This window comes from Nonomuraea sp. NPDC050328, from assembly GCF_044459405.1.
Classification (GTDB): domain Bacteria; phylum Actinomycetota; class Actinomycetes; order Streptosporangiales; family Streptosporangiaceae; genus Nonomuraea.
The window spans coordinates 387,090-441,846 of record NZ_JBITIW010000004.1; the positions used below are offsets into that span (position 1 = coordinate 387,090).

At 72.3% G+C, this 54,757-nt stretch carries 57 protein-coding genes (2 of these 57 only partly in view); 25 read left to right on the forward strand and 32 right to left on the reverse strand.

The annotated features are described in order from the left end of the window. Positions 1–305 carry the 5' portion of a gamma carbonic anhydrase family protein gene (locus tag ACIBG7_RS18085; RefSeq protein WP_357929205.1) on the reverse strand. 226 nt of this gene lie to the left of the window's left edge, so 305 of the gene's 531 nt are visible here — the first part of the coding sequence; it begins with the start codon at positions 303–305; the stop codon falls past the left edge of the window. Positions 306–432: 127 nt separating this feature from the next. On the opposite strand from ACIBG7_RS18085, the gene ACIBG7_RS18090 reads away from it, so the two are divergent. Beyond that, the gene (locus ACIBG7_RS18090) at positions 433–1,350 is read left to right on the forward strand and encodes a hypothetical protein (RefSeq protein WP_357929203.1); all 918 of its coding nucleotides are present in this window, start codon (positions 433–435) and stop codon (positions 1,348–1,350) included. Between the two features lie 619 nt (positions 1,351–1,969). On the opposite strand, the gene ACIBG7_RS18095 is transcribed toward ACIBG7_RS18090, so the two are convergent. From ACIBG7_RS18095 to ACIBG7_RS18115, 5 genes are all read right to left on the reverse strand, one after another. Continuing rightward, positions 1,970–2,188, reverse strand: a complete 219-nt coding sequence (locus tag ACIBG7_RS18095) for a hypothetical protein (RefSeq protein ID WP_357929200.1) — start codon at positions 2,186–2,188, stop codon at positions 1,970–1,972. A 122-nt stretch (positions 2,189–2,310) separates the two neighbouring features. Then, positions 2,311–3,063: a GntR family transcriptional regulator gene (locus tag ACIBG7_RS18100; protein ID WP_357929197.1), complete on the reverse strand. Its 753-nt coding sequence runs from the start codon at positions 3,061–3,063 to the stop codon at positions 2,311–2,313. A gap of 150 nt (positions 3,064–3,213) precedes the next feature. Next, positions 3,214–3,756, reverse strand: a complete 543-nt coding sequence (locus ACIBG7_RS18105) for a VanZ family protein (RefSeq protein WP_357929194.1) — start codon at positions 3,754–3,756, stop codon at positions 3,214–3,216. 93 nt (positions 3,757–3,849) lie between these two features. Beyond that, positions 3,850–4,542, reverse strand: coding sequence for a dienelactone hydrolase family protein (locus tag ACIBG7_RS18110; RefSeq protein WP_357929192.1), 693 nt, complete (start codon positions 4,540–4,542; stop codon positions 3,850–3,852). Between the two features lie 44 nt (positions 4,543–4,586). After that, on the reverse strand, positions 4,587–5,327 hold the full coding sequence (locus ACIBG7_RS18115) for an IclR family transcriptional regulator (protein WP_397336916.1): 741 nt from the start codon (positions 5,325–5,327) through the stop codon (positions 4,587–4,589). A gap of 61 nt (positions 5,328–5,388) precedes the next feature. On the opposite strand from ACIBG7_RS18115, the gene ACIBG7_RS18120 reads away from it, so the two are divergent. From ACIBG7_RS18120 to ACIBG7_RS18185, 14 genes are read left to right on the forward strand one after another with little or no spacing between them, the layout of a single operon-like run. Continuing rightward, entirely contained in the window at positions 5,389–6,783 is a 1,395-nt protein-coding gene (locus ACIBG7_RS18120) for an aldehyde dehydrogenase family protein (protein ID WP_397336917.1), read from the forward strand. Continuing rightward, on the forward strand, positions 6,780–7,577 hold the full coding sequence (locus tag ACIBG7_RS18125; RefSeq protein WP_357929184.1) for a fumarylacetoacetate hydrolase family protein: 798 nt from the start codon (positions 6,780–6,782) through the stop codon (positions 7,575–7,577). The genes ACIBG7_RS18120 and ACIBG7_RS18125 overlap by 4 nt, the downstream gene beginning before the upstream one ends. Further along, on the forward strand, positions 7,574–8,473 hold the full coding sequence (locus ACIBG7_RS18130) for an acetaldehyde dehydrogenase (acetylating) (RefSeq protein ID WP_357929182.1): 900 nt from the start codon (positions 7,574–7,576) through the stop codon (positions 8,471–8,473). The genes ACIBG7_RS18125 and ACIBG7_RS18130 overlap by 4 nt, the downstream gene beginning before the upstream one ends. After that, complete coding sequence (dmpG, locus tag ACIBG7_RS18135; RefSeq protein WP_357929180.1) at positions 8,470–9,483, forward strand: 4-hydroxy-2-oxovalerate aldolase; 1,014 nt, start codon at positions 8,470–8,472, stop codon at positions 9,481–9,483. Before ACIBG7_RS18130 ends, dmpG begins: the two co-directional genes overlap by 4 nt. Then, a complete protein-coding gene (locus ACIBG7_RS18140; RefSeq protein WP_397336918.1) occupies positions 9,480–10,229 on the forward strand; it encodes a 2-keto-4-pentenoate hydratase in 750 nt (249 codons plus the stop codon). The genes dmpG and ACIBG7_RS18140 overlap by 4 nt, the downstream gene beginning before the upstream one ends. Beyond that, positions 10,229–10,618 (forward strand): RidA family protein, encoded by a 390-nt coding sequence (locus ACIBG7_RS18145; RefSeq protein WP_357929175.1) that lies wholly within the window; start codon positions 10,229–10,231, stop codon positions 10,616–10,618. Before ACIBG7_RS18140 ends, ACIBG7_RS18145 begins: the two co-directional genes overlap by 1 nt. Then, positions 10,615–11,130, forward strand: coding sequence for a 3-hydroxyanthranilate 3,4-dioxygenase (locus ACIBG7_RS18150; RefSeq protein ID WP_357929172.1), 516 nt, complete (start codon positions 10,615–10,617; stop codon positions 11,128–11,130). Before ACIBG7_RS18145 ends, ACIBG7_RS18150 begins: the two co-directional genes overlap by 4 nt. Next, complete coding sequence (locus ACIBG7_RS18155; RefSeq protein ID WP_357929170.1) at positions 11,127–12,107, forward strand: amidohydrolase family protein; 981 nt, start codon at positions 11,127–11,129, stop codon at positions 12,105–12,107. Before ACIBG7_RS18150 ends, ACIBG7_RS18155 begins: the two co-directional genes overlap by 4 nt. Further along, positions 12,104–13,234, forward strand: a complete 1,131-nt coding sequence (locus tag ACIBG7_RS18160) for an ABC transporter substrate-binding protein (protein WP_357929167.1) — start codon at positions 12,104–12,106, stop codon at positions 13,232–13,234. Before ACIBG7_RS18155 ends, ACIBG7_RS18160 begins: the two co-directional genes overlap by 4 nt. Further along, entirely contained in the window at positions 13,231–14,088 is an 858-nt protein-coding gene (locus ACIBG7_RS18165) for a branched-chain amino acid ABC transporter permease (RefSeq protein ID WP_357929165.1), read from the forward strand. The genes ACIBG7_RS18160 and ACIBG7_RS18165 overlap by 4 nt, the downstream gene beginning before the upstream one ends. Then, entirely contained in the window at positions 14,085–15,026 is a 942-nt protein-coding gene (locus ACIBG7_RS18170) for a branched-chain amino acid ABC transporter permease (protein WP_397336919.1), read from the forward strand. The genes ACIBG7_RS18165 and ACIBG7_RS18170 overlap by 4 nt, the downstream gene beginning before the upstream one ends. Next, positions 15,010–15,747 (forward strand): ABC transporter ATP-binding protein, encoded by a 738-nt coding sequence (locus tag ACIBG7_RS18175; RefSeq protein ID WP_397336920.1) that lies wholly within the window; start codon positions 15,010–15,012, stop codon positions 15,745–15,747. Before ACIBG7_RS18170 ends, ACIBG7_RS18175 begins: the two co-directional genes overlap by 17 nt. After that, entirely contained in the window at positions 15,741–16,427 is a 687-nt protein-coding gene (locus ACIBG7_RS18180) for an ABC transporter ATP-binding protein (RefSeq protein ID WP_357929158.1), read from the forward strand. Before ACIBG7_RS18175 ends, ACIBG7_RS18180 begins: the two co-directional genes overlap by 7 nt. Next, positions 16,414–17,592: an aminotransferase class V-fold PLP-dependent enzyme gene (locus tag ACIBG7_RS18185; RefSeq protein ID WP_357929156.1), complete on the forward strand. Its 1,179-nt coding sequence runs from the start codon at positions 16,414–16,416 to the stop codon at positions 17,590–17,592. Before ACIBG7_RS18180 ends, ACIBG7_RS18185 begins: the two co-directional genes overlap by 14 nt. On the opposite strand, the gene ACIBG7_RS18190 is transcribed toward ACIBG7_RS18185, so the two are convergent. Then, positions 17,585–18,181: a hypothetical protein gene (locus ACIBG7_RS18190; protein WP_397336921.1), complete on the reverse strand. Its 597-nt coding sequence runs from the start codon at positions 18,179–18,181 to the stop codon at positions 17,585–17,587. The two genes, ACIBG7_RS18185 and ACIBG7_RS18190, sit on opposite strands and share 8 nt — an antisense overlap. A gap of 274 nt (positions 18,182–18,455) precedes the next feature. Between ACIBG7_RS18190 and ACIBG7_RS18195 the strand changes: the two genes are divergently transcribed. Then, positions 18,456–19,046, forward strand: coding sequence for a LysE family translocator (locus tag ACIBG7_RS18195; protein ID WP_357929151.1), 591 nt, complete (start codon positions 18,456–18,458; stop codon positions 19,044–19,046). A gap of 18 nt (positions 19,047–19,064) precedes the next feature. Here the strand turns inward: ACIBG7_RS18195 and ACIBG7_RS18200 are convergent, their stop codons facing one another. Further along, positions 19,065–19,427, reverse strand: a complete 363-nt coding sequence (locus ACIBG7_RS18200) for an MmcQ/YjbR family DNA-binding protein (RefSeq protein WP_357929148.1) — start codon at positions 19,425–19,427, stop codon at positions 19,065–19,067. Between the two features lie 66 nt (positions 19,428–19,493). Between ACIBG7_RS18200 and ACIBG7_RS18205 the strand changes: the two genes are divergently transcribed. Further along, a complete protein-coding gene (locus ACIBG7_RS18205) occupies positions 19,494–20,036 on the forward strand; it encodes an HD domain-containing protein (protein ID WP_397336922.1) in 543 nt (180 codons plus the stop codon). Between the two features lie 175 nt (positions 20,037–20,211). On the opposite strand, the gene ACIBG7_RS18210 is transcribed toward ACIBG7_RS18205, so the two are convergent. The 3 genes from ACIBG7_RS18210 to ACIBG7_RS18220 all read right to left on the reverse strand — a co-directional run bounded on the left by ACIBG7_RS18210 (position 20,212) and on the right by ACIBG7_RS18220 (position 23,392). Beyond that, positions 20,212–21,255 carry a DUF2293 domain-containing protein gene (locus tag ACIBG7_RS18210; protein ID WP_357929142.1) on the reverse strand — a complete coding sequence of 348 codons (1,044 nt, stop codon included), beginning with the start codon at positions 21,253–21,255 and terminating at the stop codon, positions 20,212–20,214. A gap of 48 nt (positions 21,256–21,303) precedes the next feature. Further along, positions 21,304–22,008, reverse strand: a complete 705-nt coding sequence (locus ACIBG7_RS18215; RefSeq protein WP_397336923.1) for a hypothetical protein — start codon at positions 22,006–22,008, stop codon at positions 21,304–21,306. Positions 22,009–22,084: 76 nt separating this feature from the next. Further along, positions 22,085–23,392: an NERD domain-containing protein gene (locus ACIBG7_RS18220; RefSeq protein ID WP_357929137.1), complete on the reverse strand. Its 1,308-nt coding sequence runs from the start codon at positions 23,390–23,392 to the stop codon at positions 22,085–22,087. A gap of 60 nt (positions 23,393–23,452) precedes the next feature. On the opposite strand from ACIBG7_RS18220, the gene ACIBG7_RS18225 reads away from it, so the two are divergent. Both ACIBG7_RS18225 and ACIBG7_RS18230 read left to right on the forward strand, forming a co-directional pair. After that, complete coding sequence (locus tag ACIBG7_RS18225) at positions 23,453–24,067, forward strand: DJ-1/PfpI family protein (protein WP_357929135.1); 615 nt, start codon at positions 23,453–23,455, stop codon at positions 24,065–24,067. Beyond that, positions 24,064–24,504, forward strand: coding sequence for a MarR family winged helix-turn-helix transcriptional regulator (locus ACIBG7_RS18230; RefSeq protein WP_397336924.1), 441 nt, complete (start codon positions 24,064–24,066; stop codon positions 24,502–24,504). The genes ACIBG7_RS18225 and ACIBG7_RS18230 overlap by 4 nt, the downstream gene beginning before the upstream one ends. Here the strand turns inward: ACIBG7_RS18230 and ACIBG7_RS18235 are convergent. Continuing rightward, entirely contained in the window at positions 24,494–25,651 is a 1,158-nt protein-coding gene (locus ACIBG7_RS18235; protein WP_397336925.1) for a hypothetical protein, read from the reverse strand. The two genes, ACIBG7_RS18230 and ACIBG7_RS18235, sit on opposite strands and share 11 nt — an antisense overlap. Positions 25,652–25,702: 51 nt before the next feature. Then, a complete protein-coding gene (locus ACIBG7_RS18240) occupies positions 25,703–26,185 on the reverse strand; it encodes a SigE family RNA polymerase sigma factor (protein ID WP_357929127.1) in 483 nt (160 codons plus the stop codon). 84 nt (positions 26,186–26,269) lie between these two features. Between ACIBG7_RS18240 and ACIBG7_RS18245 the strand changes: the two genes are divergently transcribed. Beyond that, positions 26,270–26,944 (forward strand): response regulator transcription factor, encoded by a 675-nt coding sequence (locus tag ACIBG7_RS18245; protein ID WP_357929124.1) that lies wholly within the window; start codon positions 26,270–26,272, stop codon positions 26,942–26,944. Here the strand turns inward: ACIBG7_RS18245 and ACIBG7_RS18250 are convergent. The 8 genes from ACIBG7_RS18250 to ACIBG7_RS18285 all read right to left on the reverse strand — a co-directional run bounded on the left by ACIBG7_RS18250 (position 26,904) and on the right by ACIBG7_RS18285 (position 38,395). After that, positions 26,904–28,874 carry a prolyl oligopeptidase family protein gene (locus ACIBG7_RS18250; RefSeq protein WP_397336926.1) on the reverse strand — a complete coding sequence of 657 codons (1,971 nt, stop codon included), beginning with the start codon at positions 28,872–28,874 and terminating at the stop codon, positions 26,904–26,906. The two genes, ACIBG7_RS18245 and ACIBG7_RS18250, sit on opposite strands and share 41 nt — an antisense overlap. After that, positions 28,871–30,613, reverse strand: coding sequence for an ATP-binding cassette domain-containing protein (locus tag ACIBG7_RS18255; RefSeq protein ID WP_397336927.1), 1,743 nt, complete (start codon positions 30,611–30,613; stop codon positions 28,871–28,873). The genes ACIBG7_RS18250 and ACIBG7_RS18255 overlap by 4 nt, the downstream gene beginning before the upstream one ends. Continuing rightward, positions 30,610–32,208: an ATP-binding cassette domain-containing protein gene (locus ACIBG7_RS18260; protein ID WP_397336928.1), complete on the reverse strand. Its 1,599-nt coding sequence runs from the start codon at positions 32,206–32,208 to the stop codon at positions 30,610–30,612. The genes ACIBG7_RS18255 and ACIBG7_RS18260 overlap by 4 nt, the downstream gene beginning before the upstream one ends. 58 nt (positions 32,209–32,266) lie before the next feature. Further along, entirely contained in the window at positions 32,267–32,398 is a 132-nt protein-coding gene (locus ACIBG7_RS18265) for a SapB/AmfS family lanthipeptide (protein WP_357929113.1), read from the reverse strand. Between the two features lie 3 nt (positions 32,399–32,401). Next, the gene (lanKC, locus tag ACIBG7_RS18270) at positions 32,402–34,831 is read right to left on the reverse strand and encodes a class III lanthionine synthetase LanKC (protein WP_397336930.1); all 2,430 of its coding nucleotides are present in this window, start codon (positions 34,829–34,831) and stop codon (positions 32,402–32,404) included. A gap of 95 nt (positions 34,832–34,926) precedes the next feature. Then, positions 34,927–35,580 carry a sensor histidine kinase gene (locus ACIBG7_RS18275; RefSeq protein WP_397336931.1) on the reverse strand — a complete coding sequence of 218 codons (654 nt, stop codon included), beginning with the start codon at positions 35,578–35,580 and terminating at the stop codon, positions 34,927–34,929. Positions 35,581–35,634: 54 nt separating this feature from the next. Further along, positions 35,635–35,925 (reverse strand): chorismate mutase, encoded by a 291-nt coding sequence (locus tag ACIBG7_RS18280; protein WP_357929106.1) that lies wholly within the window; start codon positions 35,923–35,925, stop codon positions 35,635–35,637. A 40-nt stretch (positions 35,926–35,965) separates the two neighbouring features. Further along, the gene (locus ACIBG7_RS18285; protein WP_397336932.1) at positions 35,966–38,395 is read right to left on the reverse strand and encodes an excinuclease ABC subunit UvrA; all 2,430 of its coding nucleotides are present in this window, start codon (positions 38,393–38,395) and stop codon (positions 35,966–35,968) included. 368 nt (positions 38,396–38,763) lie between these two features. On the opposite strand from ACIBG7_RS18285, the gene ACIBG7_RS18290 reads away from it, so the two are divergent. The 4 genes from ACIBG7_RS18290 (at position 38,764) to ACIBG7_RS18305 (ending at position 42,754) form a co-directional block, all read left to right on the forward strand. Beyond that, positions 38,764–40,323, forward strand: coding sequence for a GEVED domain-containing protein (locus ACIBG7_RS18290; protein WP_357929102.1), 1,560 nt, complete (start codon positions 38,764–38,766; stop codon positions 40,321–40,323). 114 nt (positions 40,324–40,437) lie between these two features. After that, positions 40,438–41,622 carry a S8 family serine peptidase gene (locus tag ACIBG7_RS18295; protein WP_357929100.1) on the forward strand — a complete coding sequence of 395 codons (1,185 nt, stop codon included), beginning with the start codon at positions 40,438–40,440 and terminating at the stop codon, positions 41,620–41,622. A gap of 237 nt (positions 41,623–41,859) precedes the next feature. Further along, complete coding sequence (locus ACIBG7_RS18300; protein WP_357929097.1) at positions 41,860–42,132, forward strand: hypothetical protein; 273 nt, start codon at positions 41,860–41,862, stop codon at positions 42,130–42,132. A 349-nt stretch (positions 42,133–42,481) separates the two neighbouring features. After that, positions 42,482–42,754, forward strand: a complete 273-nt coding sequence (locus ACIBG7_RS18305) for a hypothetical protein (protein WP_397336933.1) — start codon at positions 42,482–42,484, stop codon at positions 42,752–42,754. A 129-nt stretch (positions 42,755–42,883) separates the two neighbouring features. Here ACIBG7_RS18305 and ACIBG7_RS18310 read toward each other — a convergent pair whose 3' ends face one another. The 4 genes from ACIBG7_RS18310 to ACIBG7_RS18325 all read right to left on the reverse strand — a co-directional run bounded on the left by ACIBG7_RS18310 (position 42,884) and on the right by ACIBG7_RS18325 (position 46,304). After that, positions 42,884–43,513, reverse strand: a complete 630-nt coding sequence (locus ACIBG7_RS18310; RefSeq protein WP_357929091.1) for an NlpC/P60 family protein — start codon at positions 43,511–43,513, stop codon at positions 42,884–42,886. Between the two features lie 86 nt (positions 43,514–43,599). Further along, on the reverse strand, positions 43,600–43,908 hold the full coding sequence (locus ACIBG7_RS18315) for a hypothetical protein (RefSeq protein WP_357929088.1): 309 nt from the start codon (positions 43,906–43,908) through the stop codon (positions 43,600–43,602). Beyond that, the gene (locus tag ACIBG7_RS18320; protein WP_397336934.1) at positions 43,899–45,164 is read right to left on the reverse strand and encodes an NAD(P)-binding domain-containing protein; all 1,266 of its coding nucleotides are present in this window, start codon (positions 45,162–45,164) and stop codon (positions 43,899–43,901) included. The genes ACIBG7_RS18315 and ACIBG7_RS18320 overlap by 10 nt, the downstream gene beginning before the upstream one ends. A gap of 15 nt (positions 45,165–45,179) precedes the next feature. Further along, positions 45,180–46,304, reverse strand: coding sequence for an ATP-grasp domain-containing protein (locus tag ACIBG7_RS18325; RefSeq protein ID WP_397336935.1), 1,125 nt, complete (start codon positions 46,302–46,304; stop codon positions 45,180–45,182). A gap of 420 nt (positions 46,305–46,724) precedes the next feature. Here ACIBG7_RS18325 and ACIBG7_RS18330 point away from each other — a divergent pair, with 420 nt between their 5' ends. After that, the gene (locus ACIBG7_RS18330; RefSeq protein ID WP_397336936.1) at positions 46,725–48,380 is read left to right on the forward strand and encodes a glycosyl hydrolase; all 1,656 of its coding nucleotides are present in this window, start codon (positions 46,725–46,727) and stop codon (positions 48,378–48,380) included. Here the strand turns inward: ACIBG7_RS18330 and ACIBG7_RS18335 are convergent. The 7 genes in view from ACIBG7_RS18335 to ACIBG7_RS18365 are tightly spaced (at most 41 nt apart) and all read right to left on the reverse strand, a layout consistent with a single transcriptional unit that may run on beyond the window. Then, on the reverse strand, positions 48,358–49,482 hold the full coding sequence (locus tag ACIBG7_RS18335; RefSeq protein WP_357929078.1) for a glycosyltransferase: 1,125 nt from the start codon (positions 49,480–49,482) through the stop codon (positions 48,358–48,360). The two genes, ACIBG7_RS18330 and ACIBG7_RS18335, sit on opposite strands and share 23 nt — an antisense overlap. Positions 49,483–49,523: 41 nt before the next feature. After that, on the reverse strand, positions 49,524–50,660 hold the full coding sequence (locus tag ACIBG7_RS18340) for a GNAT family N-acetyltransferase (protein WP_357929075.1): 1,137 nt from the start codon (positions 50,658–50,660) through the stop codon (positions 49,524–49,526). Next, positions 50,657–51,286, reverse strand: coding sequence for a hypothetical protein (locus ACIBG7_RS18345; protein WP_397336937.1), 630 nt, complete (start codon positions 51,284–51,286; stop codon positions 50,657–50,659). The genes ACIBG7_RS18340 and ACIBG7_RS18345 overlap by 4 nt, the downstream gene beginning before the upstream one ends. Beyond that, entirely contained in the window at positions 51,283–52,404 is a 1,122-nt protein-coding gene (locus ACIBG7_RS18350; protein ID WP_397336938.1) for a glycosyltransferase, read from the reverse strand. The genes ACIBG7_RS18345 and ACIBG7_RS18350 overlap by 4 nt, the downstream gene beginning before the upstream one ends. Further along, entirely contained in the window at positions 52,401–53,105 is a 705-nt protein-coding gene (locus tag ACIBG7_RS18355; RefSeq protein ID WP_357929069.1) for a polysaccharide deacetylase family protein, read from the reverse strand. Before ACIBG7_RS18355 ends, ACIBG7_RS18350 begins: the two co-directional genes overlap by 4 nt. Continuing rightward, a complete protein-coding gene (gene murJ, locus ACIBG7_RS18360; protein ID WP_357929066.1) occupies positions 53,105–54,643 on the reverse strand; it encodes a lipid II flippase MurJ in 1,539 nt (512 codons plus the stop codon). The genes ACIBG7_RS18355 and murJ overlap by 1 nt, the downstream gene beginning before the upstream one ends. Further along, positions 54,640–54,757, reverse strand: the 3' portion of a protein-coding gene (locus ACIBG7_RS18365) for an O-antigen ligase family protein (protein ID WP_357929063.1). It continues 1,226 nt past the right edge of the window; only the last 118 of its 1,344 coding nucleotides appear in the window; its start codon lies beyond the right edge, outside the window; it ends in the stop codon at positions 54,640–54,642. The genes murJ and ACIBG7_RS18365 overlap by 4 nt, the downstream gene beginning before the upstream one ends.

The following is a 54,757-nucleotide window of genomic DNA, read 5'->3' on the forward strand; positions in this document are numbered from 1 at the left end:
CCGATCAGGGCACCGGTCTCCACATGCGCGCCGTGAACCATGGCCTTGTGGCCGAGGCTGACCCGCGCCTCCAGGACGGCCGGCTGCCCGGCGTCGGCGTGCAGGCAGCAGAGGTCCTGGACGTTGCATTCCTCGCCGACGTCGATGCGTTCGTCGTCGCCCCGGAGAACGGAGCCGTACCAGATGCTTGCGTTACGCCCAATCCTGACATTCCCGACTACGGTAGAACCTGGGGCTATGAACGCCTCGGGGTGAATGTCGGGTACGGCGTCGCCGTCCAATGCTGCGATGTACACCTGGGACATCGTATTTCCTCCCCTGTCTGACCCGTTCCGGTTGCGGAGTCGGTCAGATGGCAGGAAAGTCGTATCCCAGACGTCACCTAGCCACAACCCCCAGTGATCCTCCCGCCTCACGCAATAGGTACTCTCCATGACGAACCAGCACGACATCCTTCCCGAACTCATGCAAGAGGACGCCTTCGAGGTCGCGATCCGCGGCTACAACCGTCGTCAGGTGCATGACCACATGCTTCGTACCCGCAACCAGATCAGGGACCTGGAGGAGCGGCTGGCCAGAGCGATCGACCAGGCCGAGCAGTCGCGCATCGAGCTCGCCGAGGCCCGGCGCCGCATGGTGGAGGCCCCCCAGAGCTACGACGACCTGAGCCCGCGCCTGGCGCAGATCCTCAAGCTCGGCGAGGAGGAGGCGGCGGCCAAGCGCGCCGACGCCGAGACGGAATCGGTCCGGCGCGTCGAGGCGGCCCAGGCCGAGGCCGAGCGGCTGGTCAGCTCCGCCCGCGAGACCGCGGACAAGATCCTCACCTCGGCGCAGGCCGAGGCCGAGCGCCGCGTCAGCGAGGCCACCGAGGCCGCCGAGCGCATGCTCGCCCAGGCCGGCGCCGACGCCGAAGAGACGCTCACCACCGCCAGGGCCGAGGCGGAGGAAGGGGTGCGTGAGGCTCGGGCCGAGTCCGAGCGCATGCTCACCTCGGCGCGGATGGAGGCCGAGCAGCTCGTGGAGAGCGCGCGCAACGAGGCGGACGCGGCGCTGGCCAGTGCGCGGGCGGAGGCGGACAGCACCCTCACCACGGCGCAGCAGCGGGCCAGCGCGCTGGACGAGCACACCGGGCGGCGGGTGGCTTACCTCACCGACACGCACGGGGAGGTTGTGCGGCGGTTGAGTGAGATCAGTGTGGTGCTGGCGGATCTCATGGACAAGGAGGCCATGGCTGGGGAGTTGATCCCTGGGCAGCCGCAGGTTGCGGCGGTTGAGGCGCCTGTGCAGGTGATCATCGCTGAGGTGGAGGACGAGGAGGACGAGGCTACTTTGGATCGGATTCCTCAGTAGTTTTCGCCGACGTTCCTTGGCCGTCGGACAGGGTCATGCCCCACCGCCCGATCTTCTCGCCGCATTGGTTGTGGTGGGCGGGCGGGGGTGGGGACGGCCTGCTTCCGGCCGCATCCACGCGACCGCTTCCCGGTCGTCGGCTCCCGGTCCGTTCCCCGCGGCCCGCTCGCTTACAGTTCCCCGCTCCCGGCTCGTTCCCCGCGGCCCGCTCGCTTACAGTTCCCCGCTCCCGGCTCGTTCCCCGCGGCCCGCTCGCTCCCCGTTCCCGGCTCGGTCCTCGCGGCCCGCTCGCTCCCAGGTCCCCGCGACTCGATCCTCCGGCTGGCTCGCGTCGCGCGGACGCTCTCGCCCTCCTTCCTTTGGCCCGCCCCTTGCGGCGGGCTTCCTTAAGTCCCCACGGGTCCCCGGTCGGTGAGGCCCGGTCCCGGCAAGGTCACGGGTCCCGGGGAGCGGGTTTCTGCTGGTGGGTGGCAGGGGAGAGGGGGGACAAGCGGAAGCACCCGCCCCCGATAGGGTCGGATGCTTCCGCGTGGGAGCCCGGTGCCGGAGCCGCCGAGACGCTGGACCCGGCACCGGGCGACTAGGGGCCTCGCCGTTGAGGCGTATGTGGAGCGGTCCATCAGGGGTCTGCGACCCCGGCCCGCCTTTCCTGGTCGACGAGTTGTTCGCGCAGCCCGTCGGGCTCGTCGGCGTCTATGGTCATGGCACATCCCGCCTCGCGCTGCACTGCGTTGAGCGGGTGGTGCCGGGTGGCCCACCAGCGGCCGGCGTCGCTCCGCCAGATGGTCCAGTGCGGGAACTCCCGGGCGATCTCGGCAAGATGCCTATCTAGGGACATCTCTCACCCTTCCCGGGCCAGCTTCGGGTCGTTCCCTGCCCTCTCTAGGAGACTGCACATCTCTAGAGAGGACAAGATCCGCCAAGGCTAGGTCAACCTACCGCTTGACAGTCAATCTTGATCTATGCGTCAAAGTCGTACTGGAGTACATAAGCCGCCGCATCCAACACCATCTCGTTGAGCTCGACGGGGATTCCTCGGACGGTGTAGGCGGTGCGGAGGACGACGATGACCGGCGTGCCGCCGGGCAGGTCGAGCAGGAGCGACTCGCGCGGCTGGGGCATGCGGGCACGCACCTCCTCGGTGAAGTGCGCGGGCGGCATGCCCAGGTCGCGGAGGCGCGCGTAGGCGCCACCGGGTCCGGTGTCGTCGAGCGTGATCGCCGACCCCTCCACCAGGTCGGCGGGATAGTAGGAAGTGGCGAGCTGGACAGGGCGCGCGTCGACGGAGTACCGCCGCCGCCTGACCCAGACCTCGCGGGTGTCGAGCAGGCTCGCCGTTTCGAGCGATGCGGGTTCGCGGATGACCTCCACCTCGTCCACGGTGAACGGGCGTCCTCTGGTGTCCGCGTCCCAGATGGACTGCCCCTGTCCCCACTGTTCGCGGGACAGGCGGCGGGAGCCGTGTCTACGGATGGGTTTGAACAGGCGCACATAGACCCCCGAGCCTCGTTTGGGTACCGCCAGCCCTTCGTTGATCAGGACGGAGAGCGCCTGCCGGGCCGTGGCGCGGGCGACTCCGTATTCGGACATGAGCGCGTTCTCGCCCGGCAACTTGTCCCCATCGCGTAGCTCGCCGGCCGAGATCCGGGCACGGAGCTGGTCGGCGATGCGACGGTAGATGGGAGGCTCGTGAGGTACCGGGGATTCAGACACGTTCGACCACCCTCTGTCACCAACCGGGTTTGGCGTCTCCAGAGAACTTGCCCCGTCTTGTCCACGATCGCACAGATACGCAGGTTGGTCGCGTGCTTCTTTTGAGTGGATCGTGCCCGTGTGGCGATCTACGGGGGTTGTTGCCGACCGTTACCTTGGAACGATCCCGGCCGCTATTGGCCGCGCCCACCAGCGGCGCGTAACCAGGGCAGCCAGTACGGCTCCCGCCGTATTGATCACCACGTCGTCGATCGACGACAGCCGGCCGAGCCGCAGGCCGTACTGAAGTGTCTCCAAAAGGGCCGACCCGAGGGCGGCCACGAGCGCGACGCGGGCGAGCGAAGCGAAGCGCGGGGAGCGCACGGGGAGCAGGGCGCCGAGCGCGGCCAGGACCAGCAGGTTGCCTCCGACCTGCACGAACACGGTCTGCCACGGAGCGGTGGCGAGCTGGGCGAGGTCGTGGAAGGGGATCAGGCTGAGGCCGCTCGGGCCGGCGGCAGGGGTGAGGATCATCCAGACCCAGGGCACGGTGCCGGCGACGATGCCGACGTCCGCGATCGCCGTCCGGGCCGGGGCGGGGTGTCCGCGGCCGCGCCGGACCCGCGCGATCACGATCATGGCGAGGACGGCCAGCGGAACCGCCAAAGCTCCCGCTGTCACGATATTTCCCCACCTGTGGAAGGTCTCGCTCACCGGACCATGGTGAGGGTACGGGAAGGTGGCTCGCCAGACAGGGTGAGCGAGGGCCTCGTGCAGGTTCCGTGCAGCCCCGGCGACTGCCGGGCGTCAGGTGAGGGAGGCGCGGAGGAAGTCGAGAGCGACCGGCCACACCCGGGCGGCGGCCTCCGGTTGGTGGAAGGCCGGGTCCTGGTGGTTGTGGAAGGCGTGCCCGGCCTCCTCGTCCACGTAGACCGTGACACCGGGCCGTCCCTCGGCCGCCTTCTCCGCCATCCGCACCCGCTCGCGCGGGATGTACGGATCGCTCCCCCCGAAGGCCAGGAAGACCGGGCAGCGGATCTGTTCGAGCAGGTCGAGCTGGTCGGGCACGAGCGAGCCGTAGAAGGCCAGCACGCTGTCCACGGCCACGGTGGCGGCCAGCGTGAAGGCCAGCGAGCCACCCAGACAGAAGCCGAGCGTCCCGGCCTTGCCCGTGGTCAGCGGCCGCAGGTGGGCCAGGGCGAGCGCGCAGTCGGTCACCCCTTTGGCGAAGTCGAACCGCGCGGACAGGGCCAGCGAGGCGGCGAGGTTGTCGGGCCCGGGCTCGGGGGCCCAGCCGGGCTGCAGCCGCCAGAACAGGTCGGGGACGGCGACCACGTACCCGCGGCCGGCCAGCTCGGCCGCCACGTCACGGAGGTAGGAGCTCACGCCGAAGATCTCGTGCGGGATGAGGACGCCGGGTCCCGTGCCGCGCTCCGGGAACCACAGGTGCACGTCGAAGGCGCCGTCTCGGGTGGTGACCTGGTCCGTGCGTGTCTGCATGGTGCCAGCATCCCCCGCCGCCCGGCCCGCTTCCAGCACGCGTTTCAGAGCGAGCGGGCCATCGCGCGGGAGACGCCGAGCGCGGCGGTCTTGACCGCGGGAGCCAGCCGGGTGGGGTGGAAGCGGGCCAGCGGCACCGAGACCGACAGCGCGGCCACGACCTCGCCGTCGGTGAAGATCGGCGCGGCGATGCAGGCGCCGCCGAGCTGCGACTCCTCCCGTTCGTAGGCCAGTCCGGCGGCCTGGATCTGCCCGATGGCCTCCTCCAGCCGCTTCGGGTCGACGATCGAGTGCGGGGTGAGCCCGCGCAGCGGCCGGGCCAGGACCTCCTCGATCAGCTCGGGCCCGGAGTAGGCGAGCAGCGCCTTGCCCACCCCGGTGCAGGTCAGCGGCAGCCGGCCGCCGACGCGGGAGGGCAGCGAGAAGGACTCCCGGCCGCGGATCTTCTCGACGTAGACGACGTCGAGCCCGTCGCGGACGCCGAGGTGGATGGTCTCGTGCGTGGCCTCGTACAGGTCGTGCATGAAGGGCAGGGCGGCGTGGCGCAGGTCCCGTTCGAGGGGGACGATGCTACCGAGCTCGAACAGCCGCCGGCCGAGGTAGTAGCCCTCCTCCCGGCGGGTGACGGCGCCGATCTCGATCAGTTCGGTGAGCAGCCGGAAGGTGGTGGTCTTGGGCAGGTGGCAACGTTCGGCGACGTCCATCAGGCGCAACGGCCCCCCGGTGGGGCGGAAGGCGTCGAGGATGAGCCAGGACTTCTCCAGCATGGACAGGTTCCGCGGCATGGAACGCATTGTTGTCCATAACCGGGCAAAACCTCTATATCCATATGTATGAGGAGAGACGGTGTTTGAGCAGATAGCCCATTTCATTGGCGGTGAACTGGTCGCCGAAGGCACCCCCTTCCCCGCCTACGACCCGGTGACCGGAAAGCAGATCCGCGAGGTCCACGTGGCGGACCGCGACGTGGTCGACCGCGCGGTCCGCGCGGCCCGCGCGGCGGCTCCGGCCTGGGCGGAGCTGCCGATGGCCGAGCGGGCGGCGTGGATGCGCCGGCTGGCCGACGGCATCGAGGCGCGCTTCGACGACCTGGTCGACGTGGAGATCGCCGACACCGGCAAGCCGGTGGAGCAGACCAGGACGCTCGACATCCCCAGGGGTGCGGCCAACTTCCGGTCCTTCGCCGAGATCGCCGCCCAGCGGCCGTCGAACGCCTTCCACCTGCCCGGCGTGCTGAGCTACACCGTCCACCGCCCGCTCGGCGTGGTCGCCGTGGTCGTCCCGTGGAACCTGCCCTTCCTGCTCATGACCTGGAAGCTGGCCCCCGCGCTGGTCGCCGGGAACACCGTCGTGGTCAAGCCGTCGGAGAACACCCCCGGCAGCGCCGCGCTCCTCGCGGAGATCTGCCGCGAGATCGGCCTGCCGCCCGGTGTGGTCAACATCGTCTACGGGTACGGCGCGACCGGCGGCCACCTGGTCGAGCACCCCGGCATCGACGGGGTGACCTTCACCGGCTCCACCCGCACCGGCTCGACGATCATGCGCGCGGTGGCGGACCGGGTGAAGCCGGTCTCCTTCGAGCTCGGCGGCAAGAACGCCGCGCTGGTCTTCGAGGACGCCGACCTGGACAAGGCGGTCGCCGGCACGCTGCGCTCGGTCTTCACCAACGGCGGCCAGGTCTGCCTGTGCACCGAGCGGGTCTACGTGCAGCGCTCGATCTTCGACGAGTTCGCGCGCCGGCTGGCCGCGGGCGCGGGCGAGGTCTACCGGCAGCCCATGATCTCCGCCGAGCACCGCGACAAGGTGCTGTCCTACTTCGACCTGGCCCGCGAGGAGGGCGGCGAGTTCCTGACCGGCGGCGGCGCGGTGCCCGGCGAGTCCGGCTACTACGTCGAGCCGACCATCGTCACCGGCCTGCCGGAGAGCTCCCGCTTCAACACCGAGGAGATCTTCGGCCCGGTCTGCCACCTGCGCCCGTTCGACACCGAGGACGAGGCGGTCGAGCTGGCCAACAGCAGCCAGTACGGCCTGGCCGCCACGGTGTGGACGACCGGGCTCGGCCGCGCCCACCGGGTGGCCCAGCGCCTGGAGGCCGGCCTGGTCTGGGTGAACACCTGGTACCTGCGCGACCTGCGCACCCCCTTCGGGGGCGTGAAGCTCTCCGGCATCGGCCGCGAGGGCGGCACGCAGTCGCTCGACTTCTACTCCGAGCCCACCACGATCACCATGGAGCTGACATGACCGACACGTGGTCAGAGGCGGTCGACGCCCGCACGGTCGCGGCCGACCGGCTGCGGGAGGCGGCCCGCACCGGCAAGCCCTGCCCGCCGGTGCGTGACCTGATCGGCACGGCCGCCGAGGGGTACGCGGTCCAGGAGCTCAACTCGCGGCGCGCGCTGGAGGAGGGCCGGCGGCTGGTGGGCCGCAAGATCGGGCTGACCAACTTCGCGGTGCAGAAGCAGCTCGGGGTGGACTCGCCGGACTTCGGGCTGCTCTTCGCGGACATGGCCTACCTTGACGGGCTCGCCGTGCCGTACGAGCGGTTCCTGCAGCCGAAGGCGGAGGCCGAGGTGGCTCTGGTGCTCGGCCGGGACCTGGAGGGCGGCCCGTTCACCGTGGCCGACGTGATCGGGGCGGTCGACTTCGTGCTCCCGGCGATCGAGATCGTCGACTCGCGGATCGAGGGCTGGGACATCACCCTGGCCGACACCATCGCCGACAACGCCTCCAGCGGCGCGTTCGTGCTCGGCAACACCCCGGTCGAGCTGCGCGGGCTCGACCTGCGGCTGGCCGGGATGACCATGACCAGGAACGGCCTGGAGGTCTCCACCGGCGCGGGCGCGGCCTGCCTGGGGCACCCGCTGAACGCCGCGGTCTGGCTCGCCGACACCCTCGCGCGCAGCGAGTTCCCGCTGCGCAAGGGCGACATCGTGCTCACCGGCGCGCTCGGCCCGGTCGTGCCGGTCGAGCCCGGCGACGTGTTCGAGGCGGAGATCGACGGCCTCGGCTCGGTGCGGGCGGTGTTCTCCCGATGAAGATCGCGATCATCGGGTCGGGCAACATCGGCACCGACCTGATGTTCAAGGCGCTGCTGTCGAAGCGCGTCGAGGTCGTGGCCATGGCCGGCATCGACCCCGACTCCGACGGCCTGGCGCGAGCCCGCCGGCGCGGCCTGGCGACCACCCACCACGGCGTGGAGGGCCTGGTCGAGCTGGACGGCTTCGGCGAGATCGACGTCGTCCTCGACGCCACCTCCGCCGGCGCCCACCGGCACAACTGGGCGGTGCTCCAGCCGTACGGCAAGCGGGTCATCGACCTGACCCCGGCGGCGATCGGCCCCTACGTCGTCCCGCCGGTCAACCTCGGCGAGCACCTCGACGCCCCCAACCTGAACATGGTGACCTGCGGCGGCCAGGCGACCATCCCGATCGTCGCCGCGGTCGCCTCGGTGGCCCCGGTGCGGTACGCGGAGATCGTCGCCTCGATCGCCTCGAAGTCGGCCGGGCCCGGCACGCGGGCCAACATCGACGAGTTCACCGAGACCACCGCCCGGGCGATCGAGCGGGTGGGCGGCGCCGAGCGCGGCAAGGCGATCATCATCCTCAACCCGGCCGAGCCCCCGCTGATCATGCGGGACACCGTCTACTGCCTGGTCGAGGAGTGCGACGAGGGCGCGGTCAGCGCCGCCGTCGCGGAGATGGTGGCGAAGGTCCAGGAGTACGTGCCGGGCTACCGGCTCAAGCAGGACGTGCAGTTCGCCAGGATCGGCGACGACGAGCCGGTCTGGACGCTGGTCCCCGGCGCCAAGGGCGGGATGAAGGTGAGCGTGTTTCTGGAGGTGGAGGGCGCGGCCCACTACCTGCCCGCCTACGCCGGCAACCTCGACATCATGACCTCCGCCGCCCTGCGCACGGCTGAGAGGCTGGCATGACCACGATCTACGTCCAGGACGTCACGCTGCGGGACGGCATGCACGCCATCCGCCACCGCTACACCGTGGACCAGGCGGCCGAGATCGCCCGCGCGCTCGACGAGGCCGGCGTGGCCGCGATCGAGATCGCGCACGGCGACGGCCTGGCCGGCGGCAGCTTCAACTACGGGCCCGGCGCCCAGACCGACGACGAGTGGATCGAGGCGGTCGCCGGCGCGGTCAAGCGGGCCAAGCTGACGACGCTGCTGCTGCCCGGCATCGGCACCGTCGAGGACCTCAAGCGGGCCGGGGCGCTGGGCGTGCGGTCGGTGCGGATCGCCACCCACTGCACCGAGGCCGACATCTCCGCCCAGCACATCGCCACCGCCCGAGAGCTGGGCATGGACGTGGCGGGCTTCCTGATGATGTCGCACATGACCTCGCCGCAGGAGCTCGCCCGCCAGGCCAAGCTGATGGAGTCCTACGGCGCGCACTGCGTCTACGTCACCGACTCCGGCGGCCGGCTGACCATGGACGGCGTGCGCGATCGCATGCGCGCCTACCGGGACGTGCTGGAGCCGGAGACCGAGCTCGGCATCCACGCCCACCACAATTTGGCGCTCGGCGTGGCCAACTCGGTCGTCGCGGTCGAGAACGGCTGCGTGCGGGTGGACGCCTCGCTGGCCGGCATGGGCGCGGGTGCGGGCAACTGCCCGATCGAGGCGTTCGTGGCGGTGGCCGACCTGATGGGCTGGGAGCACGGCTGCGACCTGTACGCCCTGATGGACGCGGCCGACGACCTGATCAGGCCGCTGCAGGATCGGCCGGTCCGGGTGGACCGCGAGACGCTGACCCTGGGCTACGCGGGCGTGTACTCCAGCTTCCTGCGGCACGCCGAGTCCGCCTCGGCCCGTTACGGCGTCGACACCAGGGCGATCCTGGCCGAGGCCGGGCGGCGGCGTATGGTCGGCGGGCAGGAGGACATGATCGTGGACATCGCCCTGGACCTGAGCTCGGGGGAGCAGTCGTGACAAATCCTGAAACGTCGCTGGCCGAGCGGCTCGACGAGGCCACCCGCACCGCCAAGCCGATCGCCCAGCCCGAGCCCGGCTTCGACGCCTACGCCGTCCAGGACGAGCTGATCGGCCTGCGGCTCAAGCGCGGCGAGCGGCAGACCGGGGTGAAGCTCGGCTTCACCAGCGAGGCCAAGCGCGTCCAGATGGGCGTGCACGACCTCATCCTCGGCCGGCTCACCGACGCCATGGTGATCCCCGACGGCGGCACGGCCGACCTGTCGCGCTACATCCACCCGCGGGTCGAGCCCGAGGTCGTCTACCTGGTCGGCCGCCGGATCGAGTCGGTGGCCGACGCCCTGCTGCCCGGCGCGGTCGCCGCGGTGGCGGCCGGCATCGAGCTGATCGACTCGCGCTACGAGAACTTCCGCTTCTCGCTGGAGTCGGTCGTCGCGGACAACACCTCGGCGGCGGCCTACTGCGTCGGCGCCTGGCGGACCTACGATCCCGCCCAGTGGAACCTCGGCGTGGTGTTCGCGCTGGACGGGCGGCCCGCGCACGCCGGGTCGACCGGCGCGATCCTCGGCGATCCGCGCCGGGCGATCGTCGAGGCGGCACGGCTGGCCGTACAGGCGGGGCAGGTCATCGAGGAGGGCTCGATCCTGCTGGCCGGCGCGGCCACGGCGGCCGAGCCGCTCAAGCCGGGCACGCACGTGCGGGCCGAAGTCCAGCACCTCGGCTCGGTGTCGCTGAGGGGGGCCTGATGCTGGCCGTACCCAGAGGGCGGTTCCCGCACGTGAAGCGGGCCGGCGACTTCCTGTTCGTCTCCGGCACCAGCTCGCGGCGGCCCGACAACAGCTTCGCCGGGGTCGAGGTGGACGAGCTCGGCACGACCGACCTGGACATCCGGGCGCAGACGCGGGCGGTGATCCAGAACATCGGCGAGATCCTCAAGACCGAGGGGGCCTCGCTCGGCGACCTGGTGCAGGCGACGACGTACCTGGTCAACATGAACGACTTCAAGGGCTACAACGAGGTCTGGGCGGAGTTCTTCGACGAGACCGGGCCGGCTCGCACGACGGTCGCGGTCCACCAGCTCCCGCACCCGCACCTGCTCATCGAGATCCAAGCCATCGCCTGGAGGCCGCAATGACGATCCCGCCGCTCGATTTCACCAAGTGGATCGACGAGCACGCCCACCTGCTCAAGCCGCCGGTGGCCAACAAGATCATCTTCGAGGGCGCCAACGACCTGATCGTCATGGTCGTCGGCGGGCCGAACGCGCGCACCGACTTCCACGTGGACCCCTACGAGGAGCTCTTCTACCAGGTCCGCGGCAACATGCACGTGAACGTCATGACCCCGGACGGGCCGGACACCGTGCACATCCGCGAGGGCCAGATGTGGCTGCTCCCGCCCAACCTGCCGCACTCGCCGCAGCGCCCGGAGCCGGGCTCGATCGGCTTCCTGGTGGAGCGGGTCCGGCCGGAGGGCGTGCTGGAGAAGTTCCAGTGGTACTGCCCGGACTGCAACGCGCTGGTGCACGAGGTCGAGCTCCAGGTGCGGGACATCGTCCAGGACCTGCCGCCGGTCTTCGAGGCGTTCTACGCCGATGAGAAGGCCCGCACCTGCGGCGCCTGCGGAGCGGTGCACCCCGGCAAATGATCACCGACATCCACACCCACTACGTGCCCAAGGGCTGGCCCGACCTGGGCTGGCCCGGGGCGCCCCGGCTGCGCGTCGACTCCGAGCGCGAGGCCATGATCCTCGTCAACGACCGGGACTTCCGGAAGATCGGCCACGAGTGCTGGGAAGCCGAGGCCCGGCTGAGCCGGATGGACGCCGACGGCGTCGACCGCCAGGTCGTCTCGCCGACCCCCGTCTTCTTCGGCTACGACCGGTCCCCGGCCGAGGCGGCCCGGGTCGCGAAGGTCTTCAACGACCTGGCCCTGGAGATCTGCGCGCCCAGCGAGCGGCTCATCCCGTTCTGCCAGGTGCCGCTCCAGGACCCGGACCTGGCCTGCGAGGAGCTCGACCGCTGCCGCGAGCAGGGGCACCGGGGCGTGGAGATCGGCAACCACGTGGGCGACCGCGACCTCGATGACGAGGGCGTCGTCCAGTTCCTGCAGCACTGCGCCGAGACCGGCATGCCGGTCTTCGTCCACCCCTGGGACATGCCGACCGGTCCACGGGTCGCACGGTGGATGGCGCAGTGGCTGGTCGGCATGCCCGCCGAGACCCATCTGTCGATCATGGCGATGGTCCTCGGCGGGGTATTCGATCGGGTGCCGCCCTCGCTGCGCATCTGCTTCGCGCACGGGGGCGGTTCCTTCGCCTTCTGGCTCGGCCGTTTCGAGAACGCCTGGCACCGTCGCAACGACGTGATCGGCACCTCCGAGCACCCCCCGTCCCACTACCTCGACCGCTTCAGCGTCGACTCCGTGGTCTTCGACGAGCGCTCGTTGCGCCTGCTCGTCGACGTCCTGGGCGACGAGCACGTGCTGCTGGGCTCCGACTTCCCCTACCCGCTCGGTGAGACGCCAGTGGGACAAGTGGTGCGAAACGCGGGGTTCCTTTCCGGTACGGCACGCGCGAGGATCCTCGGAAACAACGCTGAAGTCTTTCTCGGAGAGCTCCCATGAGATATGCGGTCCTCGCTTTGCTGCTCCTGTCGGCCAGCGCCTGCGGCGGTGGCGCGATGCAGGGCGCGCAGGACGACTCCACGGTCAAGATCGGCGCGATCATCTCGCAGACCGGCGTCTACTCGGCCCTCGGTGACGACATGGAGGCCGCGATGCGCCTCTACCTCACCGAGAAGGGCGACAAGCTGGGCGGCAAGCGGGCCGAGCTGATCACCGCGGACGACGCGGGCAACCCCGAGACCGGCCAGCAGAAGGCCAAGCAGCTCACCCTTGAGAACAAGGTGGACGTGATCACCGGTCTGATCGCCTCGCCGGTCGCGGTGGCGGTGGCCAAGGAGGCCGCCGCCCAGAAGACCCCGGTGGTGATCGCCAACGCCGGCGCCGACGCGCTCGGCGGCCCGGGCGTCTTCCGCGTCTCCTACACGAACTACATGCACGGCTACGCGGCCGGCAAGTACGCCGCCGAGGCCTACGGCAAGGACGGCGCGGTGCTGATGGGCGCCGACTACTCCGCCGGCACCGAGACGCTCAAGGGCTTCGCCGACGGCTTCGCCAAGGCCGGCGGCGCCGCGCCGATCAAGCAGATCCTCACGCCCTTCGGCAAGACCCAGAACTTCCAGCCCTACCTCAGCCAGATCCCGGCCGAGGCGAAGTTCCTCTACGTCTTCTACGCCGGCGGCGAGGCGATCACCTTCGCCAAGAACTTCAAGCAGTTCGGCTACGACCAGAAGGTCAAGCTGCTGACCTGCCAGAACATCACCGACGAGGACGTGCTCCAGGCGATCGGCGCCGACGCCGAGGGCATCACCAGCGTCGGCCTGTACTCCCCGGCCCTGGACAACGCCGAGAACGCCGCCTTCGTCAGCAAGTGGAAGGCCAAGACCGGCAAGAACCCCTCGGTCGTGGCGCTGCAGAGCTGGGACGCCATGCAGCTCATCGACAAGGCCGTGGCGGCCGGCGGCGACCTGTCCGAGGCGCTGGCCAAGGTGGGCGACATCACCAGCCCGCGCGGCACCTTCAAGCTCGACGCCGACAAGCACAACCCGGTCCAGAACTGGTACGCCCGCACCTACGAGGGCGGCGCGAACAAGGTGATCGCCACCATCCCGCCGGACCCCGCCTCGTGAACCTGCTCGTCACCGCGTTCGACGGCATCGCCTTCGGCGCCCTGCTCTTCGTCCTCGCCGTCGGGCTGACGATGATCTTCGGCCTGCTCGACGTGCTCAACCTCGCGCACGGCGCGCTCTACATGGCCGGGGGCTACCTCGCCCTGCTGATCATCGGGGAGGCGCCGGTCTCCCTGGCCGTCTTCATCGGCGTCGCGCTGCTGGCCGTCGTCGCCGGGCTCGTGCTCGGCGGCGGGCTGTCGGCGGCGATCCGGCCGCTGCGCGGACGCGGCCACCTCGACCAGGCGCTGCTCACCATGGGCCTGGCCATCCTGCTCTCGGAGTTCCTGCTGCAGAGCGTCGACCGCGGCTTCCACAGCCTGGCCGCGCCGATCGGGCTCGACGGCAGCATCGCGGGCAGCTACCCGGCCTACCGGGTGGCCGTGATCGTCGCCGGACTGGCCATCGCCGGAGCCACCTTCTGGGTCTTCGAGAAGACCCGCGCCGGGGCGCTGGTGCGGGCCGCGGTGGACGACCCCGAGATGCTCGCCGCCACCGGCGTCAACGTCAGGCGCGTCCGGCTCGGCGTGGTGCTCGCCGGATGCGCGCTGGCCGTCTTCGCCGGCGTGCTGGGCGGGCCGCTGCTCAACCTGCGCGCCGGGCTCGACACCGAGGTGCTCGTGCTGGCGCTCATCGTCATCGTGGTCGGCGGGCTGGCCTCCATCCGGGGCGCGGCGCTCGGCGCGCTGCTGATCGGGCAGGTGCAGACGCTCGGCGTCGCCCTGGTGCCAGAACTGGCCGCCTACCTGCTCTTCGCCGTCATGGCGGCCGTGCTGCTCTGGCGGCCGGCCGGGCTGTTCGGGAGGACGGCATGAACCCCAGGATCAAGGGCGTCGCCGTCGCCGCCGTGCTGGCGGTCATGGCGGTCATGCCGTACGTGCTGGACCCCTACCGGCTCGACCTGCTCAGCGGCGGGCTGGCCTACGGGCTGATGGCCGCCAGCCTGGCCTTCCTGGTCGGGCACGGCGGGCTGCCCTCGCTCGGGCACGCCGCCTTCCTCGGCGTCGGCGCCTACGCGGCCGGCCTGACCGCCAAGCACCTCACCGCCAACGCGCTGGGGCAACTGCTCGTCGCCATCGCGGCGGGTGTGGTGTTCGCGCTGCTCACCGGCTGGTTCGCGGTGCGCACCAAGGGGTTCTTCTTCCTGATGTTCACCCTGGCGATCGGCGAGATCGCGGTGCAGGCCGCGACCCGCTCCACCCGGGTGACCGGCGGCGACAACGGGCTGTCCGGCATCCCCAAGGCCGAGCTGTTCGGGCTCGACGCGGTCGTGCCGTACGTGGCTGCCTTCTACTGGTGGGCACTGGCCGTCGTGGCGCTCGGCTTCGGCGCGCTGGTGCTGCTGCGCAACAGCCCGCTCGGCCGGGCCGTCGCGGGCGCGCGCGAGAACGAGACGCGGATGGCCGCGCTCGGCTACCACGTGACCGGCGTACGGCTGGCCGCCGTGGTGATCGCCGGCGCGGTGTGCGCCGCCGGGGGAGCGCTGGTGGAGCAGAAGGACACCTTCGTCGCCCCCACGCACCTGGAGATCGGCGTCTCGGTGCTGCTCCTGGTGATGGTGCTGCTCGGCGGGCGCGACTCGCTGGCCGGGCCGCTGGTCGCGGGCGTGGCGCTGATCGTGCTGCGCGCGATGACCTCGACCGCGCTCGGCGACAAGTGGCTGCTGGTGGAGGGGGCGCTCTTCGTGATCTGCGTCTACCTGCTCCCCGGCGGCCTGCAAGGACTGTGGAGGCGCCGTGCTCAGGCTGCATGAGGTGACGATGCGCTTCGGCGCGCTCAACGCGGTGGACGGCGTCTCGCTCACCGTGGCCGAAGGCGAGCGCCGGGCGCTCATCGGGCCGAACGGCGCGGGCAAGTCGACGTTGTTCGCGACGATCGCCGGCTCGCTCCGGCCGACCGCCGGGACGATCGAGTTCGCCGGCCGGGACGTCACGAAGCTGCCGGAACACCGCCGGGCCCGGCTGGGCATCGCCAGGACCTTCCAGCACAGCAGCCTGTTCACCGGGCTGACCTGCGAGGAGAACGTGGCGCTCGCGGTGCGGTCGCGGCAGGGCGTGGGCACCAGGATCTGGAGCTCGCCGGCCGCGAACCTGCGCACCAAGCAGGAGGCGGCGCGCTTCCTCGACCTCATGGAGCTGCGAGCTGAGACCCTCGCCGGCTCGCTCTCCCACGGCGAGGCCCGACGCCTGGAAGTGGCCATGTCCCTGGCCCGCGACCCCCGCCTGCTGCTGCTCGACGAGCCCGCCGCGGGCATGTCCGCCGCCGAGAGCGCCAAGTTCGCCGAACTGATCCAGGCGCTCGACACCACCCTGCTGATCGTGGAACACGACCTCGACGTGGTCTTCGCCGTCGCCTCGCACGTCACCGTGCTGGCCGCCGGCCAGGTCATCGCCGATGGCGCGCCCGCCGAGATCCGGGCCTCGGAAGAGGTCGAACGGGTCTACCTCGGCACGACGAAGGAGATCTGGTGCTGACCGTCGAAGGGCTCACCGCCGGGTACGGCGAGGCCCAGATCCTGCACGGGGCCTCGATGACCCTCGAACCGGGCAAGGCCGTCGCCGTCCTCGGCCGCAACGGCGTCGGCAAGACCACCTTCGTGCACACCCTGATGGGCCTGGTCAAGCCGCGTTCCGGCAGCATCACGCTGGACGGCGTCGAACTGGCCGGGCTCGACACCCGCCGCATCGCCCGGCACGGCGTGCGCATCGTGCCGCAGGGCCGCCGGGTCTTCCGCTCGCTCACCGTCGAGGAGACGCTGGCCATCTCCCGCAGCCCCGGCGACTGGACGGTCGAGCGGGTCTACGACCTGTTCCCGTCGCTGGCCGCCCGGCGCCGCCACCGGGGCGACCAGCTCTCCGGCGGCGAGCAGGAGATGCTCGCCATCGGCCGCGCCCTGCTCGGCAACCCGCGGCTGCTGCTGCTCGACGAGCCATCCGAAGGGCTCGCCCCCAAGGTCGTGGAGGAGCTCGGCGAGGTGCTGGCCGGGCTCGACGGGCTGTCGGTCGTCATCGTCGAGCAGAACCTCCACCTGGCGGTGGCGGTCGCCGACGAGGTGCGGTGCATGGTCAAGGGCAGCTTCGTCTACCACGCCACCACAGCCGGGTTCCGCAAGGACCCGGCGGCTGCGAAGGAGTATCTGGGTGTTGGATCGTGAGGCCTGCGCCGCGCTGGACGCGGCGGATCCGCTGCGCGACTTCCGCGAGGAGTTCGTGTTGCCCGAGGGGGTCGTCTACCTCGTGGGCAACTCGCTGGGGGCGTTGCCGCGCCGTACCGCCGAGCGGGTGGCCCGCACGGTCGAGCAGGAGTGGGGCGGGCAGCAGGTCGGCGGCTGGAACAGCGCCGGCTGGTACGCCCAGCCGCTGACCACCGGCGACCGGCTGGCCCCGCTGATCGGCGCCGGGCCGGGTCAGGTCGTGGTGGGCAACACCACCTCGATCGCGGTCTACCAGGCGGTCTCCGCTGCGCTGCGGCTGCGCCCGGACCGGCGGGTGATCGTGGTGGACCGTGCCATGTTCCCGACCGACAACTACATGGTCGAGGGCCTGGGCGAGCTGCGCGACTTCTCCGAGGGCCGCTTCGACGACGCCGCGGTGGTGCTGCTGTCGGAGGTGGACTACCGCACCGGCGCCCGCTACGACGTGCCCGAGGTCACCCGCCGGGTGCAGGAGGCGGGCGCGCTCATGGTGTGGGACGTCTGTCACAGTGTCGGCGCGCTCCAGGTAGATGTCTCGGCCGCCGACTTCGCGGTCGGCTGCACGTACAAGTACCTGAACGGCGGGCCGGGCGCCCCGGCCTTCCTCTACGTCAACCCGCGCCACCACGAGCGCGCCGAGAACGTGCTGTCCGGCTGGTACGCGCACGCCGAGCCGTTCGCCTTCGAGCCGCGCTTCCGCGCCGCCGAGGGCATCCGGCGCTTCACCGTCAGCACCCCGCACGTGTTGTCCTTCGCCGCGCTGGAGGCGGCGCTCGACATCTGGGAGCGGGTGGACCTGGCCCAGGTCAGAGCCAAGAGCATGGCCCTGACCTCGCTCTTCGTGGACCTGGTCGGCGACTCGCTGGAACTCGCCTCGCCGCGTGAGGCCGAGCTGCGGGGCAGCCAGGTGAGCTTCTACCACCCGGACGGCTACCCGGTGATGCGGGCGCTCATCGACCACGGGGTGCACGGCGACTTCCGCGCGCCGGACATCCTGCGCTTCGGCTTCGCGCCGCTGTACACCCGCTACGTGGACGTCTACGACGCCGCGGCCACGCTGGCCGAGGTGCTGGACAAGGAACTCTGGCGCGACAGCCGCTACGCCCAGCGCCTGGCGGTCACCTGAGCCGGGCGGCCGTCGTCGCCGCGTCCTTCAGGTGCCGGCGGAAGTCCTGGGGCCGGGGCTTGGCGGCGGCCTCGTCGGCGTGGGCGTAGACGAACACCGCGCGGTCGCGGCGGGCCACCACGGCCCGCTGCCCGTGCAGGCTGATTTGGGTGCCCTGGTAGCCCTGCGCGGCGATCTTGAGGCCCTCGTCGCCGACCTGGGCCGGGGTGGCCGTCCAGACCAGGTCGCGTCCCACGCCGCTGCCGTCGTCCACCCGGGCGCAGTGCCGTAGCGCCCGGCGCAGGTCGTCCATCGCGCGCTCGGCGGCCTTGGCGTTCCGGTAGAAGGCGACCTCCTCCAGTTGCGCCGCGGCCGGGCCGTGCAGGACGGCCTTGCGCACCGACGTCCGGCCCTTCGCCCCGAGGCGGGCGTCGGCGCACGGGTTGACCCACTGCGTGCCCCGCGCCTTCCGTGACACCTGCCACTTCTCCCCGCCGTCGAGCTTGATGACCGGCGCGGGCGCATCGGCCCGCTCGTAGATCAGGAACCCGTCCGGTACGGCTGCCGCCAGCGTCGCGGCGGTCAGGACGGTGGCGATCGTGAACCCCATGATGTGCTCCCCGTGGTGCCTGGGTGGTGCCTGGGTGGTGCTGTTCGTTGAGGTCTGACCCCTGGAGCACGGTCAAGGGTTGGCCAGTGTCTGGCACTCGTGGCCTTTCGGATAGCATGCTTCCTGCCCACAAGGCACCTTTTGTTGTTGTTTGCCCGCGTTCCGTGTGGCCTGCACACCCGCGGGTTCCTCGGAGCGCGCCCCCAGCTCTTCCGGGAGACCCCCGCGTGCTCGCTTCACCCGCCCACGTGGCGTTTCGTCGTGGACGTCCGTCATGCTGCTGACCTTCACGGTCACCGCCCTGGTCATGATCATGATCCCGGGGCCGGACGCCGCGCTCATGATGCGCACCTCGATCTCGCACGGCCGTGCCGCCGGACTGCTCACCATGCTGGGCGGCCTGCTCGGACTCGCCCTGCACGCCTCGGCCGCCGCCGTCGGCCTGTCCGCCCTCCTGGCCGCCTCGCCCACCGCCTTCGCCGTGTTGCGCTGGCTCGGCATCGCCTACCTGCTGTGGCTCGGCTTCCAGGGCCTGCGCTCGCGGGGCAAGCTCCCCGCCGAGGCCGCGCCGGACAGGCCGAGGACCGGCCGGCTGGGGTACGTGCGCAACGGGCTGCTGTCGAACCTGCTCAACCCCAAGGTGCTGCTCTTCTTCGTGACCTTCCTGCCGCAGTTCATGGAGGGTGCCTCGGCCGCCCTGCTCTCCGCGATCTTCGCGGGACTCTACGCGGGGTGGTTCGTGCTCTACATCCTGGTGGTGGACCGGCTGGGCGCGCTGCTGCGCACTCCGCGCTGGCAACGCCGGATCGAGCGGATCACCGGCGTGGTCCTGGTCGGCTTCGCCCTCCGCCTGGCCGTGCAGTAGCCGTTCGCCTCCGGGCGGTCAGGGCTGGGCGTCGAGCAGTTTGATCGCGCGTTTCGGGGCGACCTGGCGGTAGCTCTCCTCCACCCAGTCGAGCAGGATCTCGGTGTCGGGGAGCTTGCTCAGGAACGGGACGGTCACCCAGCCGGCCTTGCCCAGGCCGTAGCCGGTCGGGGCGGCGCCCTCCACGGTCAGCGCGTGGCCGTGGGACTCGCTGACCAGCTTGACGGTGAAGCTCGGCGCGTAGCGCTCGTCGGAGCCGTCCATCCCCAGGAAGACGAAGACCTTCTTGCCGACCTTGACGACGGTCTCGCCCCACGGATGATCTTCCCAGGCCTCCGGAAGGCCCAGGGCGAACTCGAGCAGTCGCTCTCTGGCGTCCATGGCTATGGAGGCTATCGAAGGGCACCGACTGTTTCCGGGGCCGACACTCGTCCAGAGTGGGTGGGTATGACGGTCGATGAGCTGATGGGGTTGCTGGCCGCGTGCGAGGACGCCTGGGACGCGCCCGACCGCAGCGGTGACCCGGTGCCCCTGCTGGATCACGGGCTTCAGGTGGCGGCCGTCCTGCGGGAGTGGGCGCCGGACGACCTCGAACTCCAGGTGGCCGGGCTGGTGCACGACCTCGGGCACCTGCTGTGTCCGGGGGACGAGGCGGGGCACGCCGCCGCCGGGGCGCGGGCGGTCGGGCCGTTGCTCGGGCGTCGGGTGGCTGCGCTGGTCGAGCTGCACGTGCCCGCCAAGCGGTACCTCGCGGCGGTCGAACCCGGGCGGGGGTTGTCCCTGGAGAGCGCGCGCACACTCGCCCTCCAGGGTGGGCCGATGTCACCCGCTGAGGCCGCCGCTTTCGCCGCCTCGCCGTACGGCCCGGCCGCCGTCACCCTCCGCCGCGCCGACGACCTCGGCAAGGTCATCGGCCTCACCCGCCCCCCACTGGCCGAACTCACCACCTGGCGCCCCACGATCGCCCACCTGGCCGCACGCCCCCACTGATCCACCAGGTCCACCTGTGCCCCGACGGGCCTCCCACCGATCCACCAAGGTCCACCTGTGCCCCGACGGGCCTCCCACTGATCCACCAAGGTCCACCTGTGCCCCGACGGGCCTCCCACTGATCCACCAAGGTCCACCTGTGCCCCGGAAGGTCGGTGGGTGGGGCGCGGCCGGGTCACCTGGGTCGGCGAAACTCCGCCAGCCGAGCCTCGATCACCGAACGGATCCGCTCGCGAGCCTCCATCCGAGCCACCCCCGACATCAACAACGAGTCATACTCCGTATCCAAGTGCCGCACCGAAGCCACCACAGCCAGGGTGATCGCGTTCTCGTCCAGCGCCCGCCCGGCGGCGGTGCGCCCCACCCGCCCACTGCCCCGCTGAGCGGCGTGCCGGGCGATGTCGAGGGCCCGGTCCTCAGGACACCCCGGAAACAGCCGCGCGATCTCCCCGGCCATCCGCGCCTGGAATTCCTCGTCCTGCCCCGCCCGCCGCTCCCGGTCCCGGTCGCGGCGGCGGAGCCGTACCTCCTCATCAGCCAGGCACTGCTCCTCGGCCCGAGCCAGCGCACCCTCCTCGACCAGCACCCCGATCCGCCGGTAGAGCTTGCGCCGCCGGTCATACCGCACGACGACGGCCGACAGCCCGCTCTCCTTCTTGGCCCGCCGGCTGAGCGCCGCGTCCCCGGCGGGCAGCAGCACCAGGTGGTCGAGGTCGGCACAGGTGAGGCAGTGCGGCTGCTCGTCCTCCATGACCAGGTAGGGCCCGCTCTCCCGGCACGAGGCGCAGGTGAACGGCTGGTCGGGGACGACCGCGACCAGGTCGGGGACCTTGCTGCGGCTGGCGGTGAGCCGTTTGACCTGCGCCTCGCCGAGGTCGGGGGAGAGCCAGTGCACCCGGAAGGGCGCCTGGTCGCCGGAGGCGGTGAAGCGCAGTTCGCGCCGGTCGCGGGCGCCGGACAGGTAGGGGAGCTCGACCGCCCGCAGTCCCTTGGCCTGGGCCCACTCGCGCAGCACCGCCAGCGTGGTCAGCAGCCGCTCCTCGTCCACGGCGGCGAGTTCGGCGAGGGTCGCGGCGCGTCCCTGCCGCCACTGGTCGAGGTGGCGGGTGTGCAGCCAGCGCAGCCCGGCCACGACGTCCACGAAGGCGACCTGCTTGCGGGTGGCGAGGACGATCTCGGCCGCCGAGGCGACGCGTCCGGTCAGATTGGGCCTGCTCACCACCCAAGCTTGCCGCAGCTTCACACCCCCGCCCACCACAACTCCGATTCACTGCTCGCTCCTGAGGAGCCGGATGAACGCCTTGAGCCCGGTGATCACCTCGTGGTTGTCGGCCATGCCGTTGACCGTCTCGGCGAAGCGCTGGGAGATCCCGTTGACCTTGCGCTCGGCGTCGTGCACCCGGCCCTGGACGATGGCCAGCTCGGTGCGGAGGTCGTCGTTCTCCCGGCGCAGCCGGTCGAGCTCGTGGCCGTGCTCCTCGACGGCCGCCCGCATGCTCAGCACGTCGTCGCGCGGGAAGGTGGCCTCGCGGGCGAGCTCGCCGACCCGGCCGCGCAGGTGGCCGAAGTAGGCGACCGCCGGGCGGAACAGGGTGCTGAGCAGGTAGAACCCGGCGAAGTAGTAGCCCACCTCGCTGCCGGAGAAGAAGCTGATCACGGCGACGACCAGGGCGGACAGCACGTGCCCGCCGATGGCGAAGCGGAGCATCCGCGCGGCGATCCGCCGGGCCTCGGTCTCGTGCCGTTCGGGGACGGCGATGCCGCGCTCGCGGGACTCGCGCATCGCCCCGACGGCCCGGAGCGCGCCGAAGTAGAGGTTCCAGGGCACGATCAGCAAGGTGATCAGCCAGGCGAGGCTGAGGAAGCCGAGGGCGAGCGAGAGCAACGTGGCGAGCGGCACGTCGAGGAAGACCAGCAGCCAGATGGCGAACAGGGCGACGACTACCGTGACCGGAAATATCCAGACCTTCATGACGACGAGCGTTCGCCATGACCCCCGCCCCGCACGAGCGTCCCCGTACTCAGCCCGCCATGAGTAGCGTCCCCGGCTAGGGGTGGCGGCGGAACAACCGCCGGAACCAGGGGGTCCGGGCGGCCTCCGGCTCTTCGGCCCCGTCGAGCGCCGCCAGGGCCTCGGCGGCGGTGGGCCGCAGGCCGGGCGACTCGGCGAGCATGCCGAGCACCACCGGCGGCGGCTCCTCCAGGTAGCGCTGGGCGATCACCCCGGCGGAGTAGACGTCGCACGCCGCCGTCATCAGGTCGGGCCGGTCGCGCGCCTCGGGCGCCACGTACTGCACGTCGAGCACGTTGCCCAGCTCGTGCGCCACGGTGTAGGAGCGCGGACCCGGCTTGGCGTAGTCGAAGCCGGTCAGCAGCGCCCGCCCGGCGTCGGTGACCAGCACGCTGGCCGGGGTGAGCGCGCGGTGCACGACGTGGTGGGCGTGCGCGTGCGCCAGGCCGGCGAGCATGTCGCGCACCACCTCAAGGCCGACCCGGCGGCGCAGGTGCAGCGCCTCGCCGTGCACGTCGTCCAGCACGAGCACGAAGCGGCTCTCGTCGTCGATGGCGAAGAAGTCGCGCGGGCGCACCACGTTGGGGTGGGCCGGGAGGCCGGCCAGCGACTGGTAGGCGTTGGCGATGCGCTGCAGCTCGGCCGTGCGGGAGGCGCTGTCGGCCATCGGGTCGGCCTGGTAGACGCGCAGCAGCACGGTCTGGCTGCCCGGCAGGGTGGCGTTGAAGGCGCGGTACTCGGTGACCTTGGCGTCCCCGCCGAGCTCCTCCTCGACCTCCCAGTGGCCGAACCGGGGGGCCGCGGTGCTGCGCCGTACCATCGCGTTGAGCGCTTCGAGGATGTGCGTGCGGTACGGCGTGGCATCCGGGCTGCAGCCGCGCCGCACGCGCGTCACGTCGCTCAGCACGTCGATTAAGCCCGGCAGGTCGGTGACGTTGGCCCGGTCGCGCCCGTCGTGGTCGATCAGCCGGGCGTCGGGCGAGGTCAGCACGACCAGGCTGTCCACGTAGACCCGTTCGAGGTCGCGGTGCTTGGCGACGAGCAGGCCCTTGAGCGCGCGGGCGGTGCCGCGGAGCTTGGCGGCCGGCGAGCCGTAGGCGGGGCTGCGCGCGGGGAACCACCGCATGCCGGAGGCCTCGATGCGGCCGCGGGTGCCCTTCACGTCGACGACGACCAGCGAGTGCGCGGTCAGCACGAGCAGGTCGACCTCGAAGACGTCGTCGCCGCGTGGCACCTCGACGTTGTGCAGGAGCAACCAGTCGTCGGGCGCGTGGTCCCGCAGGTGGGCGATCACCTTGCGCTCGGCGTCGTTGACCGGCCGTCCGCCCCCGACGATCTGTGCCATGCGGATCATCTTCGCATGCTTTTGATTGACAACATGTTGTCGTTATGACAGTCTATTGTCATGAACACGATCTACCACGCGATTTATGACTCGATGGCCGACTGGGAGACCGGGCACACCACAGCCCACATCCGCAACGGCAACTTCCAGAAGGAGCCCGGCCGCTACGAGATCGTCCACGTCGGCCTGACCCCCGGACCGGTCGTCACCATGGGCGGCCTGCGCGTCACGCCCGACGTGACCGTCGCCGACCTGGTCCCGGAGGACGCGGCGCTGCTGATCCTGCCCGGGGCCGCGCTCTGGGACGAGAGCGCGGAGCTGCAGCCGTTCGCGCTGCTCGCCGGCGGCCTGCTGGCGGCCGGGACGCCGGTCGCCGCCATCTGCGGCGCCGTCGCCGGGCTCGCCCGCGAGGGGGTGCTCGACGGGCGCGACCACACCGCCGCCGCCCTGCCGTACCTGCAGGCCCAGGAGGGGTACGGCGGAGCCGCCCACTACATCGAGGCCGAAGCGGTCACCGGCGGCGAGCTGATCACCGCCGGCCCGACCGCCCCGGTCGACTTCGCCCGCGAGATCTTCGCCAAGCTCGACCTCTACACCCCCGAAGTGCTGGACGCCTGGTACCGCCTGTTCAAGAACAGCGACGCCAGCGCCTTCGAGGTGCTGATGGCGGCGTGAGCGACCAGGCGGACCTGCTGTCGGAGGCGGCGCTCACCGTCTACCGGCTCAACGGCCAGTTCCTCAACCTGGGTGACGCGCTGGCCAGGCCCGCCGAGCTGACCGTGGCCTGGTGGCAGGTGCTGAGCGCGGTCGAGGCCGAGCCCATGTCGGTGGCCGCCATCGCCCGGCTCAGAGGACTGACCCGGCAGGGCGTGCAGCGGACCGCCGACCTGCTGGTGGACAAGGGGCTGGCCGAGTACGCGGTCAATCCCGCCCATCGGCGGGCCAAACTGCTCCGGCCCACGCCGGAGGGGCTGGCGGCCATCGCGCAGATCGAGCCCGGCCTGACCGCCGCGGCTGAACGGGCGATGGCCGTTCTGGGGCCGGGCGGCCTGGAGGAGGTCATCGCGGCCCTCAAGCGGCTGTCGGCCACCCTCGACCGGCTCACTGGGTGAGGGCGCGCGCCAGCCGGTAGGAGTCGCCGTCCTGCCAGACCAGCCACTCGCCCGCGGCGTAGGCCCGGCCGGGCAGCTCGACGCTCCGGCCGGTGACCGGGTCGTGCACCACCGACTTCCAGCCGACCTCCAGCTCCAGCGCGGTGTAGGCGATCAGCCGGTCGCCCATGGTCAGCTTGGCCTGCGGCACGGTGGTCTGCTGGACGGTGACCGGAGTGGCGGTCGGCAGCTTCACCGGCACCGTCGTGGGCGTCCAGGTGTCGCGCGGGGCCGTGCGCAGCCTCCGGTCCACGACCCAGGCGAACGTGCTGCCGTTGGCCGCGGCCAGCCAGTCCTTGCCGGGATCGGCCATCGTCACCGGGGGGACGCCCTCGGGCAGGGGCCGTTCGGCGACCTCCCGGCCGGACTCCACGTCGACCTGGCGGACCACCCGGTCGTTCGACTCCTCGGCGACGAACAGGTCGGGGTAGGCGAAGGCGACCGCGTGCCCGGAGGAGAATCGGCCCTGCCCGGACACCGTGGTGCCCTTCGCGCAGCCCTTGGCCGTCCACGGCTGCCGCATCGGGTCGTTGGCGGCCACCCAGCCGTGGCTCACCCAGAACGGTCCGGCCGGGTCGTAGCCCTGCGGGGACGGGTCGCTGGTCGCCCCGCTGGCGTCCTGGCAGGACAGCGGGTAGGTCGACGAGGCCCCGGCCCACAGGCGCAGGCCGCCTTCGCCAGTGCCCAGCACCTGGGCCGCGGCGTCCGTGACCGGCCGCAGCTCCTGGGTGTGGGGGCCGGCGGCCCAGACCTTCTTGTCCTGGTCGGTACGGCCGAGCACGCTGCCGTCCTCGCCGATGACCTCGGGGAAGAAGGTGGTGCCCTCGGGGGTGCGGGGCGGGAGGGCGATCGAGCCCGGCAGGTCCACGAGGTCGGCGATGCCCCCTGCGGAGGCGGCCACCGTGGTCCTTCCGGGGTCCGACGCCTGCCGTACGGTCAGGGGGATCGCCACCGCGAGGGCCAGCACGCAGGCGCCGGCGGCGACGGCGCGGCGGCGGCGCCTGCGGGTGACGACGCCCGCGTGCACGCGCCCGGCCAGACCGGCGGGCGGCCTCGCCTCGCCCGGCCCGGCCAGCACCTCGCCGAGCCGCGTCTCCAGGTCATCCATGGGGGCCTCCTGCTCTCTTGTCGTCTCGGGCGCTCGTGAAACGTGGGCTGCTCATGTGGGCTGGCGCTTCAGGTCGGCGCGGAGGCGGGCCAGGGCGCGGGAGGCCTGGCTCTTGACCGTCCCCCTGCTGCAGCCGAGCAGGTGGGCGATCTCCTCCTCGCTGCGTTCCTCCACGTACCGCAGGACCAGGACGGCCCGCATCCGCGGCGGCAACTCCGCGATCCGCGCCGCCAGCCCCGCGTCGGAGTCGACCCGGGCCAGCGCCCGGTCCTCCGCCGCCGACTCGGGCAGATCGGCGGTGGCCAGCTCACGCCGGCCGCGCCGCCAGCGGTTGGTCATGAGCCGCAGCATCGTGGTCCGGACGTAACCCTCCGGGTCGTCCTTGCGCAGCACGCGGTTCCAGCGCGTCCCGGTCCTGGTCAGCGCCTCCTGGACCAGGTCCTCGGCGTCGTGCCGGTCCCTGGTCAGGACCATGGCGTAACCGAACAACGCGTCGAGCCGCGCCGCCACGAAAGCCTCGAAGGAGTCATCCACCTCCCCAAGGACACATCAGCTTCGTAAAAGGTTGCCAGCTTGCTTATAGTGACCACTTGCTCGCGCTTAGTGCATTCTGGGGGCATGGCACCTCTCCCTCCCCCGATCGGCGTGCTCATCGCCGAGGACATGCACCTCATCCGGGGCGCGCTCAAGGCGCTGCTCACCGCCGAGGCGGACATGCGCGTGGTCGACGAGGTCGACAACGGCGACGAGCTGGTCAAGGCGGCCTTACGGCACCGGCCGGACGTGGCGCTGGTCGACATCGGGCTGCCGGGCACCGACGGGCTGACCGCCGCCGCGGCGCTCCGGCGCGAGCTGCCCTCCTGCCGGACGGTCATCCTCACCGGGCTGGCCACCCCCACCGCCCTGCGCCGGGCGATGGCGGCCGACGCCCAGGGGTTCATCGTCAAGGACGCCAGGCCCGGTGACCTGGCCTCCAGCATTCGCAAGGTGGTGCGGGGGGAGCGGGTGATCGATCCTGAGCTGGCGGTCTCGGCGTTGAAGGCGCCGGAGAACCCGCTGACCGCGCGGGAGCTCGACGTCCTCGGGGTGGTGGCCGAGGGCGCGACCGTGGACGACGTCGCCGACCGGTTGTGCCTGTCGGGCGGGACGGTGCGGAACTACATCTCGCGGATCCTGATGAAGGTCGGCGCCCGGACCCGGGTGGAGGCGGTGGAGATCGCCCGCGAGGCGGGGTGGCTCTGGCCGTCGACGGTCAGCCGCTTCGGCCTGCTCCGCTGGCGAGCCCGCCGCTGACCACCAGCGGGCTGGTCAGGTCGAGGCCGGTGTGGGTGGCGAGGAAGGCGAGCAGGTCGGCGGCCAGGCCGGCCCCCCTGCTCGCCGCCCCGCCGGCGTGACCGGTTTCCCACTCGCGGCGCAGCAGCACCGGCCCCGGCCCCGCCGAGGCGTGCTGCAGGGCGGCGCACATCTTCCGCCCGTGCAGCGGGTCCACCCGCGTGTCCCCCTCGGCGACGGTGAGCAGCGTGGCCGGGTACGCCACCCCTTGCCGCACCCGGTGGTACGGCGAGAGCCCCAGCAGCCACCCGAGCTCGACCGGATCGTCGGCCGTGCCGTACTCCTCCCGCCACGCCGCCCCCATCCCGAACCGCTCGTACCGCACCAGGTCGAGCACGGCCGACGAGCACACCGCGGCCGCGAACAGCTCGGGCCGCCGGGTGATCGCCGCCCCGACCAGCAGCCCGCCGTTGGACTCCCCGCACGCCCCGAGCCGGTCCGGCGTGGTCCAGCCCCCCGCGACCAGGGCCTCGGCGGCGGCCACGAAGTCGGCGACCGAATTGTGCTTGAGCTCGCGCCGCCCCGCCTGATGCCAGGCCGAGCCGCGCTCGCCGCCACCCCTGACCCCGGCCAGCGCGAAGACCCCGCCCGCCGCCACCCAGGCCAGGATGTAGCTGGAGTAGGCAGGCGTGAGCGGCACCCCGAACCCGCCGTAGCCGTACAGGATCGCCGGCCGCGGCCCCGAGTCCCCGCGCCGGGACAGCACCAGCAGCGGCACCCGGGTGCCGTCGGCCGACGGGTACTCCAGCCGCTCGGTCACCACCTCCCGCGCCGCCGCGCCCTGCGGCCCGGCCAGGCTGCCCTCCTCGTAGTGCAGCAGCGTGACCGGCGTGACGTGGTCGGTGTAGGTGAACCACGCCTCCCGCCCCCGCGTGCTGACCGCCCCGATCGACCCCGCGCCCGGCAGCGGCAGATGCCGCACCAGCTCGCCGGTGCCGAGGTCGTGCACGCTCAGCTCGGCGACGCCGTCCCGCAGCCGGGTGACCAGCAGTTCCCGCTCCAGCAGCGCGAACCCGGCCAGCACCGCGCCCTCCCGCTCGCCGACCAGCTCGCTCCACTGATCGGGCCGAGCCGGGTCGGCCACGCACAACCGCCCGAACGGCGCGTCCCGCTCGGTCAGCACGTACAACCGCCCGTCACGCCCCACCGCCGCCGCGGTCCGCTCCGTTCCCCCTTCCTGTACGGCAAGCGTCCGCGACCCCCACAGGTCCACCACCCGGACGTCCTGCCGCCCCTCGGACGAGGCCGAGACGACCAGCCAGCGCCCGTCCTCTCCCAGGGAGAGCCCGTAACCGGCCTCCTCGTCGGTGATGCGGATCTCGGTGCCGCCCAGCCGGCGCAACCACACCTGCCGCCCGCGCACGTAGTAGAAGGCCCGCCCGCCCGGCAGCCACGCGACAGGGGAGTAGCGGCACCCCTGCACCGGCCCGTCCACGACCTGCCCCGACTCGGTGTCGGCGACGTACAGCACCGAACGCTCGTCACCGCCGCGCGAGAGCTGGAAGGCGACCTGGCGGCCCTCCAGATCGGGCTGCCAGGCGTCCAGCACGGTCGCCCCGGTCGGGTCGAGCACGTTGGGGTCGATCAGCGCCACGCCGTCCCGGTACAGGACGGCATGCTCCTGGCCGGCGGCGCGGCGGAGCTCGAACCGGTGCTCCCCCCGCCACATCGGCGCGCTCACCTCGTCGGCCGCCAGCTCGTGCAGCAGGGCAAGGGCGGCGTCCCGGCCGGGCATCGCGGCGGCGCGGGCCTGCCAGAGCTCGTCCTGGGCGGCCAGCCAGGCGGCCGTGGCGGGGTCGGCGGGGTCCTCCAGCCAGCGGTAGGGGTCGGCCACCTCGTGACCGTGCAGCGATTCCACCAGCGGGAGCCGGTGGGCGGGCGGGTAGGTCATGAGATCTCCGCGGGTGTCCAGCGGCCGACGAGGTCCGCGTAGAGCGGCGAGCCGGCCAGCAACTCGGCATGGGTGCCCAGCGCCACGCCCGTGCCGTCCATGACCAGCACGCGCTGGGCGCGCAGCGCCGAGCTGAGCCGGTGGGCGATCACGATCAGCGTGCCGCCGCGGGCGGCGAAGGCCTCCTCGGCGCGGGCCTCGGCGGCGGGGTCGAGGTGGCAGGTCGCCTCGTCCAGGACGACGATCCGGGCGGGGGACAGGTAGGTGCGCACGAGCACCAGGAGCTGGCGTTCGGCGGGGGAGAGCCGGGCCGGGTCCACCTCGTCGCCGAGCCGGTCGAGCAGCTCCTCCGCGCCCAGCGCGCGTGCCGCCTCGCGCACCGGCCCGGTGCCGAAGTAGGCGAGGTTCTCGCGCAGCGACCCCTTGAAGACGTAGGCGTCCTGCGGGGCGAGCGTGCGCCAGGCCGGGTCGAGCAGGTCGGCCCGGGCGCCGCCGACGCGCACGTGCCCGGCGTCCGGCTTGAGCAGGCCGGTCACCAAGGAGGCCAGCGTGGACTTGCCGATGCCGCTGGGTCCCACCACCGCCAGGTGCTCGCCCTCGCGCAGGTCGAGGTCGAAGCCGTCGAGCACCGGCGCGGCGTGCGGCCCGTAGGCGAACCGCACGCCGCGCAGCCGTACGCTGCCGCCGCGGCCGGGCTCGGGCGGCACCGGCGGGGGCTCGGGCGGTGCGGCCTCCAGCACCCGGCTCAGGGCCACGCTCAGCCGGACCGCGCTCGCGCCCAGGTTCTCGACCAGGCTGCCGAGCGCGGGCACCAGCGACTGCGTGACGTAGGCCAGCGCGCCCAGCACCACGCCGGGCTCCAGCCGGGGCGCGGCCAGGAGCACCAGCACGACCGGGGCCCAGCCGCCGAGCGCCAGGGCGATCGTGCGAGCTCCGGTGGTGCGGGCCAGCCGGAAGCCCGCGCGGGCCTGGGCCCCGATGTGGGCGTCCAGGTCGGCCTCCACCCGGGACTCGGCTCCGGCGGCGGTGATGTCGCGCAGGCCCCCGACGACCGTGGTGACCGCCTCGGTGGTGCGCTCGTCGGCCAGCAGGTAGGCGCGGTGCCGCCTGGCCAGGGCGGGCAGCGAGGCGGCGAACAGGCCGAGGCCCAGCAGGAGCGGCGGCACGATCAGCACGAGCAGGCCGGGCGCCAGGGCGACCAGACCGGCCAGTACGGCCAGCACGCCGAAGACGAAGGCGCGGATCACCGAGATCACCGCGGCCAGGGCGTCGCGGGCCAGCTCCACCTGGAGGTTCACCCGGGCTACCGCCGCCGTGCCGCCCGTGCGGAGTGCGCCTCGGACCAGCCTGTCCAGCAGCCGTTCACGGAAGGGCTCGACGATGCCGGCGACCACGAGGACGACCTGGCGGGCGCCGAACGCGCCCACCACCCAGGCCAGCCCCAGCACCCCGAGCCAGGCCAGCCCGGTCCCCGGCCGTCCGGCCGCGAAGCCGTCGTCCACCGCCCGGGCCAGCGCCACGCCCAGCCCCAGACCGGGCAGCGCCTCCACCAGCGACCACCCGGCCAGCGTTCCCAACCGCCCTCGCACCGCCCCCCACACCAGCCCCCACCGCCCGGCGGGCGCACCCTCTGGAGGACAGGAGAGGATGGGCCGGCCGGGGGTCGGGGGCTCCTCCGGCGGCCGGCCGGGGATCGTGGGCTCGTCCTCCCGGTGGCCGGGGGCGGTGGGGCGGCTCATCCGAAGACCGACCGGTAGGCCGGGTCGTACCAGAGCGCCTCATGCCGGTCGTACCCCCGCACCCGGCCCCCCTCCAGCCATACCACCCAGTCCGCCGAAGCCGCCGTCGCCACCCGGTGGGTGACGACGACGCGAGTCCGCCGCTCGGAGGCCAGCGTCTCCGCCACCCGCCGCTCGGTGAGCAGGTCAAGACTGGAGGTGGCGTCATCGAGCACAAGCACCCGCCGAGCCTGCGCAAAGGCCCGAGCCAGCCCGAGCCGCTGCCGCTCGCCCCCCGACAGGGGCACCTGAGCCAGAGGCGTCCGATACCCCTCGGGCAACCGCTCGACGAACCCGTCCGCACAGGCCTTGCGCGCCGCGGTGAAGGGCTCCCCACCCCCGAGCGCCACCGTGTCCAGCACCGTAGAACCGACCAGCGCAGGCCGCTCCCACGCGACCCCGATCCCCCGCCGCAACGCCTCCCGGCTCAGCCGCGGCAACGGCACCCCGTCGAGCCGTACCTCCCCGTGCTCCGGGTCGGCCAGCCGCCCCGCCAGCGCCGCCAGATGCGACTTGCCCGCCCCGGACCGCCCCACCACCGCGACCAGCTCACCGCCCGGAATGACCAGGTCAAGCCCGTCGGCCTCCCGGAACTCCAGGGTGCCGGGTCCGGTGGGCAGGGGACGCGTGCCGTACCGCAGGCTGGGCTCGGTGGACAGCGCCGCGACCCGCACCGCGGCGGCGCGCGCCCGCGCGAGCCCGGCCACCTGCCCGAGCCCCGACCCGAGCGCACTGCCCAGCACGACGTAACGGGCCGCGGCGTACAGCTCGCCGACGGACAGGTCGCCAGAGGCCAGCCGCAGCCCGCCCACGCAGAGCACGGCGATCTCCAGGAGCGGCACGACCAGCCCGGCCCGCATGCCTGCGTCGGCGTTGGCCCGCCAGAGGGCGAGGGCGTGCTCGCGCAACGCGGGCAGGACCCCCAGGACACGCTCGGTCTCCCGGTCGGCGGTCCGCGCGGCGGCGATGGTGCGCGCCCCGGCCAGCGCGTCGAGCAACCGTCCGGCCAGCTCGGCCTGCGCCTCCTGGTAGTCGCCGGAGACGCGGGCGGTCACGCGCAGCAGGGCGCGGAGCACCAGGGCGATCACGGCCAGCCCCGCCAGCAGGGCGAGGGCCAGCCAGAAGTCGATGAGGACGAGCATCACCAGCGCGCCCGCGGAGGGCACCAGCAGGCTCAGCCCGGTGATCACGGAGTCGGGGACCCGGCCGACCTCCTCGGCGTTCACGCCGATCCGGGTGACCAGGTCGCCTTCGGTGTGCCGCCGCGTCATGGCCGGCCCCACTTCGAGCACGTGCCGTACGGCTCGCCGCCGCACCCAGGCGGTGGCACGGGCGGCTCCGGCGCCGGAGGACCAGGCGGCCAGCGCGTCGCAGGCGACCAGGACGGCGGCGGTGGCGGCGGTGAGCGCGAGCCAGGAGGTGTCGCCGTCGACCGCCTCGCCGATCAGCGCGGGCAGGGCAAGCACCGCGGCGGCCGACAGCAGCGAGCTGAGGGCCAGGACGACCGTCCACGGTTGGCGGAGGGTCTGCCGCACCAGGGCGTCGGCCGCGCGCACGGGGGACCTCCTTCAGAACAAGACCGCTGCCCGGCGTGCCGGGCAGCGGTCTTCCAGCTCAGTGGCAGAGGGTCAGGCTCAGGTTGCTGGGCCGGTAGGAGTGGCAGAACAGCACGGTCAGCGTGCTGCCGCCACCGCCGCCGTGACCGCCGCCGGGAGCCTCCAGGGTCTGCAGGTCGAGAAGCACCATGACTTACTCCTTCTGTGTGTTCGGTGTACCGGTGGGTTCGAGGAAGGGCAGGTCGGCCCCGCTGAGTGCGAGCAACACTCCGGCGGTCCCCGTGGCCAGGTCCATGGAGAGCCGCATCAGTTGCGTGCCGGGGAAGGCCGTGCCCCCGGCGTACGGCAGTGCGTGCCAGTCGAGGCCACGCACCAGGTCTCCAGTGGGTCCGCCCAGCGTGTGCTGGGCGGCGAGCAACCCAGCGCGGCCGGTGAACAGGCCGGGCTGGACGAAGTAGCCGCCTCGGGTGACCAGGCGGGCGTCGGCGAGGGCGAGCTCGAACTCCTCGTCCGCGCGGTGGCGGAGGTAGCGCGCCAGGACGAGCGCGATGCCGATGGAGCCCTCGTCGAGGTAGGGCAGGGTGCGCCAGCCCTGGTTGACCTGGAGCGAGCCGTCCGGCCCGCGCACGCAGCGGCGCAGGTCCTGGCGCAGCGCGGTGGCGGCCAGGTCGAGCAGGCCGGCGTCGCCGCCGCGCTCGTAGGCGTGCAGGAAGAGCAGGGCCACGCCCGAGGAGCCGTAGAAGAGGCCCGCCCGGGGGTTCTCACCGCCGCTGATCTCGGGCACGTCGGCCGGGCCGCCCAGCCGCTCGGCGCAGAGCGCGACCACCGGGCCGGCGTCCAGGCCGAGGCGCAGCCGGGTCAGGCCGATGCCGGCCAGGCCGGAGAACAGGTCGAGGCTCTCCTCGCCGGTGACCGGCGGCAGCAGGTCGAGCGCCTCCTGCCGGTGGCCGAGCAGGTCGAGCACGTAGGCCACGCCGTGCGCGCCGTCGTAGAAGCCGGGCGGGAGGTCGTCCTCGCGTGCCCGCCTTCGCAGCCAGGTCACGTGCTCCTCGGAGCAGGTCAGCTTCGCGGCGTGCTGGGCGTAGAGCACGCCCGCCGCGCCGTACGCCAGGCCGATGCCGCCGCCCGGCTGGAACTGGGCGATGTCGCCGGGGAAGAGCCGGTCGCGGCGTTCGGGGGTGGCGCTGGCGCGCAGGGCCCGGTCGAGGTCGAGCGGGCGCGGGCCGGGCGCCAGGACGGCGACCGCCTCGGCGAGGAAGGCGGCCGGCACCGGGAAGGCGCCGGCGATCAGGTCGGCGAGGTGGTGGGCCTTGGCCCGGTCGAGCCCGAGCATGATCGTGGTCTGCGGGGCGAAGAGGTTGAACCGCAGGCAGGCCAGCGCGTAGCGGTCGATGTCGAGGCCGAGGGTGCCGCGCGGCGGGCAGTAGGCCGGGTTGGCCAGCGCCGGCGGCGCGTTCTCCGCGGCCAGGGAGGAGACCTCGTAGTCGATGAAGACCACGCGGCCCTCGGGGGTGATCAGGATGTTGTTGGGGTGCAGGTCGCCGAAGACGACGCCGCGCTCGTGCAGGGTGGCCAGGGCCGCTTCGACACGGGCCGCGAGGTCGAGCGCCCACCCGGTATAAGCCGAAATATCGTCCGAAGTGGTGTTGGTGCGGGCCAGCGGGAACCGCTGCACGATCTGCCGCTGCAGCGGGTTGCCGTCCACGAACTCCAGCACGATGAAGTCGTGCTCGCCGAGCGTGAAGTGCTCGATCAGCCGCGGCGCGGCGTCCAGGCCGGCCAGCCGCTCCAGGATCGCCCGCTCGTGCGCCAGCCTGGTCACCGCGTCGCGCTCGGCGGCGTCCAGCCCGGCGTGCGGGCGCGCCTCCTTGAGCACCACGCGCTCCCCGCTCCGCCGGTCGGTGGCCAGGTAGACCCCGCCGCCGTTGGAGAAGGCCAGCACGCTCTCGATCTCGTACGGCAGGCCCTCCGTGGTCACGGTGTTGCGCGCGGCCAGGTGCGGCTCCAGGAAGCCCGGCAGCTCGACCCACGGCGGTAAGGCGAACCCCGGCCCCCGGTCGTCGGGCACCAGCCGCCCCTGCGGGTCCTCGATCGCCATGACCTTGCGCCCGTTGGCGCCGGTCATCTCCCGCGGCAGGAAACCGCCGTAGCGCACGTAGAGCGGGCCGTCGCCGTAGCGCAGGTCGCTCAGCACGTACGGCCCCTCGACCCCGGCCAGCAGCGGCGACAGCTCGTCGAGCACCGCCTTGAGCTGGACGTCGTCCTTGGGGTAGACGGTGGCCAGCTTGCCGCTGGCGCCGCGGTCGGCCGCCTTGGAGTTGAGCATCGTCATGACCGGCCGGCTGCGCAGGAACTTGAACGGCACGCCCTGGCGCACGCAGTAGTCCCAGAGGATGCCCAGCGCGTGCTCGGCCTGGTCGGGACGGGCCGACAGGTGGATCTTCCAGCCCTGGCCCGGGGTCCGGTGGTCCTCGGGGGCGTAGTGCATCCAGGTGTCGGTCGGGTGATGCCGCCAGCCCGGAGGCGTCTCCCGGGAGCAAACCGGAAAATCCTCTTTTATCCCAGAAAACGTGTCATAAAAGATGGGATCGGCAAGGCAGTGAAGTTCGTATGGTTCAGACACCTTGCCTCCTCAATTAGTGCTTGCACGGGGAATACTTACGGATAACCCGAGCTGTTCCTAGTGACAAATTCCATCGGTCACTGGTGAGCAATGCACTACCGAACGTGACGGAACGCGTGCTCTGCGGGTACCTCGGCGGTGAGCCGGAAGGTCCCGCTGCCGGTCGTGGCGGCCATGACCCGGCCGCCGAGCTCCGCCGCCCGCAGGTGGAGGTTGTGCAGGCCGTGCCCGCCCCGGACGGCCGGCGAGGTGTCGGGGGCGCCGTCGTTGTCGACGGTCAGCCGGATCCACTCGTCGTCGGCGGTGACCTCGATCGAGCAGGCGGTGGCCTTGCTGTGCCGCAGCAGGTTGGTCACGCCCTCGCGCAAGATGGTGCCGAGCAGCGCGTTGACCTCGGGGGACAGGGCTTCCTGCGGCAGCCGTACGGTGCAGGCGGCGCCCATGGCGCCGAGCACGAGGCCGGCACGGGAGGCCTCCCCGGCCAGCGAGACGCGGTGGTAGGCCGCGGTCAGGTCGCGCAGTTCCGCCGCGGCGGCCTGGACCGCCTCGACCAGCGCGGTGAGCTCGCGGTGCAGGTCGGCGTCGCCCTTGGCGCGCCGGCAGGCCAGCTCGCCGCGCAGGGCGGCGAGCAGGAGCCAGTGACCGACCAGGTCGTGGGCGTCGCGGGCGAAACCCTCGCGCGCCCGAGCGACGATCTTCGCGTTCTCGCGGGCATACCGGCCGCGAAGGAAGGGGATATGGCGGAGCATTGTCCTACCATCGCGGGAACAAAGCCGCTCCGCCGGTAATTCCGGCGAATATCGCTAAGTGCGGGCCGCCATCTCGTGGTGCCGGATCACTTCCTGAATGATGAAGTTGAGAAACTTCTTCGCGAACTCCGGGTCGAGCTTGGCCTCCTTGGCCAGGCCCTGCAGCCGCTCGATCTGGTCGGCCTCGCGGGCCGGGTCGGCGGCGGGCAGGCCGTACTCGGCCTTGAGATGGCCGACCTTGCGCGTGCACTTGAACCGCTCGGCCAGCAGGTGGACCAGCGCCGCGTCGATGTTGTCGATGCTCTCTCTGAGTTCTTGCAGGTCCGCCAGGTAGTCGTGGTCCAAGGCCGCTCCTTTTGTCCGTGAGCCCCCTCAAGGATAGGGATCACGGACGCCTGAGGTAACGGCCGGTCAGGCTCTCGGCCGAGGCCGCGATCTGCGCCGGAGTGCCGGTGGCCACGATCCGGCCGCCCGCCGGGCCGCCGCCCGGGCCCATGTCGATCACGTGGTCGGCGTTGGCGATCAGGTCGAGGTCGTGGTCGATGGCCACGATCGTGGCGCCCGCGGCCAGCAGCCGGTCGAGCACGCCGAGCAGCGTGGCCACGTCCCGCGGGTGCAGGCCGATGGTCGGCTCGTCGAAGACGTACAGGGTGTGCGCCTGGCGCGAGTTCAGGCCGCCGGCCAGCCGCATGCGCTGCGCCTCGCCGCCGGACAGGGTCGGCGTCGGCTCGCCCAGCCGCAGGTAGCCCAGGCCCACCTCGGCCAGCGACTGCAGGCTGGGGGAGGGGAAGCGCTCGACGGCCTCGGCGACGGTCAGGCACAGCACCTCGGCGATGGTGAGCCCGTCGACGGTGATCTCCAGGGTCTCCGGGTTGTAGCGCGCCCCGTCGCAGGCCGGGCACCTGAGCGTCATGTCCGGGAGGTACTGCACGTCCAGCGCGATCTCCCCGAGCCCCTCGCAGGTGGGGCACTGGCCCGGCCGCAGGTTGTAGGAGAAGCGCCCGGCGTCCCAGCCGCGCTCCCGCGCCTGCGGCGTGGCGGCGAAGCGGTCGCGGATGCCGTCGAAGGCGCCGGAGTAGGTGGCCGGGGTCGAGCGCGAGTTGCGGCCGATCGGGGTGGCGTCGACCTCGACGACCCGGCGGATGCCGGCCCGCTTGAGCCGCGTCACCTGGGGCGGGTGCTTGCCGGTCAGGGCGGGCACCAGGCTGTCGAGGATCAGCGTCGTCTTGCCCGAGCCGGAGACGCCGGTGACGAGCGTGAGGCGGCCCACCGGGATGCGGGCGCTCACCTGGCGCAGGGTGTAGAGCTCGCCGACGCTCACCTCGACGTGCGGGGCGTCCGGGTCGACGGGGAGCGCCTGCCGTACCAGCACGGGGGCCTGGCCGGACAGGTACGGGCCGGTCACCGAGGCCGGGTCGGCCTCCAGGTCGGCGGCGGTGCCCTGGACCACCACCGTGCCGCCCGCGCGGCCCGCGCCCGGGCCCATCTCGATGAGCTGGTCGGCGTCGCGCAGCAGGGCCACGTCGTGGTCCACCATGACCACCGAGTTGCCGTTGTCCACCAGCGCGCGGACCACCTCGCGCAGGCCGTCCACGTTGGCCGGGTGCAGCCCGACCGAGGGCTCGTCGAGCACGTAGAGCATGCCGGTGGAGCGGCTCTGCAGGGTCGAGGTGAGCTGGATGCGCTGGCGCTCGCCGGTGGACAGCGTGCCGCCCGCGCGGTCCAGGGTCAGGTAGTCGAGGCCGAGCCGGACCAGCGGCTCGACCGCCTGGTCCAGCTCGGCGGTGAGCCGCGCGGCGAGGAGCGCCAGCTCCGCCGGCAGCGGTCCGGGCAGCGCGGCACGGAGCTCGCCGAGGGTCAGCTCGCTGGTCTCGGCGATGGTCCGGCCGTCGACCAGGCTGGTCAGCGCCTCCGGACGCAGCCGGGTGCCGTGGCAGGCCGGGCAGGTGCGCACGGTCAGGAACTTGCGCAGCCGCTCCCGCCCGGTCTCCCCGGCCGTCTCCAGCGAGTTGGTGATCGCCAGCCGCGCGTTCTCGTAGAGGGCGTTCAGCTCGGCCGACCGCCCGGTCTTGGTGACCGGCACGATCCGGCGGCGGACGGCGGGGCCGTTCATCACGATCTCCCGCTCGTGCTCCGACAACCGCTCGAACGGCACGTCGGTGCGCACCCCGAGCGCGGCCACCACCTGCGGCATCAGCCCGCGCATGCCGACCCGCCACGACCGCACCGCGCCCTCGTCGATGCTCAGGGACGGATCGGGCACCAGCGCCTCGTCGTCGACCTCCTCGATCTCCCCGAGCCCGCCGCAGACCGGGCAGGCGCCGAGGCTGTTGAAGGCGAACGACTCGGCGCTGGGCACCTTGAAGTGCACCCCGCACACCGGGCAGTCGGTCTCCTCCGCGCGGCTCCAGGCCAGCGAGGGCGGCAGCCGGTGGCCGTTGGGGCAGACGTGCGAGCCCAGCCGCGAGTAGATCAGCCGGACCACGTTCAGCACCTCGGTCATCGTGCCGACCGTGCTGCGCCGCCCGGGCGCCGGCGGCCGCTGCTTGAGGGCCAGCGCGGCCGGCAGGAAGTCGATCCGGTCCACGTCCGGGCGGGCCGCCTGGCTGATCCGCCGCCGGGTGTAGGTCGCCAGGCCGTCGAGGAAGCGGTGGTAGCCCTCGGCGTAGAGCACGTTCATGGCCAGCGAGGACTTCCCCGAACCGGACAGCCCGGTCAGCGCCACCCACGACCACAGCGGGACGTCCACGTCGAGGTCCCGGAGATTGTTCGCGCGGGCGCCGATCACTTTGATCGCGTGCGGGAGCGGATTCACCTGGCGAACCATGCCCGCCGGCCGCCGGATCGCATCCTCAGGGCGGTCAAAGATCGGCGGATGCTTCCGTCATCTCCCGAAGGCGTGCTTTCTGCCGGGACGCTCGGCCGCCGGCGAAAGGATTGAGCAGGTTTTTGTGCCGGACATACAACAGGCCGGTCTTGAGTATGCACGCCACTCGGCAGGATTCATCGGGCGGGCGTGGCGATCAACGTATTGCACCCCGCCGGCCACCTCTTATGCCCCTCAGGGGCCGCCGGCTCATCGAGCAGCGACTTTATCCGCTGATTGGCGGCGGCTCCTTGGACGGAAGGGTATCGACAGTGTCTTCACTACTGCATTCATTGCGTCGTGTCTTCTTGGTCAATATGGCCGCGGCGACGCTGGTCGCCGCGGTAGGCGTACCCGGAGCCCTCGCGGGCGGTCCCGCCGCGAAGGCCGGGAAAGGCCCCACCTGGACCATGGTCAATTCGGCTGAGCGCGCCACCGGCACCACTCCCTCGGGAATCACGGTGACCGTCGGCAAGAAGCTCGCCCCGGGCACCCGCGTGGCCAAGGCCGAAGTGTTGCGCGCCGATCACAACGCCCCGGCCGACGAATATCTGGTCCCGGTCAACGCCAAAGCGGTCGCCGGATTCAGCGACCTTTACGAAGGTTTCAAGGTACGGCCGAACGGCTGGAGCGACGTCGCCACGCTGACCTTCACCTTCTCCCGCCCGGTGCGCAACCCCCGCCTGCACGTGGCGGGCACGGGCGGCGCCGTCGGCGACCGCGCGGGCAACCGCGAGGAGTACTGGAGCGGCCTCCGGCTGACCGCGGCCAGCCCGGCCCGTCCCGCCTTCACCAAGGTGGCGGGCTTCCCCGGCTTCACCGTTGGCGAGAAGGACATCGTCCCGACGTCCGTCGCGGGCACGCGGGAGACCACCTGCGGCGTGGTGTACATGTGCGGCACCGCGCAGATCGGCGGCCTGGTCAGCAGCTTCACGGTGGACCTGCGCGCGCGCAACGTGCGGCGCGGCCAGCCGGCCGGTGACCCGCTCATGTGGGGCGTCTTCCGCGTCACCTTCGACGAGGACGTCTCCGACGCCCCCGCCGGGTACGGCGCGGCCACCCACGTCATCTCCGACCAGGCCATCGGCGGCGACGTCAGCGCGGACCTCGGCAGCCGGGTCAGCCCCGCGCCGCGCAGCCTCAACGGCACCGACGCCGACGACGCCGCCCTCGTGCTGCCCGCCGGCGGCTTCGAGGCCCGGCCCGGCCGGCCGATCCAGCTCGCCGTGCCGGTGCGGGCCGCCTCGTCGGCCACCCTGGCCGGCTGGCTCGACCTGGACGGCGACGGCCGCTTCCAGCCCTCCGAGCGGGCCGCAGCCACCGTGGCTCCCGGCGCCACCCGGGCGCTGCTGAGCTGGACGCCGCCCCGCACCGTCCGGTCCGGCGCCACCTGGCTGCGGCTGCGGCTGGCCGGTGACGCCGCCGACGTGGTCAACCCGACCGGCTGGGCCGACTCGGGCGAGGTCGAGGACCACCGCGTCGCGCTGCAGGTGCCCGGTGTGCGGCTGGCGCACTCCGCGACGCCGCGCAAGGCGCGCAAGGGCGAGGCCGTCACGCTGGTCACCACCGTCACCAACACCGGTCGTACGGCGATGCCGTACCGGCTGACCATGGACGCGGCCGGCCTGGTCGACGACGCGCGCTACCGGGCCTTCAGCCCGCTGCCCACCAGCCGCGCCGGCTCGAAGCTGACCTGGTCCGGCACCCTGGCGCCCGGCCAGACGCAGCAGATCCGGGTGCGCGCCATGGTCAAGCGCGGCGAGGCCGGTGACGGCAGGCTGCGCACGTCCTGGACCGGCGACAACGTCGTCGCCTGCGTCGCTTCCGGTCCCGGTTGCGGTCTCGCCGTCCCGGTGCGCTCGCGCCGCTCGGCCTGACCTGACCCAGCCCGGCACGGCCCCCTTCCGGGGCTGTGCCGGGCCTTCGCATGTGAGCCGGTTCGGAAAGAGCCTTCGCTTTGCGAGCCGGTTCGAGAAGAAACGAGGTTCTTCATGACCTGGATGGCACTCGCCCTCCTGCTCGGGCTGGTCACCGTACCGGCCGACGGCCCGGGGGACGGGCCGGGAGCCGGTTCGCGCGACCGGGCCCGGACGACCTACGTGGTCGCCCTGCGCCGCGCGCCGGACGGCGACGCCGGCCGCGTCGGTGATCAGGCCGCACGGCTGGCCAGAAAGTACGGCGGGCGCATCCACCACGTCTACGCCGCCGCCCTGCGTGGCTTCTCGGCCACGATGACCCCGGCCCAGGCCCGGCGGCTGGCGGCCGACCGGAGGGTGGCAAGGGTCGAGCCCAACCGGGTCTTCACCGCCCGGACCGCGGTGAGCCGGGCGGGCTCGGTGGCCCCGGTCACCTCCTGGGGCCTCGACCGGGTCAACCAGCGCGGGTTGCCGCTCGACGGGCTCGCGCTGCGCGGCGGCAGCGCCGCCGGGGTGACCGCCTACGTCATCGACAGCGGCCTGCGCACGACGCACACCGAGTTCGGCGGCCGGGCCAAGCACGGCTTCGACGCCATCGAGTCCGACTCCGTCGCCCAGGACTGCTTCGGCCACGGCACCCACGTGGCCGCCACCCTGGGCGGCGCCACGTACGGGGTGGCCAAGGACGTCGGGCTGGTGGCCGTCCGGGTGCTCGACTGCGACGGCACCGGCACCACCGCCGACATGGTGGCCGGGATCGACTGGGTGACCAGGAACGCCACCCGGCCGGCCGTGGTCAACATGAGCCTGCAGAGCGGCCGCAGCCGGGTGATCGACCGGGCCGTGCGCAGCTCGATCGCGTCGGGCTTGCCGTACGTGGTGGCCGCGGGGAACGGCGGTCAGGACGCCTGCCGGGTCTCCCCGGCCTGGGTGCGTGAGGCGATCACCGTCGGGGCGAGCACCAGGACCGACACCAGGGGCGCGTTCTCCAACCGGGGCCGCTGCCTGGACCTGTTCGCGCCGGGCGCGGAGATCCCGTCGGCCTGGAACAACGACGACAACGGGATCCGCACGGCCAGCGGCACGTCCATGGCGAGCCCGCACGTGGCCGGCGCGGTGGCGCTTCTGCTGGGCGCCCAGCCGCAGGCGACGCCGGCCCAGCTCCACCGGAGCCTGCTGAGCGCCGCCACGATTTCGGACTTTGATGGCGGTTCGCCGGGTCGGCTGCTCTATATCGCAGATTCTGATGACAGGCGATAAATGCCCGATATGCCCAGAGAATGTGACGGCATTTCTTTGGGCAACCACAGAAAGTCCGATGGGCGAATAAATGCCGCTCGCGCATCGTCAGGGAATCCAGAACGGTCTTTGACTTTAGCCAGGGTTAATCCGGTGGAATTAGTCGCGGCGGCACGGCAGAGTAGTAGCAGGTGGTGCAGCGGCCGAATTCCCGGGGGCCCTCGCCGCCAACCCAATCGTTCACTGGAGGAAGTTAAAATGCTTCGTCGCATTGTCATCGGTGCGCTCGCCGCTGGGGCCTTCCTGGCCGTCTCGTCCACCGCTGCGTCCGCGGCCACCTGGAGTGGCGGCGACAACGAGGACAACGTCGGTAACTACAAGAGCCCGGCGTCGATCGTGGTTCCGATCGCCAACCACGCCGTGAACGGCAACGAGGTCGACGTGCTGACCCTCGCCCACCTCGAGCGGATCAACGCGAACGTGCTCACCAACGACACCGCCATCGTCGACGCCGAGAACGTGGACGGCTGAGGCTCTCAGATCCACCGGCCTCGTACGAGGTGACCGGCTCCGGGACGGCGTGCGTCGTGCCGCCGGCCCGGAGCCGAGAACAGCGGCCGGATTCGCTCCGGCCCGCCCGCCCGAATACGCCATGACGGGCGAACGAGTAAGCAGCACTTTTCTTCGGTAAACCGAAGAAGGATCATGGCTAATAGCGCCTGCGGCACTGTGCCAAGGAAACCAGAACGGACCTTGACGCTAGTGTGGCCGATTTCGATGGAATTGGCCTGCGTGGCGCGGCAGAGTAGTCCTGCGTGGCGTGGCAGCCGAATACACGGCGCTGCGCCCCAATCCAATCGTTCACTGGAGGAAGTTAAAAATGCTTCGTCGCATTGTCATCGGTGCGCTCGCCGCTGGGGCCTTCCTGGCCGCCTCGTCCACCGCTGCGTCCGCGGCCACCTGGGGTGGCAGCGACCACGAGGACAACGTGGGCAACGCGCACAGCCCGGCGTCGATCGTGGTTCCGGTTCTGAACCACGCGCTCAACGGCAACGAGATCGACGTTCTGACGATCGCCCACCTCGAGCGCATCAACCTGAACCTGCTGACCAACAACACCGCCATCACCGACGTCGAGAACGTGGACGGCTGAGACCAGTCCAGCGCTTCTCACGTCTGTGCTCCGCCGGTCGGCTGACCGGCGGAAGAAGACGATCTGACAGGTGAGTGGCAGACGGGCACTCTCCCTCACCTTCGTCAGACTTTGCCCCTGAATCGGGTCTCAACTACCGAGACTCCGAATCAGGGGCAGTTTCATGTCCCCACCCGGTTCGCGGCGCACCCCGGTCCCGGTCAGCCGCTTTCCGCGCCACAGCGGGGCCTTTCTGGGCCGCCACTCGGTGGCCGCCGGGCGCACGATCCCGGCCAGGTCCTTGCGGTCGATGCGCTCGACCCGCACGACGGTGCCGGTGAACGGCGCCACCACCATCCGGTCGGCGTCCACGGCCACGCCGACGTGATCAGGACCCTCCCGCCTGGCGTTGGTCTCGAAGAAGACCAGGTCGCCCGGCTGCAGGCGGCTCCGCGCCACCCTGGCGCCCGCCCGCCACTGCTGATAGGTGGTCGAGCCGATCCGCACGCCGGCCTGGGCCCACGCGTACTCGGTCAGCCCGGCGCAGTCGAACCCCTTGGTACGAGCCCCGCGCCCCATGCCGAACGACGGCCCGGTGGCTCCGCCGCCGCCCCACGAATACGGCGTGCCGATCATCCTGACCGCGGCCTGGGCCGCGATCTCCCCGCGGGCGAGCGCCGCCGCCTGTGACCGGGCCGCGGCCTGGGACTGGGCGGGAAACGAAAGCGGGGCCGTGCAGACAAGCAGCAGGGCCCCGCTGGTGATGAACATTCGTTTCATGGCACGCAAAGTGCCCGCTACCGTCTTCTGACAGCCCCAACGGGGATCTATGTCTCACCCGGGGCCGGGCCAAGCCCCGCCGGGGCTCAGGGCCGGGGGACGGTCGCGTCCAGGTCGCTCAGCGAGGCCAGCGCGACCCCGTGCGCCGTGGGGCTCTTGGGCCGCATCACCACCGAGCCGTCGGTCACCGGCGGGAAGACGCTCAGCGTGGGCAGCCGGCCCTCGACCGGGGAGGTCGCGACCACGTCCGGGCCGTGCACCTCGGTCCCGGCGTTCCCGATGGTGTCGGCCGCGCACGGCAGGGCGGGGAAGAGCAACCCGGCGCCCAGCACGAGCGCCACCAGGCGGACGGCCCTGGCGGCGCGGAAGGGGGAGCGGTTCCGGTTCAGCGGCATGACGGTTCTCCTGTTCTTGGACGAGGCGCGGTGGCGAGAGGACGGACGTGGTCACCCCGCAACCCCGTGACCCGCTCGACCAGCGCGGGCGCGAGGGTGGCGGCGGCGAACCTGGTCCCGTGGACGAACCGCATCAGCGGCCCGAAGGTGGGTGCGGCGGCCAGGCCGACGAAGAACAGCCCGGTCGCGGACGACTCGAAGCGGCGGCTCAGCAGCGGCGCGAACCGCTCCTGCAGGATCGAGGCGCGCAGCGCGGGCGCGAACAGGTCGAGCCGGCGCAGGTCGACCGCGTAACCGGTGGCCGCGATGACCCGGTCGGCGTGCACGCGGACCTGGCCGCCGCCCGAGCGTTCCTGCAGCGTCAGCTCGACGCCGTCGCCGGCCCGCCGGGCCTCACGCAGCCGCGCGCCGAGCGTCGTGGTGATCCCGGTGAAGCGCTCCTTGAGCCACCACGACCCGGCCGGCCCGAGCGTGGTCCGCACGATGCGCCGCCGCATCGCGGCGGGCAGGAACGGCACCACCGAGGGCCGCTCCGACCACACCCAGGACCGCAGGCCGGAGCCGAGGCCCGACTGGGGAGCCAGCACGCGGGACACCAGCGAGCGCTTGCCTACCGGGTCGGCGTTCCAGATCAGCTCGGGGCCGCGGGCGATCAGGTGCGGCTCGGCGCCGGCCTCGCGCAGCAGGCAGGCGGTCTCGATCGCCGACTGCCCGGCGCCGACGACCGCCACCCGCTGCCCGGCGTACTCGCTCAGGTCGTGCACCTGGCTGCTGTGCGTCAGCAGCGGCTCGGGCAGCGGCGCCAGCGCCTTCGGTGTGCGCGCGAAGGGCAGGAAGCCGACGGCCATGACGACCGTGCGGGCCCTGACCTGCTCGCCCGAGGTCAACGTCAGCAGGAACTCGCCGTCCTGCCGGTCGACCAGGCTCACGTCCACCGGCGTGATCCGGTCGCCCACGGCCTTCTCGCCGAACCAGCGGCCGTAGTCGACGAACCGCTCGACCGGGGTCGGCTGGTAGGTGGCGTACGGGAAGTCATGAGCCTCGCAGTACGACCCCAGGGTGTACTCCCCGGCCGGGTCGGCGAGGTGGGAGGCGAACGGCTCGGACTTCAGCAACATGCCCACCGGCATGTGCCGGGCCCAGGCGTACATCGGCCTGCCGAAGACCTGGGTGTCGAGCCCGGCCTCGATCGAGTAGGCCGCCGCGGACAGCCCGTACGGGCCCGCTCCGACGACGGCTACGTCGACTGTTGTCATTGCCATGGCATCCTCTCAATCGTGCGGCCGGCGGGGCGGCTGCTTTCTGCGGCCCTTGAGCGCGCGGAGAAAGGTGTGCTTCACCATTCCGACGAAGGGCTCGAAATCATCGCTCGCGTACCAGGCGAGTTCGTCGGCCTGGCGGAGCGAGGCGAGCCAGCCGCGGCCTTTTCCGGAATTCGTGCCACGCGCGCGCATCAATTTCCGCAGCAGGTCGTAGTTCTCGACCAGATAGGTGCGGTCGTAGTGCGGTGCACCCACGTCGAGCGGCTCGCCGGCCAGGTCGAGGTAGGCGGCGCGGATCACGTCCATCCCGCCGGTGTCGCCGAACAGCCGGAACTGCGCGCCCACCCGCGGATTGAAGTCCAGCAGGTAGTGCCGCCCGTCCCGGGGGTCGTAGCGGAAGTCCAGGTCGAGCACGCCGGAGTAGCCCAGCGCCTTGGCCAGCGTCCGGGCGGTCTCGTCGATCTCGGGGTTGGGCAGCCAGCGGCCCAGCGTGGTGATGCCCGCGGTGGGCGGGTAGGCGCGTTCCTTGCGGCCGGTCCCGGAGAAGACGCAGGAGCCGTCGCGGAAGTAGCCGTGGAAGAACCAGTCCGCGTCCGGCCGCGGCGCGAGGTGGCGCTGCAGCAGCAGCTCGCCCGGCTCCAGCGCGGCGAGGTCGGCGACGGCGGCCAGGTCGGCGGGGGTGCGGACGACCATCGTGCTGCGGAAGCCGTGCTCGCCGGTGGACAGCCAGGGCCGCGCCCACTTGGCCATCAGCGGGTAGCCGAACGGCGCGGCCGACACGTCCGCCGCGTTCTCGATGACCCGGATCTCCGGATGGGGGATGCCGTGCTCCGCGCAGGTGGCGGCCAGGGTGTGCTTGTCGGCCACCCGGGCGGGCACGTCGGCCGCCGGGGCCGACACCAGGAAATCCGGCGTGAGAATGGCGGAATGGCGGGCGATATAAATGGCGGTGATATCGTCCATCGGCAGCAGTACGGCGGGCCTGCCCATTCTTTTCGCCGTGCTGCGCAGCGTCGCGAGAAAGCTCTCCTCGGGGGTGGGCGCGCTCGCCCACAGCGTACGGCTGGCCAGGTAGCGCGACTGTGCCACGGGTCCGTGCGGCGCGGCCAGCACGGCGTGCACCGCGACGTCCATCCGGCCCAGCGTGCGAATGGCCGCGAGCGTTCCGTGGTGAAATGGATTGCTGTCCATACGGACCAGCAATGCAGGTGCCCGGGGGTCGCTATTGCGGGGCGCGTGATTCACCGGTCATTCATATCATGTCATCAATGAAATTCTTTCCATGGCTTCGCTATTTCTCTTCCCTGTTTCCCCAACACTCCGCGCGGGTATGGGTTCAACTAGTTGGCAATGCTATCAAGTCGGGCATCCCGCGCATTATTCAGAAAAGCCGCTGGGCAGATTTTTATGTTGTTCTGAAGCCGAAAGCGGGAAGGGGAGTCCACAGTGATGCACTGTCACGCAGGAATGTGAGTCAGCTGGATGAGTAGGCAAAAGTTCTCCGGACTTCGAGTCCGGGGCGCGCTGGGGGCAGCCTTTCTCCTGGTCGCCGTCGTGGCCGTTCGGCCCTATGCGGAGGCCGAGCCTGCGCTGCGCAACAACGTCCAACCGAAGGCGGCGCTCGGCGTCTTCACCGGATCCGATGCCCGGGGGACCTCGCGTCTGCCGGAGTTCGAGCGCTGGCTCGGGCGGGAGGTCACCGTCGGCCGCACCTACATCCCGGGCGAGAACTGGGCGGCCTTCCTCGGTCCCGACTTCATCCTCAAGCCGTGGACGAAGTGGCGGGCCGAGAAACCCGGCCGCATCCTGGCCATCAACGTGCCCATGGTCGCGCCCAACGAGGGCGCCCTCGACGACACCACCGTCTCGGTCCTGCTCAGCGCGGGCGCCAACGGCGCCTTCGACCTCACCTACCGCCAGCTCGCCGCCCGCCTGGTCGCCCAGGACGCGGAAGACTCGATCATCGTCCTCGGCTGGGAGATGAACGGCACCACCTACTCCAGCCGCTGCGGGCCCAACCCGACCGCCTGGAAGCAGTACTGGCGGCGCATCGTGGCCGCGATGAAGTCGGTGCCGGGACAGAACTTCCGCTTCGACTTCACCGCCAACCGCGGGCGCGACGCCATCCCGTGGACCGAGTGCTACCCGGGTGACGACGTCGTCGACATCATCGGGCTCGACAGCTACGACCAGCCGCCCTCGCAGAGCTTCCAGGAGTACATCGACCAGCCGTACGGCCTGCGCCATCACGCCCAGTTCGCGGCGGCGCACGGCAAGCCGATGTCCTTCCCGGAGTGGGGGCTGTTCCGCTACGGCGACCGGCCCACGTACGTGAAGCAGATGCTGGAGTGGATCGAGAAGAACAACGTCGTCTACCACTCGCTGTCGGACTACTGCCCGCACGGCGTCTGGCTCTGCTCGGACAACCCGCGCTCCTCGGACGGGTACCGCAAGGTGCTGCGGCAGATGTTGCCGCCCATCCCGACGCCCAGCCCGTCACTGACCGGCAAGCCCGGCCCGACCTCGACGCCCAGCCCGTCGCTGACCGGCAAGCCCGGCCCGACCTCGACGCCGGCCGGCCCGAGCGTCCCGTTGCCCACCGGCGTCCTGCCGACGGACCTGCCGACCCATCTGCCGACCGATCTGCCCACCGGCCTGCCGACGGACCTGCCGACCAAGCTGCCCACCGATCTGCCGACGGGGCTGCCCACTGCGCTGCCGGTCACCCTGCCGCCGACGAGGCAGGCGGCCGCAACCTCGCCCGAGCCGACGACCACCCCGGCCAAGTCCGGGGCGCCGCGCGCCACTCCGACCGCGTCACCGACCGCCACCCCGACCACGTCGCCGACCGGCACGTCGAGCGCGTCGCCGCGGCCCGCGACGCCGTCACCGACCGCCACACCCACCTCGACGGCGACACCGACGTCAAGGGCGACGCCGACGTCGTCACCGTCAGCGTCTCCGTCGCCGTCCGGCACGCCGGCCACCGCCGCCGCGGCGCTCCCGCTGCGGGATGGACAGTCACCCACCCCGAGCCCGGTCGCGGTCGAGGTTCAGGTGAGCAGCGGCCTGGTCACCTGGGTGATCACCCTGTGCCAGAGCCTGCTGAGCCTCGTCGCCGGCCCGCCGGTCCCGGCCGACCCGGCCGCCGACCTGCCGATCGGTGACGAGCTGCCGAGCCCGGCGATCAACAACCCGCCGCTCCCGTAGCGGCGACGTCGAGGGTGAGACGCGCGAGGCGATCCATGGTCGCCCGCGCGTCGAACTCCTTGCTGCGCGCCGCGGCCACCTGACCCTCCTCCCACGCCAGCGCCGGTACGGCCAGCCGTACGGCGAGCTCGCGGCCCAGCGCCACGTGATCGCCGGGGGCGACCAGGGTGCCGGCGGTCGCGGGCACGACCTCGTCGAGGCCGGGGATGGCGAAGCCGACCACCGGCCGGCCGCTGGCCATGGCTTCGAGCGCGGTCAGCGGCAGCCCCTCCCAGCGTGACGGCATGACCGCCACGTCACAGGCGGCGTACCACGGCCGCACGTCGGCCGAGGCCCCGGCGAACAGCACGCGGGGCGGCGCGACCGCCTCCAGCGCGGCCCGCAGCTCGCCCTCGCCGACCAGCACCAGCAACGCGTCCGGGCAGGCGTCCAGCACCTGGGGCCAGGCGCGCAGCAGCAGGTCCTGCCCCTTCTGCTCGGTGATCCGGCCCACGCACAACGCGACGCGCGCCCCTTCGGGCAGGCCGAGCTCGCTCCTGGCCCGCAGCCGCGGCTCCTCCCCGGCGGGGGTGAAGCGGTCGAGGTCGACGCCGTTGCGCACCACGACGAGGCCGGTGTCCAGGCCCTGCTCGGCGCCCGCGACCGCTTCGCCGTCCCCCACGCACAGCGTCGCGGCGGCCCAGCGGGCGGCGGCGCGTTCCCAGGCGACGGCGGCGCGCGTCATCGCGCCCCGGCAGGCCAGCCACGACCAGCCGTGCGGCTGGAAGAGGGTGGGCCGGCGGCCCCTGAGGACGAGCCGGCCGACCAGCCCGGCCTTGGCGGAGTGCAGGTGCACCACGTCGGGGTCCACCTCGGCGACGATGCGGCGCAGGGCCAGCGCCTCGGGCAGGCAGCTCGGCCCGGGGGAGCGGGCGGCCTCCCAGGCGACGTGGGCGACGCCGTGCTCCCGCAGGCCGGCGGCCAGCGGGCCGTGCGCGGGGGCGGCCACGGTCACCCGCCAGCCGCGCCGCGACTGGTCGGCCGCGGCGGCGCCCACGTAGACCGCGACACCCGCCTCGACGGGCTGGCTGACGTGCAGGACGGACAACGGAGGGTGGGTCATGGCACGGCTTTCACTGGTCCGAGGGGGTCATGGCACGGCCTTCACTGCTCGGCCGGGGCGGGCGGCTGTCCGGCGAGGGCGGGGAAGCGGGCCTTGATCGTCCGGGCGGCGTGCGCCCGCAGCCTCACCGCCGCGGCGTAGGCGCTCGCCGCCGGCGTCCTGGCGAACAGCAGGCGCTGGTTGTCGACGGCGACCGCGCCCCACTTGGCCTTGTGCGGCTCGCCGCCGCGCAACATGCTCACCTCGCGCAGCCCGCGCTCGTGCGCCTGGCCCAGCTCGTGCTGGACGATCATGGCGAAGGTGTCCACCTGGGTGCGCAGCCAGGGGTCGGTGCCGTAGAGGTAGCCGCCGGCGAAGTCGGTGCCGACGATGGAGAGGTTCGCCGCGACCAGCCGCTCACCCACCCTGAACTCGGTCAGCGCGGCCTGCCCCGCGCCCACGAGCCGGACCGCGGAGTGCACCAGGTGCTCGCGGAAACGCGGCCGCAGGTGCTCGGGGTTGATCCCGCGTCCCGACCACTGCAGGTTGTGCAGCCGCAGCAGCTCGTCCATGGCCGCGGGCACCTGCTCGGGCCGGACCGCGGTCGCCCGCACGCCCAGGTCGTCGATCTTGCGCAGGTGCCGGCGCAGCTTGCCCGCCGACCGGCCGCTCATCGCCGCCACCTGGTCCTTGAGCGGTACGGCAGGCATCGACAGGCAGCACGAGGCGGTCATCCGCCAGCCGTTCCGTGGCCAGCAGGCGTGCAACCGCTCCACCGTGGCGCCGGGCCGTACCTCGGGGAAGTCCATGGCGTCCCACCCGGGCACCCGCAGCAGCTCCTCGGCGGCGGCCGGCAGGAGCGTGCCGGACTCCTCGTCGTCCACGAGCACGTCGGTGAAGTCCGACAACGACTGGCCCAGCGGGCTCAGCACCCGGCAGCCCCAGCGCCAGGTGCGCACGAGCGGCAGCGCGGCCAGCAGTTGCTCCTGCCGGCGCAGCACCAGGACGCGCAGGCCGTGCCGCCGGCCGTACTGCTGCCACCACGAGGCGAGCCAGGCGTGCGACTGGAACGGGGTGGCCGCGTTGCAGCGGGCGTAGAGGTCGTCCCAGGCGGGCCCGAGCGAGCGGAACTCGGCCGGGTCGGCGAGGAGGGTCGGGTACCAGCCGAGCGTGCTGCCGCGGCGGATGTCGGGCCTCATGCCTCGACCGGCCGCTTCTCCGAGCGCTCACGCGCGCGGGCGGCGGGCTCGTCGTGCGCCTTGCGCCGCGACGGCGGGGCGACGAGGTAGAACAGCCCGCCGACCAGGAGCCCGGCGGCGCCGCCCACCGCGACGTTGATCAGCCGGTCCGGCCCTGAGGGTTCCTCGGGCGGCGCGGCCTGCGACAGGCTCGCGATGCGGACGCCGGTGTCGGCGGCGTGCAGCCCGGCGTAGGTGATCAGCGCCTGGGCCAGCGCGTTGGCCTGGAGGGAGGCCTGCGTGGGCTGGGGCGCGGTGGCGGTCAGGCTGATCAGCGGGGCGTCGGGCGAGGCCGAGACCCGCACCGACCGCTGGAGCTGGCCCACCGTCCGGGCGGGCAGGCCGGGCCGCAACGCGGTGGTCATGATGCCGGGCTGGGTGGCGATGCGGGTGAAGGCCTGGGCGAAGTTGGTGGTCTGCTCGATGTTGGAGCCGCTGCCGGCGACCACCACCACGTAGGCCTGGGCGGTGTAGACGCGCTCGGTGAGCGCGGTGTACAGCAGGCCCAGGCAGACGCCCATGATGACGGCGCAGCCTTGCGGCCACCACCGCCCGATGGCGGCCGATACCTTTCGGGTCAATCTCATCGTCGCTCTCCCAAAGCCGTCGTCGATCGGTGTCTCTGCTGGTGCAGGCGCAGGTACAGCTCTTCTATGCGGGTGACGTGGCGGTCGATGGCGTAGTGCTCGACCGCGTGCGGGGCGGGCAGCCGCGGCGTGCCCGAGGCGGCCAGTTCGCCGATGGCCTCGCGGTAGGCGGCGGGGTCGGCCGGCAGCCGGCGGGCGCCCGGCGCCGAACCGGCGGGCAGCTCGGCCAGGGCCGGGCACGCGCCGTGGAGCACGGGCAGCCCGGCGGCCAGGGCCTCGACGACGGCCAGGCCGAAGGTCTCCTCCTCCGAGGGGGCGGCGAAGACGTCCATGGCCGACAGGAGCGCGGGCACCTGGCTGGACTGGCCGGTGAGGATCATGCGGTGCGCGATGCCGAGCTCGCGGGCCCGCGCGACCAGCTTGGCCCGCTCCGGCCCGTCGCCGACCAGCAGCAGCACGGTGTCGGGCAGCGGGGCGACCGCCTCGAGCAGCACGTCGAAGCGCTTGCCGGGCTCCAGCCGGCCCACGCCGCCGACCACGGTGAGGTGCGGCGGGATGGTCAGCCGGCTGCGCGTGGTCGTCCGCGCGGCCGGGTCGAAGCGGAAGGCCCGCGGGTCGATGCCGTTGGGGATCACCTCGATCCGGTCGGCTGGCACGCCCCAGCGTTCGAGCCGTCGCGCGGCGGCCGAGGAGACCGCGACCGTCACGTGCCCGAGCCGTTCCCCGGCGCGGGCCAGGGTGCGGACCGAGCGGGTGATGGGCCGGCCCTCCAGGTGGTGGTCGCCGATGGAGTGCTCGGTGGCCACGATGGCGCTGACCCCGGCCAGCCGGGCGACCAGCCGCCCGTACAGCCCGGCGCGGAACAGGTGGGCGTGGACCACGTCGTAGCCGCCCTCGCGGACCAGCCGCCACAGCGGGTTCAGCACCCGCAGGTCGCGGTTGCCGGACATGCCGAGGTGGTGGACCGGCACGCCCAGCTCGCGGATGGCCTGGCTGATCAGCCCCGGCCTGGTCAGCGCGGCCACCTCGGCGGTGACGCGGTGGTGGGCGACCAGGTCGTGGAGCTGGCGTTCCGCGCCACCGGCCTCCAGGCCGGTGATGACGTGCAAGACCTTCATCGGCCCCACTTCCACTGGTGCAGGAGCCGCTTGGCGGTCACCCGGAGCCAGCGGTCGCGCTCGCCGATGTGCGTGCGCGGCAGGCAGTGGGGATCGGCGGCCGGCGGCTTGATCCCGCAGGCGTAGCCGTAGCCGGCGGCCCGCACGGCCTCGACCGCGTCGGCGTCGGCGTGCCCGTAGGGATAGGCCAGGCCGGTGACCTCCTCGCCGAGGATGGCCTCCAGCTCGGCCCGGCTCGCCTTGACCTCGTGGTGCAGCTCGGGCGCCGGGGCGCCGGCCAGCGAGCGGTGCGTGCGGGTGTGCGAGCCGACCTCCATGCCGTGCGCGGCGACCTCGCGCAACTGCGCGGCGGTCATCAGCGGCTTGCGCGGGCCCAGCGGGTCCCAGTCGTTGTCGCCGCCGAGCCGTCCGGTGACCGCGAACACGGTGGCGGTGAACCCGTGCCTGAGCAGGATGGGTACGGCATGCACCGCGAAGTCGGCATAGCCGTCGTCGAAGGTGAGCCCTACCAGCCGCCCCGCCTGCCCGGCCCGCTGGGCGCGGAGCAGCTCGCGCATGCTCACGCCGCGCAGGCCGCGCCGTACGAGCCACGTCATCTGGGCGGCGAACCGCTGCGGCTTGACCGTGATGAGGTACGGATCCTCGTCGAACTGGTCGACCGAGTGGTACATCAGCACTTGCTGCCGGGTGGGACTGACCATCACGCTCCCCCTTCGCGTAGCCTCAGCGCCGAACTGAGATCCCGTCTTGAACCGGCGAGCAGCGCCGCGAGCACGAAGACCGCCGTGGTGAAGAGCGCCTCGACCGGGACGAGGACGATCAGCGGCAGGTCCGGCGCGAACGGGCGCAGCGACAAGGACAGGCCGGCGGCGAGCGCGCCGGCCATGAGGAACCGCAGGCTGGACCACGCCAGCGCGCCCATGGGCAGCACCAGCAGCGGCTTCCTGAGCCCGCCCAGCAGCAGGCCCGCGGTCAGCGTGATGCCCGCGGCGTTCGCCAGCGCGACCCCGCCGACGCCGAGCGGCCCGGCCAGCAGCGGGGCGGCGACGCCGGTCACGACCAGGCCGGCCACCATCGCCAGCGCGGGGTACCAGCCGGGGCGCGGTGCGCAGAAGAAGATCCGGCACACCACGCCGACCACGGCCTGCCCGAGCAGCCCCAGGCAGTACAGCCGCATGCTCCACGCGGTCGCCTCGGTGTCGGCGGCGGTGAACGCGCCGTGCTCCAGCAGCAGCCGCACCACGTCGGGCGCGTGCGCGACGAGGATGGCGGTGGACAGCACCACGATCACCGTGGCCACCCGCAGGTCGGCCAGCACCCGCCGGGCGGCGGCCTCGTCGTCCCGCGCGGCGATGCTGCGCGCCAGCGCGGGGAAGGTGACGGTGGCCACGATGAGCGAGGCGATCATCGGCACCTGCGCGATCTTCTGCGCGTAGTTGAGGTGGGAGATCGAGCCCGGCGGCAGCGAGGAGGCGACGAACCGCTCCACGAAGACCTGCGCCTGCCGGATGAGGGTGAAGGCGGCGATCGGCACGAAGACCGCCCACGACAACGAGGAGGCGGCCGCCCGCACCGGCCGGCCGATGTGCCGGAACAGGGCCGGGAGCTGGATCAGCGCCATGAACACCCCGCCCACCGCCACGCCGCAGGCCACCGAGAAGATGCCCCAGCCGGCATGGCCGAGGCCGATGGCGGCGATGATGGCCGCGTTGTAGGCCAGGTAGATCGCGGCCGGCGGGCCGAAGATCTTCTGCGTGCGCAGCGCCGCGCTGCAGTAGCCGGCCACCCCGAAGCCCAGCACGGTGATCGCGGTGATCTGCATGCAGCGCACGGCCAGGTCGTGCTCGCGGATCCCCGGAGCCAGGCCGGGCGCGATCCAGGGAGCCGCCAGCGCGGTGATCGCGGTCAGCGCCATCAGCGCGAGCACGGCCTTCGGCAGCGCCGACCAGACCGCGTCGCGCAGCGACGTGCCTCGTTCGACCTCGCGGCTGAAGTGCGGGATGAGCAGGAACGACAGCGCGCCCTCGATCAGCAGGGGCGCGGCGGTCTCCGGGATGGTCCAGGCCACCATGAAGGCGTCGGTCCCGGCGCTGGCGCCGAAGACCCCGGCGACCAGCAGGTCGCGGATGAAGCCCGAGGCCGAGCCGGCGATCGTCAGCACCATGGTCACCCCGGTGGCGCGGGCGACCACCCCCCGCTCGCGTCGGGGGGCCGATCTGCGGGAGTTGAGCAGGGTCATACCGTGGTCGCCCCACAGGTTGGTCGGGCGGCGCCGGATCTCGGGCCTTCGGAGCCGGTGGCCCAGGAGACGAGCAGGCCCAGCATGATCGACATGATCACCGTGGGGGCGCCG

Excerpts from the sequence above, each read along its gene's own strand:
- ACIBG7_RS18310 (WP_357929091.1), bottom strand. The coding sequence starts at position 43,513 with ATGAAACGAATGTTCATCACCAGCGGGGCCCTGCTGCTTGTCTGCACG.
- ACIBG7_RS18320 (WP_397336934.1), bottom strand. The coding sequence starts at position 45,164 with ATGACAACAGTCGACGTAGCCGTCGTCGGAGCGGGCCCGTACGGGCTG.
- ACIBG7_RS18190 (WP_397336921.1), bottom strand. The coding sequence starts at position 18,181 with ATGGGGTTCACGATCGCCACCGTCCTGACCGCCGCGACGCTGGCGGCA.
- ACIBG7_RS18150 (WP_357929172.1), top strand. The coding sequence starts at position 10,615 with ATGACGATCCCGCCGCTCGATTTCACCAAGTGGATCGACGAGCACGCC.
- ACIBG7_RS18090 (WP_357929203.1), top strand. The coding sequence starts at position 433 with ATGACGAACCAGCACGACATCCTTCCCGAACTCATGCAAGAGGACGCC.
- ACIBG7_RS18265 (WP_357929113.1), bottom strand. The coding sequence starts at position 32,398 with ATGGTGCTTCTCGACCTGCAGACCCTGGAGGCTCCCGGCGGCGGTCAC.
- ACIBG7_RS18290 (WP_357929102.1), top strand. The coding sequence starts at position 38,764 with ATGGCCGCGGCGACGCTGGTCGCCGCGGTAGGCGTACCCGGAGCCCTC.
- ACIBG7_RS18245 (WP_357929124.1), top strand. The coding sequence starts at position 26,270 with ATGGCACCTCTCCCTCCCCCGATCGGCGTGCTCATCGCCGAGGACATG.
- ACIBG7_RS18315 (WP_357929088.1), bottom strand. The coding sequence starts at position 43,908 with ATGCCGCTGAACCGGAACCGCTCCCCCTTCCGCGCCGCCAGGGCCGTC.
- ACIBG7_RS18115 (WP_397336916.1), bottom strand. The coding sequence starts at position 5,327 with ATGCCGCGGAACCTGTCCATGCTGGAGAAGTCCTGGCTCATCCTCGAC.
- ACIBG7_RS18095 (WP_357929200.1), bottom strand. The coding sequence starts at position 2,188 with ATGTCCCTAGATAGGCATCTTGCCGAGATCGCCCGGGAGTTCCCGCAC.
- ACIBG7_RS18250 (WP_397336926.1), bottom strand. The coding sequence starts at position 28,874 with ATGACCTACCCGCCCGCCCACCGGCTCCCGCTGGTGGAATCGCTGCAC.
- ACIBG7_RS18350 (WP_397336938.1), bottom strand. The coding sequence starts at position 52,404 with ATGAAGGTCTTGCACGTCATCACCGGCCTGGAGGCCGGTGGCGCGGAA.
- ACIBG7_RS18295 (WP_357929100.1), top strand. The coding sequence starts at position 40,438 with ATGACCTGGATGGCACTCGCCCTCCTGCTCGGGCTGGTCACCGTACCG.
- ACIBG7_RS18325 (WP_397336935.1), bottom strand. The coding sequence starts at position 46,304 with ATGGACGTCGCGGTGCACGCCGTGCTGGCCGCGCCGCACGGACCCGTG.
- ACIBG7_RS18200 (WP_357929148.1), bottom strand. The coding sequence starts at position 19,427 with ATGGACGCCAGAGAGCGACTGCTCGAGTTCGCCCTGGGCCTTCCGGAG.
- ACIBG7_RS18305 (WP_397336933.1), top strand. The coding sequence starts at position 42,482 with ATGCTTCGTCGCATTGTCATCGGTGCGCTCGCCGCTGGGGCCTTCCTG.
- ACIBG7_RS18125 (WP_357929184.1), top strand. The coding sequence starts at position 6,780 with ATGACCGACACGTGGTCAGAGGCGGTCGACGCCCGCACGGTCGCGGCC.
- ACIBG7_RS18110 (WP_357929192.1), bottom strand. The coding sequence starts at position 4,542 with ATGCAGACACGCACGGACCAGGTCACCACCCGAGACGGCGCCTTCGAC.
- ACIBG7_RS18195 (WP_357929151.1), top strand. The coding sequence starts at position 18,456 with ATGCTGCTGACCTTCACGGTCACCGCCCTGGTCATGATCATGATCCCG.
- ACIBG7_RS18255 (WP_397336927.1), bottom strand. The coding sequence starts at position 30,613 with ATGAGCCGCCCCACCGCCCCCGGCCACCGGGAGGACGAGCCCACGATC.
- ACIBG7_RS18275 (WP_397336931.1), bottom strand. The coding sequence starts at position 35,580 with ATGCTCCGCCATATCCCCTTCCTTCGCGGCCGGTATGCCCGCGAGAAC.
- ACIBG7_RS18340 (WP_357929075.1), bottom strand. The coding sequence starts at position 50,660 with ATGAGGCCCGACATCCGCCGCGGCAGCACGCTCGGCTGGTACCCGACC.
- ACIBG7_RS18355 (WP_357929069.1), bottom strand. The coding sequence starts at position 53,105 with ATGGTCAGTCCCACCCGGCAGCAAGTGCTGATGTACCACTCGGTCGAC.
- ACIBG7_RS18300 (WP_357929097.1), top strand. The coding sequence starts at position 41,860 with ATGCTTCGTCGCATTGTCATCGGTGCGCTCGCCGCTGGGGCCTTCCTG.
- murJ (WP_357929066.1), bottom strand. The coding sequence starts at position 54,643 with ATGACCCTGCTCAACTCCCGCAGATCGGCCCCCCGACGCGAGCGGGGG.
- ACIBG7_RS18215 (WP_397336923.1), bottom strand. The coding sequence starts at position 22,008 with ATGAAGGTCTGGATATTTCCGGTCACGGTAGTCGTCGCCCTGTTCGCC.
- ACIBG7_RS18145 (WP_357929175.1), top strand. The coding sequence starts at position 10,229 with ATGCTGGCCGTACCCAGAGGGCGGTTCCCGCACGTGAAGCGGGCCGGC.
- ACIBG7_RS18235 (WP_397336925.1), bottom strand. The coding sequence starts at position 25,651 with ATGGATGACCTGGAGACGCGGCTCGGCGAGGTGCTGGCCGGGCCGGGC.
- ACIBG7_RS18130 (WP_357929182.1), top strand. The coding sequence starts at position 7,574 with ATGAAGATCGCGATCATCGGGTCGGGCAACATCGGCACCGACCTGATG.
- ACIBG7_RS18170 (WP_397336919.1), top strand. The coding sequence starts at position 14,085 with ATGAACCCCAGGATCAAGGGCGTCGCCGTCGCCGCCGTGCTGGCGGTC.
- ACIBG7_RS18335 (WP_357929078.1), bottom strand. The coding sequence starts at position 49,482 with ATGACCCACCCTCCGTTGTCCGTCCTGCACGTCAGCCAGCCCGTCGAG.
- ACIBG7_RS18220 (WP_357929137.1), bottom strand. The coding sequence starts at position 23,392 with ATGGCACAGATCGTCGGGGGCGGACGGCCGGTCAACGACGCCGAGCGC.
- ACIBG7_RS18205 (WP_397336922.1), top strand. The coding sequence starts at position 19,494 with ATGACGGTCGATGAGCTGATGGGGTTGCTGGCCGCGTGCGAGGACGCC.
- ACIBG7_RS18160 (WP_357929167.1), top strand. The coding sequence starts at position 12,104 with ATGAGATATGCGGTCCTCGCTTTGCTGCTCCTGTCGGCCAGCGCCTGC.
- dmpG (WP_357929180.1), top strand. The coding sequence starts at position 8,470 with ATGACCACGATCTACGTCCAGGACGTCACGCTGCGGGACGGCATGCAC.
- ACIBG7_RS18345 (WP_397336937.1), bottom strand. The coding sequence starts at position 51,286 with ATGAGATTGACCCGAAAGGTATCGGCCGCCATCGGGCGGTGGTGGCCG.
- ACIBG7_RS18155 (WP_357929170.1), top strand. The coding sequence starts at position 11,127 with ATGATCACCGACATCCACACCCACTACGTGCCCAAGGGCTGGCCCGAC.
- ACIBG7_RS18225 (WP_357929135.1), top strand. The coding sequence starts at position 23,453 with ATGAACACGATCTACCACGCGATTTATGACTCGATGGCCGACTGGGAG.